The sequence below is a fragment of the Streptomyces sp. NPDC004609 genome, assembly GCF_042873655.1.
Lineage (GTDB): Bacteria > Actinomycetota > Actinomycetes > Streptomycetales > Streptomycetaceae > Streptomyces.
Genome location: NZ_JBIALS010000028.1, coordinates 57,018 through 112,322, shown reverse-complemented (window position 1 = coordinate 112,322; position 55,305 = coordinate 57,018). Strand labels below are relative to the sequence as shown.

The following is a 55,305-nucleotide window of genomic DNA, read 5'->3' as shown; positions in this document are numbered from 1 at the left end:
GGTGGTCTCCGGAAGGACTTCGCAGGTCACAAAGGCAGGGTGAGAAAGGATCGCCGCTTTCACATGACTCCGCCCCGAGGCCGTGGAAGGGCACCCATGGGCACAAGCATTCGACAATCGCCTGACGGCGCGGCCTGTCTTGCCCGATTGATTCTCCCGAAAGTCGGCGGCAGTACCGGCAGCGGGGACTAGCCTCACAACCCGGATGTGAAAGAAGGAGGTTGACGGTGGCCAAACGCAAGCAGGGCCCCGCACAAACGCCCCGCGAATTCCTCTCCGAGGAGTTACGCCTGCGTCGCGCGGAACACCAGATGACACAGGCCAAGCTCGCCGAGCTGCTGTTCTGCGCGGAGTCCCTGGTCGCCCAGATCGAGACGGGCGCGCGGAACATGCGGCCGGAGCTGGCGAAGCAGGTCGATGCCGTGTTCCAGTCCGGCACGCTGTTCCACCGCTTGGCGCTCACCGCTCAGAAAGCCGGGCATGTCGATTACTTCGCAGATGCAGTGGAGGCGGAGCAGACCGCAACCTCCATCTGCCATTACGCGCCTACGGTGATCCCAGGGTTGCTACAAACAGCGGACTACGCGAACGCAGTCACATGGGCCACCGATCCGTGCGGCGATCAAGATGCTGTCGCCGCCACGGTCCGGGCTCGACTCAACCGGGCGCAGATCCTGCGCGAGCCCGACCCCCGACTTTGGGTAATCATGCATGAAACGGCCTTGCGCATGGTGGTGGGAGGGCCGACGGTAATGGCAGATCAACTGAGGTACGTGACCAGTCTGATGCGAGGGCGGCGCGCGGTCGTGCAGGTAGTGCCATTCACTGCCGGTCCGCATGCGCCCATGGGTTGCATGGCCAGCATCATGTCGTTCATCGATGCACCGGATGTCGCCTACGTCGAGGGCCCTCACACGGGGCAACTGATCGATGAACCCGGTCTCGTTGCGAAGTACACGAGGTCATACGATCTGGCAAGGGCCGTCGCACTGTCGCCGGAGGCGTCCCTGACTTTGATCGAATCGGCGGCGGAGGACTACGAGAGATGGACGAGCGAGACGTAAGCACTGCGGTATGGCGGAAGTCGAGCCACAGCAATGGTGAAGGTGGAGATTGCGTCGAGGTAGCTGATGGACACCCCGGCGCCGTCCCCGTACGGGACTCCAAGAATCCACACGGGCCCAGCCTCCTCATAGGCACGGCCGCCTGGGTGACGTTCCTCGGCTCGCTGTAGAGCGCGGCAGTCCCCCGGCCCCCGGGCCACCGCCCGGGGGTCTTCACATCTGACGGTTCGTCAGCTTCAATGAATGTGCGATGGGACACGCCGCCATGGCCGCCACCGCCGTCCGGCCTACGGACGAAAGTGGGCAGCCACTCGGTAATGGCGGCTCAGCTCCGATACCTGGCAGAGCTGGCACGGTCACACAAGGCGCTCATCCAGGTCGTCCGCTTCCTCGATGGAGCCCACGCCCCCATGGGCAGCATGCTGCATCTCCTGACCTTCGCCGACGCGCCACCCATGGCATACAGCGAAGGGGCCCATACAGGCCACCTCACGGACGAACCAGCCCTCGTCGCCAGGCACTTCAGGTCCTACGATCTCGCAAGGGCAGTCGCGCAGCCGCCGGAGGCGTCCCTGGCTCTGATCGAATCGGCGGCGGAGGACCATGAGAGACAATGCCAACAGAAGACCTGAACGTCCCTAAATGGCGGAAGTCGAGCTACAGCAACGGCGAGGGCGGCGAGTGCGTCGAGGTAGCCGACGGCTACCCCGGCGCCGTCCCCGTACGAGACTCCAAGAATCCAGGCGGGCCCAGCCTGCTCATAGGCACGGCCGCCTGGGTGACGTTCCTCGGCTCGCTGTAAAGCGCGGCGGTTCCCCGGCCCCCGGGCCACCGCCCGGGGGTCTTCACATCTGACGATCCGTCAGCTTCAATGAAGGTGTGATGGGACACGCCGCCATGGCCGCCACCGCCGTCCGGTACCTCCGTTCCGTCGGGGCGCCCACGGCCACCGGGCCGGACGCCACGACCGCCGCCGAGCGGTTCGGCGTACTGCCGCGCCCCGGACTGCGGGCCGTCGGCGACGACGAGCGCCTGCCGCTCGACCCGGCGGAGTTCCGGCGGGTGCTCGGGAACTTCCCGACCGGGGTCACCGTCATCACCACCCACGACGAGAACGGCCCCGCCGGGTTCGCCTGCCAGTCGTTCTCCTCGCTGTCGCTCGATCCGCCGCTGATCGTGTTCATGGTGGGGCGTACGTCGACGACCTGGCCGCGCATCGCCCGCGCCGGGGCCTTCTGCGTCAACGTCCTCGGCGAGGAGCAGGGCGGGCTGTGCCGGGGCTTCGCGGTGAGCGGGGCGGACAAGTTCGCCGGGGTGGCACACGGGCCCGCGCCGGTGACCGGGTCGCCGCTGCTGGAGGGCGCTCCGGCGTGGGTGGACTGCTCCGTCCAGGCCGTGCATACCGGGGGCGATCATCTGATCGTGGTGGGGCGGGTGGAGGCGCTGGGGGCGTCCGGGGAGAGCGAGCCGCTGGTGTTTCACCGGGGGGCGTTCCGCCGCCTCGGCGACTGACCGGCGGCCGTACGGAGCCGGGCCCGCCCATGGCCGAGGAGTCCTCCGCGGCCGGGCCCACCCTGCACGGGAAGGCCTCCTCGGCCGGGAAAACCGGATGCTCAGGCTCCCCGCCCTGTGTAGCGTCCGGTGGGTGGACCCCCTCAGTGACCAACAGATCCGCACCTCCTTCGTGAACTGCACGAAGGGCGAGGCGAAGCGCCTCCGGCTGCCCCTCGACTTCGCCGATCTGCCCTGGCAGGACCTCGATTTCCTCGGCTGGATCGACCCGGGTGCCCCCCTGCGCGCCTATCTCGTCATCCCGGGGACGACGGGCGGTCCGCTCGGCCTGAGCCTGCGTGTGCCGGGCACCACCAACACCGGGGCGTTCAAGTCCAGCATCTGCAATGTCTGCCTGACCGGGCACGCCTCCTCCGGTGTGACCCTGCTCGTCGCCCCGCTGGCCGGGGCGCGCGGCCGGCAGGGCAGCAGCGTCGGGCTGTATCTGTGCGCCGATCTCGCGTGCTCCCTCTACATCCGTGGCATCCGGCAGCCGAAGCTGCGGTTCGTCCGGAACGAGGAGAGCCTGACGGTGGACGAGAAGATCACGCGGGTGATGGGGAATCTGGAAGCGTTCGCCGCGAAGGTCACGGCCTGAGGGTTGTTCCGCAGGGGGTTGTTCCGCATGCCCGCGCACGTCCGTGGCGTGCAGGTGCCGTAAGCCATGCCTCCGGTGAACCCGGCGGCCCGGCCCCGGCCGTGACCCGTACGTCTCCAGCCGCGTTTCGTGCATCCTCCAGCCGCGTGTCCCGTGCGTCCTCCAGCGTCTCGTACGTACCCCGGCGGGTCTCTCCCCGGTGACGGCGCTCCGAATATCACGCGGCTGACCAGTCACCCGACAGCAACTGGGCCCGGAGTCCACCGCGTTGTTACAGGTGTCAGTTGTTTCTCTCCCCACACCAGGAGGAACCTTTGAGGAAGCGCATGTTCGCTCTCGCCGGGGTCATGGCCGTCGCAGCCATGCCGGCGCTCGCCACGCCTGCCAGTGCCGTCACACGCTGCGAGACCACCGATGCGAGGTACGTCGCCAACATCCAGCTCGTCGCGAAGATCTGCGTGGAGAGGCACCCCTCCACAGGGAAATTCCAGTCAAGGGTAACTCTGAGCTGGACAAAACTGAACAACCCCGGCGGGTTCACGCAGTTCGAGGTCTACACGCGCCTGGAGCGGAACGACGCCATGCTGGAAGGCAGGAGCTGCGACGATTTCAAGACCTGGATCAACAGCAGGGACAGTGGCGCGGAGACGTGTGCGACCTCCTGGAGCACCCGTAACCCGCCCCTCACGGGCGACGGGACGATCTACTACAACACCGGCCCGGGCCAGAGGACCTGGGAGCTCCCGGGGACGTCCGCCATCCGCTAGCGGATCGCCGCCGCGAAGGCCGGTACCGCACAGCTCACCGCCGCTCGGCCGGGATGTCATCGGGACGTCCCGGCCGGGTCCCCGGCGGCCGGGGACAGCGCCGGAGCCAGGACCGGCAGCGGCTCGCGCCGGATCACCAGGGCCATCAGCGCCGCGACCGCGCACAGCGCGCCCGAGGCGTACCAGATGACGTCGTACGAGCCGAACACATCCCGTGACACCCCGCCCGCGAACGCGACCACCGCCGCGCCCACCTGGTGCGAGGCCAGGACCCAGCCGAAGACGATCGCGCTGTCCTCGCCGTAGTGCTCCCGGCACAGGGCGATCGTCGGCGGGACGGTCGCCACCCGGTCCAGACCGTAGAAGACGATGAAGAAGATCATCGGGGGCTGGACGGTGGGCGCGAGCAGCATCGGCAGGAACAGCAGGCTGACGCCCCGCAGCGCGTAGTAGACGGCGAGCAGCCGGCGGGGCTCGTAGCGGTCGGTGAGCCAGCCGGACGCGACCGTGCCGATGACGTCGAAGACGCCGATCACCGCGAGCAGCGACGCCGCCGCCGTGATCGCCATGCCGTGATCGTGGGCGGCGGGCACGAAGTGGGTCTTGACCAGGCCGTTCGTGGACGCGCCACAGATCGCGAAGGTCCCGGCGAGCAGCCAGAACGGTCCCGTGCGGGCCGCCTTGACCAGTACGGTCACCGCCCGGCGCGCGGCCCCCGGCACCGGGGGCGGCTTGGGTGTGAACCCCTCGGCGCCGTACGCCGCGAGCCCCACGTCCGCCGGGTGGTCCCGCAGCAGCAGCCACACGAAGGGCACGACGACGAGTGCGGAGAGCGCGACGGTGACGGCGGCCGGGCGCCAGCCGTGGTCCTCCACCAGCCAGGACAGCACGGGGAGGAAGACGAGCTGCCCGGAGGCCCCGGCCGCGGTGAGGATGCCGGTGACCAGACCCCGGCGCCGGACGAACCAGCGGTTGGCGACGGTCGCGGCGAAGGCGAGGGCCATCGTGCCGCTGCCGAATCCGACGAGGATGCCCCAGTACAGCATCAGCTGCCAGGACGCCGTCATGAACACCGTCAGGCCGGAGCCGACCGCGATCACCGTGAGGGCGACCGCCACGACCCGGCGTATGCCGAAACGGTCCATCAGAGCCGCCGCGAACGGTGCCGTCAGCCCGTACAGCGCGAGGTTGACCGAGACCGCGAAGCCGTCGCGATCCTCTGCTGGCACACCGACAGGCTCGTACGCAAGACCGAAGACCTGTTGCGGGTGATCGCGCTCGGTGTCAACGTCCACGCCATCCATGCCGGACACCTGGATCTCGCGACTCCGGCCGGGCGGGCGACGGCCAAGACGGTCACGGCGTGGGCGGAGTACGAGGGCGAGCAGAAGGCACTGCGGCAGAAGGCGTCGAACCTTCAGGCAGCGAAGAACGGCAAGCCGCACAAGGCGGGCTTGCGAACCTTCGGGTACGCCGACGACTACGTGACCGTGGTCGAGGACGAGGCGGAAGCGATTCGCAAAGGTGCCGAGATGGTCCTTCGGGGCGAGACCCTGGCGGCCGTCGCCCGCTACTGGACCGGCCTCGGTCTGCTCGCTCCCCGTTCGTCGTCCGGCACGGCGAAGGACGAGGCCAAGGGGTGGGGCGTAGGCGGAGTGAAGAAGGTGCTCATCTCCCCTCGGTACATCGCTCAATCCACCTACCGGGGCGAAGTGGTGGGCGAGGGCCAGTGGCCCGCGATCCTGGACGAGGTGACGCACTACGGCCTCGTGTCGGCACTGACGAACCCCAAGCGGTTCACGGGCGGTGCGCGTACCGGCTCGGCCCCTCAGACCCTGCTCGCCGGACTGGCCGCGTGTGAGCGTTGCGGAGAGACCGTGCGAGGCGGCATGTACCGAGGGACTCCTGTCTACCGCTGCGGACAGAAGCACGTACGCGTTCCGCGAGAGCTGGCCGACAAGCGAGCCGGTAACGCGGTCCTCGCGCGGATCGTCTTCCCGGACTTCCTGCCCTGGGTCCTTGCCGCTCGACAGGAGGAGGGAGACGATTCGGCCCACCTTCACCAGGAGGCGCAGGCCCTGCGGGAACGGCTCGACGGGTTGGCCGTGGCCTACGCCTCGGGGTCCATCTCCCTGTCGCAGATGACGGCCGGTACCGAGGCGATCCGGGCCAGGCTGAGCGAGATCGACGAGAAGCTGTCCGGTGTCACTGGCCTGCCCCCGATCGACCCCGTGTCGGGCATCGCTGGCCTGATTCAGGACTGGCCGAACACTCCACTCCCCGCCCGTCGAGCGTGGGTCAAATTCGTCACCACGATCACGATGCACCCGAACGGCTTCAAGAAGGCGGCGAAGATGACCGTGGACGACTACATGACCGTGGAGTGGAACCACATCGCCGACGACGAACCCGACGCGTAGCCTGCCCCGCTCGACTCGCGCCCCGCTCTCACCCGAGGGCGGGGCTTCGTCGTCCCGCCCGACACTGGCGATCAAGCAAGGAAATCCCCCCGAGCTGGGGGCCATGTGGTCAGGCCGCCGAGGCGCGGACAAGCATCGTGCCCACGGCCCTGCCTTCTGGCGGGTCGATCAGAGACGCACGCACATCAGAGAAGCCGTGCCCCTCCAGGATGCGTTCCCACTCTTCCGGGGTGCGGTCGTGCCGCAGTCCGGCGTTGGCGGGCTTGGGCCCCTGGCTGCCTGGGGGCAAGTGCGAGAAGGCCAGGATGCCGCCCGGCGCCATGCGCGAGCGGATCAGCGGGAGCAGGGTGTCCGGATCGACGAACCACACGGCACCGAAGATCGACAGCACGAGATCGAACGTCTCGTCCGTCTCGCTCAGGAACGCCGTCGCCTCCACCGTACGGAACTCAAGGCCCGGCAGCTCCCCCCAGCGCTCCCGTGCGACCGTCTCGCGAGCGGGTGCTACGTCCACCCCCAGACCTGTCGCGCCAAGCGTCACCAGGTGCGCGAGGTTACTGCCGCTCCCTGAGCCGAGTTCCAGCACCCTGCGCCCGGCCGCAGGACCCAGAACGGTCTCGTCCGGCCCGTGATCGGCGTACTGAGTCCAGTTCAGCCAGGTCATCTCACCCTTGGCGTTCACGGTCCGGCGTGGCTTGCTCCCGACCGCGTACCTGTCCCAGGACTCAGCCAATGACATGCGGTGATCCTTTCCGGCAAGAGGGGCCCACCCCCAACGTACGGGGACAGGCCCCAACTCACTTGCTGCTCAGCGCTACTTGGGCGAGTCGTGGCACCCGGCGTGGCACTGGTTGCAGTCGGCCGCGTCCTCCTTGCCCCACAGGTCGGGGTCGATCTCGAACCCGGCCGCCTTGATGGCCTTGATCGTCTGTTCCAGGACGAGCGGGCCGCCGGTCTTGAGGTCGTGGCCGTCCAGCGTCGCCTTGTCGTCGCTGACGCACTGGACCCCGGCCACCGACCCCGGAAGCTCCGGAACGTGGTGGATGTACCGGCCGAAGTGCCGGTTGGTGAAGTGGTGGTACGGGATCGAGTCGAGTATGAACGAGTGCCATGCCTCGTCCACCTGCCCAGACGGGCCCATGAGAAGGTCCGGGTTCTCGCCGCACGTGACCAGGTAGGCGATGGCCTGCCCGAACTTGGCTTCTGCCAGTTCGCGCGTGTTCTCCGGGTTGCGGAGGAGGAGGGACACCTCCCGCTCCCACACGTCCGGGGTGACGTACGCCTTCGGGTCGCGGATCACTACTACCGTGCTCATGCTGACTTGCCTCCACGTATTGGGGTTCCGTGGTGCTCCGGTTACGTCGTCCACCCACGCACTTGGGACACAGGCACGGCGGCATGAGGCCAGTAGCGAGAGGCTCCCCGCCCTCACCCTCGTACAGGGTTCGCGGCTCGGTCCGAGTGCCGTCGGCTCTCACCGTGTAAGCGCTGATGTGGATGGACATGGCGTCCATGTTCCGGATCGGTGGCGACCATCGCGGCGACGTTCAAGGCGTCCCTCGGACGTCATGTCGACGTCAGCCCGAGGGCGTCAAACCGGTGTCATTGGAAGCGGGACGTGGCTACCCTCGGATCATGACGACTACGGCCGAGCGTGAGCGAATCCCCAATGACGTGCTGACCTCCGTACGCAAGTCGATGAACCTCAGCCAGGACGAGTTCGCCCAGGGCCTGCGTCGCGCGGGCGAGGAACTGGGGGAGCCGAACGACGCCTCCAAGCGACTCGTGCAACGCTGGGAGTCCGGGGAGACCAGGACATGCCGCCCGCTGTACGCACGGGCACTGAAGCAGCTCACCGGCCGCACCCCCGAGTCACTGGGGTTCGCGATCCCGATGACACGCGTCCACTCGGACGGGGCAGGAGGCCACGACATGGAGGCTGGGGAAGTCGGCACGGCTGACGCTGCCACAAGCCCGGAGCTGGAGCCGCAGAGCGAGTACGCGGGCATCTGGCTGTCCCGGTACGAGTTCTACTCGTCCAGCCGTGACGAGACGTTCGACTGCAAGCACCACGTCGTGATCGTCCAGCACGGCAACCGGCTGACAGCCCAGAGCCTGCCCGGAGCGTCGACCAACCCCGACAGCCCGTTGTCCCTGGATCTCACCGTCGACCGGAACGTCGTCACTGGTACATGGACTGAACAGACAGCGACCGACGGGTACTACCAGGGCGCCCGATACCACGGTGCGATTCAGCTACTCATCGAGCCGACAGGCCGACGCATGGCGGGCAAGTGGGTCGGGTTCGGCAAAGACTTCGACGTGAACACGGGCCCTTGGGAGCTGCGCCTACTCGACCGATCGACAGGCCGCGCGAGCATCGAGCGGTACTCGACTACACCGCAGTGAGCGATCGGGGCGCTCCCCTGTGGAACCGCCCTGTACGGGCGCCATGCCGCCGAGCCCGCCCCGACCGGTTGCCAGCAGAGACGCAAGGCCGAGCCTCAAGTTCCCCCAAGCATCACCACGCGAACTCCTCGTGCAGCGGCTCGATCAGCAGCCCGGGGAGTGACGCGAAGGCGGCGGCGCCGGTGATCGTCACGAAGGTGACGGCGGCGACGTACCAGGCGCGGTGGATGCCGCGCGGGAACCGCCGGGGCCGGGGCGGGAGGCGGTGGGGTCGCGCGATCTCGGGGGTCTCGGTCACGACATCCAGCATCCGGGGGCCGCTTCGCCCGATCGAGTGGCCCGAGGGACAGTATTCGATAGGATCGGGCCATGGCCGCCGTACCGCAGGAGAACCCGCGCGGGGCACCGCACCGGGTCGCCGTGCTCGCCTTCCCCGGGGTCATCCCCTTCGAACTGAGCATCCCCCACCGGATCTTCGGCCGTGCCTTCTCCGCGGGCGGCGAGCCGCTGTACGAGGTGATCACCTGCACCGCCGTCCCCGGCCCCGTCTCCACCACGGCCGACTTCGCGGTGTACGTGGACCGCGGCCCGGAAACGCTGGGCGAGGCGGACACGGTGATCGTTCCGGCCGCGTACGAACCCCCCGAACTCTTCAGGGAGGGCCGCCTCCCCGGGGGACTCGCCGAGGTCCTCGGCCAGATCCGCCCCGGCACCCGGCTGGCCTCCATCTGCACCGGCAGTTTCCTGCTGGCCGCGGCGGGGTATCTCGACGGCCGGCCGGCCACCACGCACTGGTCCTGGGCGGACCGGCTCCAGCGGCTGTTCCCCTCCGTCCGGGTCGATCCCGACGTGCTGTACATCGACGACGGCGACGTCCTCACCTCGGCGGGTGTCGCGGCCGGGATCGACCTCTGTCTGCACATGGTCCGGCGCGACCACGGGGCGGCCGTCGCCAATGACGTGGCCCGGCGCAGTGTCGTGCCTCCGCACCGGGACGGCGGCCAGGCGCAGTACATCCGGCGCCCGGTCCCGGAGGCACGGTCGGCGACGACGTCCATGGCCCGCGACTGGGCGCTGGAGCGGCTGCACGAGCCGATCCGGCTCCGGGACATGGCGGAGCGGGAGTCCATGAGCGTACGCACCTTCACGCGCCGCTTCCGGGAGAAGGTCGGCGTGAGCCCCGGGCAGTGGCTCACCCGCCAGCGGGTGGAGCGGGCGCGGCACCTGCTGGAGTCCACGGATCTCTCGGTCGACCAGGTGGCACGGGACTCGGGTTTCGGCACGGCGCAGTCGATGCGGCAGCACGTGCAGGCGGTGCTGGGGGTGGCGCCGACGGTGTACCGCCGGACGTTCCGGGCGGATGGGGCGGGGGTGTGAGCGGTGCTCGCGCTCCGGAGCAGGAGCGGCGCGAGCACCGCCCCGTAAACAGAGCACCGCTCCAGAACGAGAACTCCGTAAACAGAGCACCGCTCCAGAACGAGAACTCCGTAAACAGAGCACCGCTCCAGAACCAGAGCTCCGTAAACAGAGCACCGCTCCAGAACCAGAGCTCCGTAAACAGAGCACCGCTCTAGAACGTGAGCACCCCACGGGCCACGCGGCCCTCGTGGGCGTCGGACGCCGCCTTGGCGAAGTCCTCGACCGGGTAGGTCCCGGTGATGAGTTCATCCAGCAGGAGCGTGCCGTTCCGGTACATCTCGGCGTAGAGCGCGATGTCGTGCTGCGGGCGCGACGAACCGTAACGGCACCCCAGGATCGACTTGTCCAGGAACATCGCCGCCGGCAGGAACGTCGCCTCCGCCGTCGGCGCGGCCATCCCGAGCAGAATCGCCTGGCCGCCCCGGTCGAGCAGGTCGACCGCCTGCCGGATGAGCCCCGTGTGCCCGACGCACTCGAAGACATGGTCGGCCCCGCCGGCCAGCACGCTCGCAACTTCCGGCACCGCCCCCAGGAAGTGCGTCGCGCCGAATCTCCGGGCCACCTCCTCCTTCGCCGGGTTGGTGTCCACCGCCACAATCACGGACGCTCCCGCGATCCGGGCGCCCTGGAGGACGTTCAGCCCGATGCCTCCCGTCCCGATCACCACCACCGTGTCCCCGCGGCCGACCTTCGCCCTGTTCAGGACGGCTCCGACGCCCGTCAGCACCCCGCAGCCGATGAGCGCGGCCGATGTCAGCGGGATGTCCTTGGGGATCCGCACCGCCTGGACCGCCTTGACGATCGTGCGTTCGGCGAAGGCGGAGTTGGACGCGAACTGGTAGACGCTCTCGCCGCCGCGCGAGAAGGGACGGCCCGGGCGGCCGATCGCCTTGCGGCACATCGTGGGGCGGCCGCGGTCGCAGTCGCCGCACGCACCGCAGTTCGCCAGGGTGGACAGCGCCACATGGTCCCCCGCCGCCACGTGCCCGACGCCCGGACCCACCGCCTCCACCACACCGGCGCCCTCGTGCCCGAGGACCACCGGCACGGGGAAGGGGATCGTCCCGTCGATCACCGACAGATCGCTGTGGCACAGCCCCGCCGCCGCGACCGCCACCAGGACCTCCCCCGGCCCCGGATCCCGTATCTCCAGGTCGTCGACGACCCGGGCCTGCTTGCCGTCGAAGACGACGCCTCTCATCCGGTCTCCCTCGGTAGGCCGAGTACCCGCTCGGCGATGATGTTGCGCTGGATCTCGTCCGAGCCGCCGTAGATGGTGTCGGCGCGGGTGAAGAGGAACATCCGCTGTCCGGCGTCGAGTTCGTACGGCCGCTCATCGCTCCAGTCGCCCGGCCCGACGGTCGCGCCCGGTCCGCGTACGGCCATCGCCAGCTCACCGAGCCGCTGGTGCCAGCCGCCCCAGAGCAGCTTGGCCACGCTGGGCGCGCCGGGGTCGCCCCCGGTGCCGAGGGTGCGCAGGGCGTTCCAGCGCATGGTGCGCAGTTCGGCCCACTGGCGCACGATGCGTGCCCGGATCTCGGGATCGCCGGCGGCCCCCGTCGCCACGGCCGTACGGATCACCTCGTCCAGCTCCGCCTCGAAGCCGATCTGCTGGACGAGGGTGGACACCCCGCGTTCCAGGGCGAGGAGACCCATGGCGACCTGCCAGCCGTTGCCCTCGCCGCCGACGAGATGTCCGGCGCGGGCGACGGCGCCGTCGAAGAAGACCTCGTTGAACTCGCTGGTGCCGGTCAGCTGCCGGATGGGCCGTACCTCGACCCGGCCGGGCTGGTCCATGGGCACGAGCAGGAACGACAGCCCGCGGTGGCGGCTGGATCCCGCTTCGGTGCGGGCCAGGACGAAGCACCAGTCGGCGTCCTGGGCGAGCGAGGTCCAGATCTTCTGGCCGGTGACGCGGTAGGTGTCCCCGTCGCGTACGGCGGTGGTGCGCAGGCCCGCGAGGTCGGAGCCGGCGCCGGGTTCGCTGTAGCCCTGGCACCACAGTTCCTCGCCGCGGGCGACGGGCGGCAGGAACCGGTCCTTCTGTTCCCGGGTGCCGAAGGCGATGAGGGTGGGCGCGAGGAGGTTCTCGCCGATGTGGCCGACCCGGCCCGGGGCGCGGGCGCGGGCGTACTCCTCGGCCCAGACGACCTGCTGGGACAGGGTGGCGGGCCGGTTGCCCCAGCCGTCCTCGGCCCAGCCGATGCCGATCCACCCGGCGGCGCCGAGCTGCCGTTCCCACTCACGGCGGACGCGGAGCCCCAGGTGCTCGCTGCCGGGGCCGCCCCCGACACCGCGGTGGGATGCGCGCAGATGGGTGTGCAGCCAGGCGCGGGCTTCGGCGCGGAAGGCGGTGTCGTCCATGCGTGTGCCCTTCTTTGTGCGGGTGCCGATTGCGGGTGCCGGTCGCGGGTGCGGATGGCCTGGCGCGCGGGCCCCGGGAAGCCTCTGGTTCTCCTCGGGGCTCCGCCCCGGACCCCGCGCCTCAAACGCCGGCGAGGCTGAATATGAACCCGAGCCCCAAACCTCGGCGAGGCTGAATGCGGCCCCGCCATCGCGAAGGCCGGCGAGCGCGGCCTTGTCAGGTGTTGGGGCGCTCGCCCGCTCTGGCCGCGCGGGCCATGTCCTCCAGGACCGCGAGCATCGGCATCGGGTCGGTGCCGACCGTGCCGGGGAGGAAGTCCGCGATCTTCTCCGGGGTCCAGGAGCCCTCGGCGTAACCCGCGCGCAGTTCCCTCGGCTGGGCCCAGACCGCGATTTTGGGGCCGGCGATCGTATAGACCTGGCCGGTGATCTGGCGGGCCCGGTCGGAGAGCAGATAGACCACGAGCGCCGCGACGTCCTCGGGTTCGCCGATCTCCTTCAGCTCCATGGGGACGTTGGCGGACATCCGGGTACGGGCCACGGGGGCGACGGCGTTCGCGGTGACGCCGTACTTGTGCAGCCCCAGCGCGGCGCTGCGGACCAGTGAGATGATCCCGCCCTTCGCGGCGGAGTAGTTGGCCTGGGCGACCGAGCCCTGGTGGTTGCCGCTGGTGAAGCCGAGGAGGGTGCCCGAGCCCTGCTTGCGCATCACCGCGCTCGCTGCCCGGAAGACGGTGAAGGTCCCCTTGAGATGGGTCGCGACGACCGGGTCCCACTCCTCCTCGGACATGTTGAAGAGCATGCGTTCGCGGAGGATGCCCGCGACGCAGACGACACCGTCGATCCGCCCGTACTCGGCGAGCGCGACGTCCACGAGCCGCTGCCCGCCCGCCATGGTGGCGATGTCGTCGGCGACGGCGACGGCCGTGCCGCCCGCCGCCTCGATCTCGCGGACGACGGCGTCGGCGACGTCGGACGCCGGTTCGCCGCCCTCGATGGAGACGCCGTAGTCGTTGACGACGACCTTCGCGCCCTCGGCCGCCGCGGCCAGGGCGACGGCGCGGCCGATGCCGCGCCCCGCTCCCGTGACGGCGACGACCTTGCCTGCCAAGAAGTTCCCCACGCCCGGCCCCTTCCCGCGATTTCTGACGGACCGTTAGATTCTACGGTCAGTCAGACAGTCGAGCACAACCCCTAGGAGGCCCGATCCCGATGTCACTGCCACCGGAGTTCCACGAGATCGCCAAGCGCGTGAACAACTGGGGCCGTTGGGGGGAGGCGGACGAGATCGGCACCCTCAACCTGATCACCGACGAGGTCGTACGCAAGGCCGCGGCCACCGTCAGGACGGGCCGGCGCCTCCCCCTCGCGCTGCCGCTCCAGCAGGACGGCGTGCAGACCGGACTCATCCCGGGCCGGGTGAACCCCCTGCACACGATGGTGCAGATCAACCACGAGATGTTCGGCCCGGGCACGGTCGCGACCAGCGACGACGCCGTGACGATGGGCCTTCAGGCGGCCACGCACTGGGACGCGCTGACCCATGTATCCCACGGCGGGCGGATCTACAACGGCCGCCCGGCGGGCACGGTCACCGCACACGCGGGTGCGCGGTTCAGCGGCATCGACAAGGTGCCGTACCTCGTCTCCCGGGGCGTGCTGCTGGACGTGGCCCGGGCGAAGGGGCTGGACCGGCTCGATCCGGCGCACGCGGTGACGCCGGAGGATCTCGACGAGGCGGCGGAGTTCGGCGGGGTCACGGTCGGGGCGGGGGACATCGTGCTGGTGCGCACCGGTCAGGCGCAGGTGCTGCTCGGCGGCGACAAGCACGGGTACGGCTTCCCGTCACCGGGGCTGTCCGTGCGTACGCCGGAGTGGTTCCACGCCCGCGATGTCGCCGCGGTCGCGAACGACACCCTCACCTTCGAGATCATCCCGCCCGAGATCGAGGATCTGTGGCTGCCGGTGCACGCGCTGGACCTGGTCGAGATGGGCATGCTCCAGGGCCAGAACTGGAATCTGGAGAACTTGTCCACAGCCTGTGGAGAAGAGGGGCGGTACGCGTTCTGGCTGTCGGCGATGCCGGAGCCCTTCGTCGGCGGTACGGGAACACCCGTCGCCCCCGTCGCCGTCTTCTAGAGCCCGCGGCCCGAGACGCCCGTCCGCCACCCGAGACGCTCGCGCGCCGTGCCCGCGCTCCCGCAAGAGGGGCGCTCGGCCGGGCGCAGGTCCGGGGCGCGGCGCGGAGACGGCGCGGATCGCCGCTGTGGACGGCCGACGGATCCGGGGAGCGGGCGTCCCACCGGCGTACGGCGGAGTGCGGACCACGCCGACGACGGGCGCCCGGCACCGGGACCGCGCGCCCACCGCCCGGCCGTACCGCGGCCCTACCGGCCCCCCGCCGCCACCGCGCTACCGCCGTACCGTCGCAAGACCCCGGGGCCCGCGCACGTACGCCATCTCCGGTACGCCCCGGTCCACCTCGCACCAGATCGCCTTGCCGGCGCCCTCACGCTCCCAGCCCCAGCGGTCGGCGAGCCCGTCGACCAGTTCGAGGCCGCGGCCGTTGGTGTCGTCGTCGTCCGCGCTGCGGCGCCGCGGGGGGCGGGAGCAGTTGTCGGCGACCTCGACCCGGACCGTGCCGGCCTCCGCCGCGCCCGCGCCGAAGAGCATGCGCAGCACGGCGGGGCAGCCGGTGTGCACCACGGCGTTGGTGACCAGCTCCGAGATCAGCAGGATCAGGGTCTCGGCCAGCGGCTCGTCGTCCCCTATCCCGGATCCGACGAGCCGCGAACGCGCCCATCTCCGGGCCCGCCCCACCTCCGCGGGATCGGGTCCGACCTCCAACTGAACCTGGAGCACCTGCACCGCTCACACCATCCGAACCGGCGGACACATCGCCTCGCGCCTCGACTGGGTCATCGACAACCTCGACCAGGTCACTGAACGTGACTCCCTTACGAGACAGCATGGTTGACGTACAGTCACCGCAACAAGCGCTTCGGGCATATTCCAGCGCCAAGGAGTACCCGTGGTGCATACTGTGCGACGCCCGTTGCGGGGAGTCGAACAGAGGCTCGCGACCCGCTCATCCATAGCGTGAGCGGCGCGCATTCCCGGACCCGGAGCCGCCTCATCGGCAACACCGTGACATCCCCGCCTCGGAACGACTCGCATCTCACGGAGCGTACCGGAGCGACGCCCCGGCGACGGCCCGTGACGAGTCATCCGAAGGACACAACCCGGTATCGACACAACGTGACGCTTCAGAGTGCTATGGCGAGAGCTTCCGCCTGGATCTCCTCCGCCTCGGCCGCGGTGGGCCACATCCGGGCGCGGACCCAGGCCCGTTTGAGATGCAGATGGACGTCGGCCTCCCAGGTGAAGCCCATGCCTCCGTGGACCTGGAGGCAGTCGCGGGCATTGCGTACGGCGGCGTCGTCCGCGAGGAGTTTGGCCCCGGCGATCTCGGTGGGGTCCCCGGTGACGGCGGCGGCGTAGACGGCGCAGCGGGCGAGTTCCGTGCGTACGAGCATCTGAGCACACAGATGCTTCACGGCCTGGAACGCGCCCACGGGCTGCCCGAACTGCTCGCGTTCCTTGGCGTATCGCACGGCCATGCCGGTCGTCCGGTCCGCGCTGCCGAGCTGTTCGGCGGCGGTGAGGAGGGCGGCGACCGGGTCGGGGGTTCCCCGGGCGGCCACCCGGTGGAGCGGGGTGAGAGGGTCGACGGACCGCAGGGGCACGGCCCCGGCCGCGCCCCCACCGCCCGGATCCCCGCCGGTGGCCTGATCGTGCCCGCCGCCCGGATCCCCGCCGGTGACCTGGTCGGCCGCGCCCGTGACGTGGCCGCCGTCCGTGACGTGGTCGTCCCCGCCGGTGGCCTGGTCGGCCGCGCCCGTGACGTGGTCGGCCGCGTCGAGCCAGGCGACGAGCCCGGAGTCGACGCGGGCGACGACCGCTTCCCCGGTGGCGGCCCCCTCCACGGTCCCGGCCGCGAGATGGGTGGCCACCAGCGGGCCGGGCAGGAGCGTCCGCCCGGCCTCCTCGAAGACGAGGACGGCCTCCACCGTGCCGAGCCCGACCCCGCCGCGCTCCTCGGGGAGCCGCAGGGAGAAGAACCCGGCGTCGCCGAGGGCCCGCCACAGGTCCCGGTCGAGCGCGCCCGTGCCGACCGCCGCCCGCAGCGCCTCCCCGTCGAACACCCGCTCCAGCAGCTCACGGACGCCCGCGCGCAGCGCGCGCTGGTCGTCGGAGAGTTGGAAGTCCATGTCATCCACCGCCCTTGGGGGGTTTCGGCAGGCCGAGGATGCGCTCGGCGATGATGTTCTGCTGGATCTGGGAGGTGCCCGCGGCGATGGTGTACGAGAGCGAGGAGAGCCGGTCGAGGGTCCACTCGTGGCCGAGGTCCAGGGACTCGGCCCCCAGGACGTCGGCGGCCGTGTCGTACAGCTCCTGGCGGGCGTGGGAGTAGCGGAGCTTGAAGACGGAGCCGCCGGTGCCGGGGACACCGCCGGTGCGCTGGGACTCGCTGACGTTCCACTGGGTGAGCCGCCACAGCGCGCGGAACTCGGCGTGCAGACGGCCCAGCCGGCGCCGCAGGACCGGATCGTCCCAGCGCCCGCCCGCGCGGGCGGCGGCGGCGAGGGCGCCCAGGGTACGGCGGCAGGCGACGACCTCGCCGACGAAGGCGGTGCCCCGCTCGAAGGAGAGGGTGACCATGGTGACGCGCCAGCCGTCGTTCTCGTCGCCGATCCGGTGGGTGACCGGCACCCGTACCTCGTCGAGGAACATCTCCGCGAACTCCGTCGATCCGGCGAGCGTGCGCAGCGGCCGTACGGTGACGCCGGGCGCGTCCATCGGCAGGGCGAGCCAGCTGATGCCCCGGTGTCTGGGGGCGTCGGGGTCGGTCCGTACGAGCAGTTCGCACCAGTCGGCGACCTCGGCGTGGGAGGTCCAGATCTTGGAGCCGGTGACGACGTAGGAGTCCCCGTCCCGGACGGCCTTGGTGCGCAGGGACGCCAGGTCGGATCCGGCGTCCGGTTCGCTGAAGCCCTGGCACCAGATCTCGTCGCCGCGCAGGATCGGCGGCAGCCACCGTTCGCGCTGGGCCGCCGAGCCCTCGGCGGCGATCGTGGGTCCGGCGTGCAGCAGGCCGACGAAGTTCGCGCCGACGTAGGGCGCGCCGGCGAGTTCGGTCTCCTCCAGGAAGATCAGGCGCTGGGTGGGGGACGCGTCCCAGTGGAGGTCCGCGTATCCGGCGTCGTACAGCATCCGCTGCCAGGCGGTGTCGTACGCCCGGCGGCCCGGCCAGTCGTCGGGGGACGGCTTCGGGGGCAGCCGGTGCAGCGCGGTGCCCAGCCAGGTCCGCAGCCGGGCCCGGAAGTCCTCTTCCTCCTCCGTGTACGTGAGATCCACTAGCGGTCCCGGTCCAGGTCGAGGCCCAGCATGCGGATGGCGTTGCCGCGCATCAGCTTGTAGACCGTCTCGTCGTCGAGCCCCTTCACATGGTCGAGCGCGACCTCCTTGGTGTGCGGGAACGTCGAGTCGACATGGGGGTAGTCGGTCTCGAAGGTGGCGTTGTCGCGGCCGACGACGTCCAGGGACGCGATCCCGTGCTTGTCGCGGAAGAAGCAGCAGAAGATCTGCCGGTAGTAGTACGTGGACGGCGGCTCGGGGATCAGGTCCCGGACCCCGCCCCAGGCCCGGTGCTCCTCCCACACGTCGTCGGCGCGCTCCAGGGCGTAGGGGATCCAGCCCATCTGGCCCTCGCTGTACGCCAGCTTCAGCGCCGGGAACTTCACCAGTACGCCGCTGAAGAGGAAGTCCATCATCGAGGCCATGGCGTTGTTGAAGCTGAGGGACGCCTGGACGGCGGGCGGCGCGTCGGGGGAGGCGGCCGGCATCTGGGAGCTGGACCCGATGTGCATGTTGACCACCGTGCCGGTCTCCTGGCAGACGGCGAAGAACGGGTCCCAGTAGCCCGAGTGGATCGACGGCAGCCCGAGGTAGGTCGGGATCTCGGAGAAGGTCACGGCGCGCACGCCCCGGGCCGCGTTGCGCCTGATCTCGGCGACGGCGAGGCCGATGTCCCACAGCGGGATGATGCAGAGCGGGATCAGCCGTCCGCCGCTGTCGCCGCACCACTCCTCCACCATCCAGTCGTTGTACGCCCGCACACAGGCGAGCGCGACCTCCTTGTCGTGCGCCTCGGCGAAGGTCTGGCCGCAGAAGCGCGGGAAGGTGGGGAAGCAGAGGGACGCCTCGACGTGGTTGAGGTCCATGTCGGCGAGGCGGGCCTGCGGGTCCCAGCAGCCCCGGCGCATCTGCTCGCGGGTGATGCCTTCGAGTGTCATCTCGTCCCGGTCGAAGCCGACGGCGGCGATATTGCGCTTGTACGGGAACTTCAGGTCCTCGTAGATCCACCAGTCGGTCGGCGGACCGTCGGGGTCCATGGTGATCTGGTACTTTCCGCCGATGTACGCCAGCTCTCCGATGCCCGCGGTGAGCGGCTTCGGCCCCCTGTCGCGGTATTTCGCCGGGAGCCAGGTCTCGAAGAGGTGCGCGGGTTCGATGACATGGTCGTCGACGCTGACGATCCGAGGAAGTCCGGTCATGGTGCGTGTCCCCTCCGCCGTGCCGTGCGTGCCTGCCCTGAATGGCGAATCTGATGACTCGTCAGAAATCAGGCTAGCCCCGCACCCCTGGACCGACAAGCGGGAGCGGCCTACCCTCTCCAGAATGCCTGACGATCCGTCAGCTCTTGTCGTATTCGTGGAGGCGTACGGGATGAACGAGACCGCGCACGCGCTCGGCCGATCGCGCACCCTGTGGGAACTGGTCCGGCGGCGCGCCGAGCTGACCCCCGGGCGCCCGGTCTTCCTCCAGGGCGACCGGACGCTGACCTTCGGCGAACTGCGCGACCGGGCCGAGGAGTGCGCCGCCGGGCTGTACGGGCTCGGGGTGCGCCCCGGCACGGTGGTCGCCTGGCAGCTGCCCACCCGGATCGAGACGGCGCTGCTCACCGCCGCCCTCGCCCGGATCGGAGCCGTGCAGTCGCCGGTCATCCCGTACTACCGCGACCGCGAGGTGGGGTTCGCGCTGCGCGAGTCGAAGGCGGAGTTCTTCGCGGTGCCGGGCGAGTGGCGGGGCTTCGACCACACGGCGATGGCGGAGCGCGTCGGCGCGCGGGGGGTGTTCGAGGCGTACGGGCGGCTGCCGTCGGGCGACCCCTCGGTCCTGCCACCCGAGCCGGCCGACGGCACCGAGGTGCGGTGGATCTACTGGACCTCGGGCACCACCTCCGACCCCAAGGGCGTGCTGCACACCGACCGTTCCCTGATCGCGGGGGGATCGACCCTCGCCCACGCGCTGCGGCTGTCCGAGGACGACATCGGCTCGATCGCCTTCCCCTTCGCGCACATCGGCGGCGCGGACTATCTGGTGATGCTGCTGCTGTACGGGTTCCCCGCGGTCCTCTTCGAGAAGTTCGCGCTGCCCGGTGCGCTGGAGGAGTACCGCCGCCACGGTGTGACCACGGCGGGCGGCTCGACGGCCTTCTACTCGATGTTCCTCGCCGAGCAGCGCAAACGGCCCGGAGAGAAACTGATCCCCACCCTGCGGCTGCTGGCGGGCGGGGGCGCGCCGAAGCCGCCGGAGCTGTACCACGCCGTCGTACGGGAGATGGGCTGCCAGCTCACCCACGGCTACGGCATGACCGAGGTCCCCATGATCACGATGGGCGCGCCGGACGACTCGGCGGAGAACCTGGCGACGACGGAGGGACGCCCGCCCGAGGGCATGGAGATCCGTATCGTCGACGGCGAGGTGCGGCTGCGGGGCGAGGCCGTCTGCCGGGGGTATCTCGACCCGGCGCAGTCGGCGGGCGTCTTCGACGAGGACGGCTTTCTGATCACGGGCGACCTCGGGCATCTGACCGGGGACGGCCATCTCGTGCTGACGGGACGGCTGAAGGACGTCATCATCCGCAAGGGCGAGAACATCTCCGCGAAGGAGATCGAGGACCTGCTGCACGCGCACCCCGGCATCACGGACGCGGCGGTGATCGGCCTGCCGGACCAGGACCGGGGCGAGCGGGTGTGCGCCGTGGTGGAACAGCCCCCGGGGGCCGGGGAACTGACCCTGGAGGCGCTCACGGCCTATCTGCGCGGCGAGGGGCTGTCCCCGTACAAACTCCCCGAGCAGCTGGAGGTGGTGGACGTGCTGCCGCGCAACGAGACCTTGCGGAAGGTGCTGAAGTACAAGCTGCGGGAACGGTTCTCCGGGTAAGGGCTCCGGGCGGTGGAGTCCGGGGGCCGCGGCGCCGGCGCCCCTGACGACGGACGGCGGGTGCCGCGGCCACCGCTACCGCCGGACCGGGCCGGCCGCCGCGTCCTCGGGCGGCAGCCCGTTGCCCGTCCGCCGGACCCCGCTCGCACGCGGTACGGGCGGCCCGCGCCCGCTCCTCGGCGCCGGGCGGGCACGCGGTACGGGCCGGCGGCCCGCGCCCGCTCCGCGCCCGGCGGCGTCGTCAGAGGTCGGCGGAGGTCTTTGCGCAGGTGTCGGGGTCGAGGGCGGCCCCCCGTGCGAACTCGGCCTCGTAGCCGGTGTCGCCCAGCTCCCGCCGGGCCCCCGCGGAGATACGGTCCACATCGCCCCGCTCGCCCTGCGGCAGCGGCACCCCCACCGAGGCGCGGGCCGCCGAGGCCGCCCCCAGCAGTCGGGCCGCGTGCCCCGGGTGCCCGGCCAGCAGCCGCGCACCGGCCAGCCCCTCCAGCGCCAGCGCCACCGCCCGCGGGTCACCGGTGGCCCGGGCGGCCGCCATCCCGTCCCGCTGGAGCTCCAGGGCCCGCTCCACCTGCCCCCGCGCCTCCGCGGCAAAGCCCAGCTCGGCGAGGATCAGCGCGGGCATCCCCGGCTCGTACCCCATCCGCCGGTGCAGGGCCAGGACATTGGCCATATGGGCCTCCGCGGTGTCCAGGTCGCCCTCCCGCCGGGCCCCCATCCCGAGCCCGATCTCGGCGAACTGCTCACCGAACGAGTGGGACTGCTCGACGGCGAGCCGCCGGGCGCGCTCGTGGTACTCCCTGGCACGCGGCAGATCCCCCGTCAGCAGGGCGATCCGGCCCAGCCCCGTGAGCTGGAAGGACACTTCGGGCCAGAGCCCGAGGTCCTCCGCCTTGCGCAGCCCGTCCCGCAGCAGCCGCCCCGCGAGCGGATAGTCGCCGACCACCTCCGCCAGGGTCTGCAGCGGCACCATCGCCTGCAGCTGCCCCCACTGGTCGCCCAGCTCGCGGAAGAGCTCAAGACTCTGCTCGCCCTGCCGGCGCAGCGCACCGAAGTCGCCCCGCAGCTTCGCCTGGAACGCCCGGCTGGCGAGCGCTGCCGCCGTGCCCCAGGTATCCCCCAGCGACCGGAAGGCGGCCAGCGCGCGGCCGACCAGCTCCTCGCTCGGCAACATATCCCCGATGCCGTACAGATGGGACCCCAGGAACCACTGCGCCCGCGCCCGCCCGCCCGGGTCGCCGGCCTTCTCGTACGGCAGCAGCGCCGCCCGGTACTCCGCCCGCGGGTCCGCGCTGCCGCCGAGCACCAGCCGTACCCCGCCGAGCCAGGCCGTGGCCCCGGCGACCCGGGCGGCGTGCGCCGCCGGGTCCGCGGTCCCGGTCGCGGGGACCGAGAGCGCCTGGGTCAGCCAGCGCAGGGCCTCGCCGCTGCGGCCCCGCAGATGCCAGTACCAGCTGAGCGCGTTCACCAGCCGCAGCGCGCGCTCCGAGTCCCCGGACCGGACGGCGCTCTCCAGGGCGGTGCGCAGATTCGCGTTCTCCGCGTCCAGGCGGCGCAGCCACTGCCGCTGCCCGTGGCCCCGCAGATGCGGCTCGGCCCGCTCGGCCAGACCCGTGTAGTAGTCGCGGTGCCGGAGCTGAAGCCCGGTCAGCTCGCCGTTCTCCCGCAGACGTTCCAGGCAGTACGCGGTCACCGACTCCAGCAGCCGGTAGCGCGGCCCGTCCGCCGTGTCGGTGACCATCACGAACGAACTCTCCACCAGCCGCGCCAGCAGATCGAGCACCTCCGACCGGTCCATGTCACCCGCGGGGCAGATCTCCTCGGCGGCGGCGAGGGTGCAGCCGCCGGAGTGCACCGCGAGGCGCCGCAGCACCGCGCGCTCCCGGTCGCCGAGGAGTTCCCAGCTCCAGTCGATGACCGCGCGCAGGGTCCGCTGCCGGGCCGGGGCGCCGCGTACCGAGGAGGCCAGCAGAGGGAACCGGTCGTCCAGCCGGGCCGCCAGCTCGGCCACGCCCAGCACCCGTACCCGGGTCGCGGCCATCTCGACCGCCAGCGGAATGCCGTCCAGACGACGGCAGATCTCCGCGACCGTCCCGGCGTTGGACTCGTCGAGGACGAAGTGCGGGGCGGCGGCCGACGCCCGGGCCGCGAACAGCTCGACCGCGCCCGACCGGTCCAGCGGCGGCACCTCGCGGATCCGCTCCCCGGCGACGCCCAGGGGGATCTGGCTGGTCGCCAGCACCCGCAGCCGGGGCGCCGACCCGAGCAGCTTCTCCACCAGTTCGGCGACCGCTTCGACGACGTGCTCGCAGTTGTCGAGGACCAGCAGTGCCGGCCGGTCGCCCAGCGCCTGCACCACCCGGTCGGTCAGCGTCGGCAGCCCGCCTCCCCCCGGCAGCGGGGAGATGTCGTCCCGTACCCCGAGCAGCGCGGCGACCAGCTCCGCCACCTCGGTGTCCCGCGGGCCGCGCGAGGGGTCGAGCGCGGCGAACTCGGCCAGCCGGACCCCGCCGGGGAAGGCCGGACCCTCCCGCGCGGCGACCGCCAGGGCCAGCCGGGTCTTGCCGACCCCGCCGGGACCGGTCAGCGTCACCAGCCGGTGGGCGGTGAGCGTCGCGCGCAGCTCGCCGACGGCCTCGTCCCGGCCGATCAGCTCGGTCAGCGCGCTCGGCACGTTCGACGGCGGCCGGGCCGCCGTGGTCGACGGCGAGGGTACGGCGGCCAGCGCCGGGTCCTGGGTGAGGATCGCCTGGTGCAGCGCGGCCAGTGCGGGGCTCGGATCGAGCCCCAGCTGGTCGGCGAGCCGCTCACGCAGCTCGGCATAGCTGCTCAGGGCCGCGCTCTGGCGGCCCGCGAGATACAGCGCCCGCACCTGCGCGGTGCGCAGCCGCTCGCGCAGCGGGTGCAGGTCGACCAGATCGCCCAGCTCATCGGCGACCAGGGCGTGTTCCCCCAGCTCCAGCCGGGCCTCCGCCTGCTCCTCCAGCGCGGTCAGCCGCTGTTCCTCCAGCCGGGCCGTGGCCGCGCGGGTGAACTCCTCGTCCGTGAAGCCGCCGAACGCGGGCCCCCGCCACAACGCCAGCGCGTCGGCGAGCAGGGCCGCGCGCTCCCGGGGGTCGCCGGTGGCCCGCGCCCGGGTCGTCAGATGGTGGAACCGGTCCGCGTCCACCGCGTCGGAGCCCGTCCGCAGCCGGTATCCGGGCGGGGAGAGCGAGACGACCAGGTCCCGGCCGCCGGGCTCGGCGTCCTCCAGGGCGCGGCGCAGCCGCCAGACCTTGTTCTGGAGCACCGCGGCCGGGTTGCCGGGCAGGCTCTCGCCCCACAGATCGTCGATCAGCCGGTCCGCGGAGACGGGGCGTCCCCGGTGCACCAGAAGACAGGCCAGCAGGGCGCGGACCTTGAGCTCCGGGACCCGCACCGGCCTGCCGTCCGCCGTCCACACCCCCAACGGGCCGAGCACCCCGAAACGCATGTGATCACGCTAACCCACGCGGACGGGCGGTGACGGGACCGGTACCCGCGGCTCCGGCTCCCGGCCGGCCGGAGGCCGTTCCGGAGCGGCCTCCGGGAGCGACCGAGAGCGGACCGAGAGCGGACCGGGACCGGCCGGGCGCACGGTGGGGGTCCGCGCCGGCCGAGAAGGTCCGTGCCGGCCGAGAGAACGAGGAACCCGACATGCCCGAACGCAGTCTGCGCGTGGCCGTCGTCGACGGCAGCATCAGGACCGGCCGCTCCGGCCCCACGCCCGCGCGGTGGATCGCCGCCGAGGCGGCCGGGCGCGAGGACCTGGAGGTCGATGTCGTCGATCTCGCCGAGGCACGCCTTCCCGACGCGCCCCCGGAGAACGGCACGGTCCCCGTACCCCGGGCCGTACGGGACCTGGCGCGACGGCTGGCCCGGTCCGACGCCTTCGTGATCGTCACACCGGAGGACACCCACGGCTTCCCCGCGTCCCTCGGGAACGCGATCGGCTGGTACACCGACGCGTGGAAGGCCAAACCGGTCGCCCTCGTCGGCTACGGCGGGCCGGGCGGCGGCCTGCGGGCGGTGGCCCGGCTGCGGGAGATCCTCCCCGGGAAGCACGCGGTCACCGTGCGTGAGTCGGTGGTCTTCCCCGGCCACGCGGAGGAGTTCGACGGCGAGGGCCGGCCCGGGGACCCCGAGGGCGGTACGGCCGCCGCCGGGGCGATGCTCGACCAGCTCACCTGGTGGGGCCACACCCTGCGGGACGCCCGCGAGCAGCGCCCGTACCGCGGCTGACCGGGTCTGTACGCCGTCCGCTGCTCGGGGGCGTGACGACCGGTCCGCCCGCACCCTCCGCGTACTCCCGCGCTCTCCGCGTACTCCCGCACCCGCTCCCGGTCCTCCCGGACCGCCAACATTCTCAGGGAACACCATGTCATCGACCGTCCCCGAGGCCGCGCCGCCCAGGGCGGGTGCCCGGGAATGGGCCGGACTCGCCGTGCTGGCCCTGCCCACCCTGCTGATCGCCCTCGACCAGAGCGTGCTGTTCCTGGCCCTGCCGCACCTCGCGGAGTCACTGAATCCCACGGGCACCCAGACCCTGTGGATCATGGACATCTACGGGTTCATGATCGCCGGGTTCCTGGTGACGATGGGCACCCTCGGCGACCGGATCGGCCGCCGCAGGCTGCTGATGACCGGCGCCCTGGTCGTCGGCGTCACCTCACTGATGGCCGCCTTCTCCACCAGCGCCGAGATGCTGATCGTCACGCGCGCCCTGCTCGGTGTCGCCGCCGCCACCCTGATGCCGTCCACGCTGGCCCTGATCAGCAACATGTTCCGGGACGGGCAACAGCGCGGCCGGGCCATCGCGGTCTGGGCCAGCTGCTTCATGGGCGGGACCGCGCTCGGCCCCGTGGTCGGCGGCATGATGCTGGAGCACTGGTGGTGGGGCTCGGTCTTCCTGCTCGGTGTCCCGGTGATGCTGATCCTGCTGGTCTCGGCGCCGTTCGTGCTGCCCGAGTACCGCGACCCGAACGGCGGCCGGATCGACCTGGCCAGTGTGGCGCTCTCGCTCGCCGCGATCCTGCCGGTCGTCTACGGGCTCAAGGAGGTCGCCCGCGAGGGCTGGGAGCCGATCCCGGTCATCGCGATCGTGGCGGGCCTGGCCGTCGGCGCGGTGTTCGTCAGGCGCCAGGGCACGCTGGAGCACCCGCTGATGGACCTCAGCCTCTTCAAGCGGGGCGCCTTCACGGCCTCGCTGCTCATCCTGATGTTCGCCATGGCCACCATGAGCGGCAGCTACCTCTTCATCACCGGCTACCTCCAGATGGTCGAGGGCCTCTCCCCGGCCGAGGCCGGTCTGTGGATGGTGCCGTCGGCGATCGTCTCCATCATCGCGTCGACGCTGGCCCCGACACTGGCCAAACGGCTGCCCATGGGGGTCGTCCTCGGCTTCGGTCTCGGTGTCACCACCATCGGATATCTGCTGCTCGCCTTCGTCGACCCGGTCGGCGGTCTGCCGCTGCTCATCACGGGCTTCGTGATCGCCTTCCTCGGCACCGGACCCATCGGCGCCCTCGGCACCAACCTCGTGGTCGGCTCCGCCCCGCCGGAGAAGGGCGGCTCCGCCGCCTCGCTGTCGGAGACCAGCGGTGAGTTCGGCGTCTCGTTCGGCCTCGCCGCGCTCGGCAGCCTCGGCGGCGCGCTCTACCAGAGCGGGATCGCGGTGCCCGACGGGCTGTCGGGGGACGCCGCCGACACCGTCCGGGGCAGTATCGAAGGCGCCCTCTCCGAGGCCGACAGGCTTCCTGGCGCCCTCGGCGACCAGGTCCTGGAGGCCGCCCGGGAGGCGTACACCGGCGGACTGAACACCGTCGCCGTCGTCTGCGCCGCGCTCGCCGCCGTCACCGCGGTTCTCGCGACGACCGCACTGCGCAGGGCCGGCGGCGACGGCGGGGCCCACGGGGGCGGCGCCGAGGAGGCCGCACCGGTGGAGGCCACGGCCGAGGACACCCTCCAGCCGGCCCGCAACCGCTAGGGCGTCGGGAGACGGCGCCTCGGGGGACGCACCGCTTCGTGGACATGGTGTGTTCCCCCGTGACGCGTGTGCCGACGCCGTCCGACCGAAATACGGGGCCGCCACCCACCCGGGCCGCCGGACGGGCCCGATCCGCATCTCTTCCGCCCGCCTCTGTCCCCAATCCGCGCCCGCCGGACGGGCCCGGTGGCGGCTCAGGGCACAGCGCTCCCCAAGTTCCTCTCGCAAACCCCTGGACGGCTAACGGCGTTAGCCCTATAGTCCTTCTTATCGGCTAACACCGTTAGCCACCGACGCGGGGAGACCACGATGAACGTTCGGACCACGGAAGCGGCGAGCACGGCGAACACCACGGGCACGGCTCAGGCGGCTGCGGGGCCCGCGACGGCGGGCACCGACTGGGAGCCGGGCACGACGGACGGCAGGGGGCCGCGTCCGCTCGGGCGGGTCGTCGGATGGGGCACCCTCGCGGTCGCGCTCACCGCCTTCGCGATCTTCGAGTCCGTCAAGTACGGCCTGCCCACCACCACCGCCGCCGTCCTCTTCTTCCTCGCACCCGGCCTCATCACCCGCACCACCGGCACCCACAGCACCGCCGGACGCATCGCCCTCAACGGCTGGATCCCCCTCGCCGTCATGGTCTTCTACGCCTTCGGCCCCCTCATCTGGCCGCCCCTCTTCACCGCCGCACTCGCCTGGGAAACCCGCGTCGTCATCGCGCGGATGCTGCGGCGCGGCTGAGGGGGGCTTCTCCCCGGCCGCCCGGGGCCCGCGCACACCAGGGGTGGACTCTCCCACGGCGGGAGAGTCCACCCTGATTCCGTGAACGGCGCCGGTCTCCTCTCCACCGGCGGGCGGCACAACCTCCGCGCCGAAGGGGTGCCCCGGCCGCGTACCCCTCGCTGTCCGCGCGCCTGCGGACCGGGACGCACGGCCGGTGCGCCGCAAGGCCCCGGGAGCCGCGCCGACCGGATCGAGCCGGAGGGGCCGGGACCGCGGTGTCGCGACCATGGTGCGCGGGCCGGGCGCGGCGGTGCTGGTGATCGAACTGATGGCGGCTGGCGTCACCGCCGCCGCGGTCGGGGCGGATTCCGGTCCGGGCAGTGGCGGCTGCGGTGGTACGCCCTGCCCGCCGCGTTCGCCCTGACGGCGATCGTACGGATGATCTTCGCGCCCGGGGCCGCGTCCTGAGCCGGGAAGCCCCGAAGCCCTTGGTTCCGGGAGCCCGGGGACCCCGAGAGCCGGAAGCCCAGGGCCCCGGGAGCCCAGGGCCCCGGGAGCCCAGGAAACCCCGGGAGCCTTTGAGCCGGGAGCCCTCCGTGTCCCCGGCCGCCCGCACGGCGGTCCGTAACGGCGATCCCGCAACGGCAGTCCCGCAGCCGCGGTCCGCCCGTCCCCGGAGCGCCCGGGGGCGAGCGGACCGCCGGCCCTACGGGTGCTCGGGCGTCACATAGTAGGAAGCGAACGCCGACAGGACCTCGTCCTCGTCGATACGGCCGTCGCCGTCCGCGTCCAGCGCGACCGTGACGTCCCGCGCGATCCCCGGCTCGACGCCCAGGACCCTCAGGACCCGCTCCGCGGCCGAGGGAGTGATCCCCGATCCGTCCTCGTCGGCGACGGCGATGACCGCGTGCAGGAAGGGCCGCGCGATCTCGGCGAAACGCCGGGGATTGTCCCGGAGGCGCTTGACCGCGCCCGTGACGAATTCCTGACGGCTCACCCGCTGGTCGCCGTCCACGTCCGCGATCCCGGCCATGCCCTGCCAGAACGCCTCCGCGCCGTTGTAGAGGGCCTGGCCCTTCTCCGAGCGGGCGGTCGTGGAGAACTCCGCGAGCAGCGCGGCGGCCGCCCCGCTGAAGTCCTCGCGGTCGATGTAGCCGTTGCCGTCCTGATCGAAGGCGGCGAAGCGAGACGCGATCTTGCGCTCGTACTCTGCGCTGTCCATGCGGGGAGAGTACGACTCCATGGGCCCGGCGCGCGCACGTACCCGCCAATTGCCCCCGCCGGAACCGTAAACAAACGCCGAGTGAAGATCTGATCACAGTTTCGAAGGGGGCACGGAGCACCGGTTCCTCTACCATCTCCGGCCTCTCCCGGGGGCGCACTTGAAGCAAAGGGGCGTGCGTAAGTCTCCGCGCGCATTACATTCGAGGAGGACGCGCACGGACAGGTACGGAAGCACTACACAGAGGCGGGCTTGGGGGTCTCATGGCAAAGGACACGCAGCCGCGCTGGGACCGCAAGATGCAGCAGCGGCTCGCGCGGGGAGAGGCCGCGGCCCTCGGCGAGCTGTACGACAAGTTCGCCTCGCTCGTGCACAGCCTGGCGCACCGGGTCCTCGACGACGACGACGCGGCCGACCAGATCACCCGTGAGGTCTTCGGATACATCTGGGAGAACCCCGACGCGTACGACCCGAAGCAGGGCTCCCTGCGCTCCTGGGTCGCCCGGGTGACCAACAACCAGGCCGTCCAGCGGCTGCGCCGGACCGGCGCGGAGGCGCTCGCGGACGGCGGCGAGGGCTCGACGGAGGAGCTGGAGCAGAAGGTGCGCAGGGCCGCGGCGGCCGCCCGCGCGGACTACATAGTCACCTCCATGCCCGCGCCCCTGCGGGCCGCGCTGGAGCTGGCGTACTTCCAGCGGCGGGACTACCGGCAGACCGCCGCCGACCTCGGGGTCACCGAGGACGAGGCCCGCCGCAGGCTGCGGCTCGGCCTGCAACTGCTGTCCACCGCGCACACCCGCCCGATGGAGGGCTCGTCCCCGCCCGGTTACGGACGCTCTCTGTGAACGGGCCCCTGAAGGACGACGACCCCGAGGAGGTACGGGACGCTCCGCGCATACCGGGCCCCCGTGCGGCCGGGGACGACCTCGAACCGCCCGCACCCGCCGGAACGCCGGCCGGAGTGCCGAGGCCCCGCGGGGCCGGCGAGTCCGAACCACCCGCGAACACGGCCGAGGCCGACATGCCTGGAACACCCGCGCCACCCGCGCCCGAAGGCCCCTCCCACAGCGTGCTCAAGTCGCTGCTGGGCGCCTGGGCGCTGTCCGCCTGTTCCGCCGAGGAGACCTCGGCCGTCGAGGAGCACCTCGGCGACTGCGCCGTCTGCGCGGACGAGGCCCTGCGCCTGCGCGGCGCGGTCGAACTGCTGCACACCGAACGTGATCTCGACCTCGATCCGCTGCTGCGGTTCCGGGTGCTGGAGAACTGCCTGGTCCGCAGGCCCGCCCGGATCCCCGTACCGGAGTGGGCGGCTCCGTACGATGCGGAGACCGCGCGGCTCGACGCCCTGCTGCGGGACATCGGCGACGCGGAGTGGCATGCGCCGGTGCGTCTGAAGTGGTTCGACGGCGCGGAGGCGGTGAACCGGAGGACGACCGTCGCCGGGGTGATCGGCCATCTGATGACCGTCGACGGGCTGGTGGCGGGCGCGCTCGGGCTGGACGATCCGCTCGGCAGGGCCGCGCCCCGGGTGCCGCTGGAGCGTACGGAGAAGTTCTGGCGGGCGGATTACCACCCGGCGGGCCGCGGGGTCCACGCCACCTGGCGCGAGCAGAGCCACACCCTGATCCGTACGGTGTCCTTCGCGGGCCAGGGGGTCGCCGACATGCCCGTCTCGTACGGCGACTTCGCGCTCCCGCTGCGCGACTCCCTCCTCGACCGCGCCTTCGAGTGCTGGATGCACGCGGACGACATCGCGGGCGCGGTGGCCTATCCGTACGCGCCGCCGCGCGGCTCCCATCTGCACCGGATGATCGATCTCGCGGCCCGGCTGCTGCCCGCCGCGCTCGCGGGCCGCCGCCGTGCGGGTCTCGCGGCCCCGGCCAGGCAGCTCGTGGCGGCCGGAGCCCCCGGGCGCTCCCTGCATCTGGAGGTCGAGGGCGCGGGCGGCGGCGACTGGTACATCGCGCTCGACTCCCCGGCCGCCCTCGGCTCCCCCGACCACACGGTGGCCCAAGTGGCACTCGACGGCGTCGAGTTCTGCCGTCTGGTGGCAGGCCATGTGCCACCGGAGGAAGCGGCCGCGGGCCAGGACGGCGACCGCGAGGCGATCAGGGACGTACTCTTCGCGGCGGCGTCGCTGAGCCGGCTGTAGAGCGCGCAGGCGTACGGCGAACTCGGGGCCGCGACCGTACAACGGGATCCGCACCCGGCCCCGGCGGCCGCCCCGAGCCGCCCACCGCGCCGAGCCGGCCGGTACGCACGGCGGCGGGACTTACTGAGCGTTTGGTCCGGTGATGGGAACGGAACCACCTGAGGACGGGGGCAGCACGGAGCTGAGCGCCGCCCTCATTCTTCAGGCGTCACACCGAGGTCGTGACGCATGGTGGTTCTCAGAGCCCGGAGGATCTCCCAGACCTCGTGCTGGGCCCGGGCCGCGGTCTCCATCGTTTCGCCTGGCCCGGGGTCTCCTCGTTCGAGGCGTTTCACCTGCCCATAGACCGTGTTCAGAGCTTGGTTGACGACACTCGCCTGCTTGAGCACTTCATCAGGGGCGATCATCTGTGCTTCGGAGTGCCGGTCACGGTGAGCGTTCTTCGCCGCTTCGAGTGCCTCTGTGTCCGACTCCTCCACGCTGCGTTCCCTCATGACATGCAGGTGGCGGTTGAGCGCCGTGGTGAACTGGCGGGCATCTCGATTGAGCTCCACATAACAGGTGCGTCGCAGCGCACGCTCCTCGCGGATCTCCTCATGGCCGCGAACGAGCTCTATCTCCCGGCGCCTCGCGCGCTCCGAGCCGCGCTGCGTGAGTATCGATCCGCCCAGTGTCCCCGCGACGCCCGCCACTGCGATGATCACTGAACTGAGATCCACCGACGCACTCCGTAAACTCTTCGGCCTCGCGCCTGCTGCTCGGCGACGTACCCCGCGGCTTCACGTTCAACGAGAGCGGCGGGCTGATCCATTACCAGGATGCTCTGCTCCTGGCCATCCCGCAGCCCAACCAGACCGGAGTGTGGGGCGACTCCTACATCAGCTTCGCCTCCAGCTGGACCGACGTGCGTCTGAAGGTCCAGTTCCACAACGGCACGGCCTGGCTCCCGGCCAAGGACATCGACGTCAACCAGGCCAACGGCCGGCTCGCCGAAAAACTCCCCCAGGGGATCCAGAAGATCCATGTCGGACGCGTGAAGAAGAGCGGCAGCGACGTCGTCGACGACAACCCCGTCGGCTGGCTCCTCGAAATCCTGTAGCGGCGCCCCGACCCTGCGGTGCCCCGGCCCGGCCACACACCGAACCGGGGCACCGTGTCCGTGCCCGTTTCCGGGGAGGACCACGTGAACTCTTGACGACTGAGTGATCGGAGGAGATCTCCGCTGCCGCGAGGATGACTCCCAGGGGAATCGGTATCGCAGCTGCCGCGAGGATCGGTTACTTGCGCCAGAACAGGTGGTGCGTCACCCCGCTCGGGCTGGGAACGACATCCAGGTGGAACCGGTCGAGCAGCTCATCGGGGGACTCCCAGAGTCGTACTCCGGACCCGAGCTTCACCGGCGAGACCGCCACATGCAGGGTGTCGACGAGGTCGGCGTCGAGAAACTGCCGGATGGTGGTAGCCCCGCCGCCGAGCCGGACGTCCTTGCCCTGCGCCGCCTCCCGGGCCTGTTCGAGGACCGTGGCAGGGTCGCCGTCCACGAAGTGGAACGTGGTGTCGGACAGCGTGAACGAAGGACGCTTGTGGTGGGTCAGCACGAAGACCGGGGTGTGGAACGGGGGCTCGTCACCCCACCAGCCCTGCCACTCGTGGTCCTGCCAGGGCCCGCGCTGAGGACCGAACTTGTTGCGGCCCATGATCTCGGCGCCGATGTTGCGGGCGTAGTCCCGCGTGAAGTAGTCGTCGAGGCCCCGGCTGCCCCCGGGCTCGGTGCGCATGGGCCAGCTCGCCGTGGCGCCGGCCCAGGCGAACAGCCTCTCGGGCTCGACATGTCCGAATGGCCTCTCAAGGCTCTGGTCCTCGCCGGCACCGATGCCGTCACTAGAGACGTTGAAGTTCTGGACCTTCAGTAGCTGAGTCACGTGTTCCTCCTGTGATGGCGGTATCGGTGGTGAGACTCTCCAGGCCGGGCAAACTCATCGCTGCGATTCCCACCCACGTTCAAGGGTGATGTACAGGCGGCGATCCGCCGTGACGCCCGGAGCGGCGTGTTGCCGTGCGGACTGCTGTCGGGGGCGGGGGCTACGGTCCACTGGGCGAAACGCGGCAGACCGTCCGCCGGGCTCGGACCGAACACCGGCGGAAGCCGCCGCCACGTGCAGCCCGAGGCCGCCGCGAAGACGATCGCGGCCACGGTCTCGCGGTCACCAGCCCGACGCCGGTCCCCGCCCCGCGGACGTGTCACCTCGCCGGAGCCACCACGCGCCGGAACAGCCCTCACGGCTCATTCGGCGCCGGCCGCTCAACCAGACCGGTCATGCACTGTCCGACGAGCGATCACGCCCCAGGAAGGTCTCAGGTGAAGACGACCGTGCGCCTGCCGTTCAGCAGGATCCGGTGTTCCGCGTGCCACTTCACCGCGCGGGCGAGTGCCTGGCACTCCACGTCCCGGCCGACCGCGACGAGCTGCTCGGGGGTGACCTGGTGGCCGACGCGCTCGACCTCCTGCTCGATGATCGGGCCCTCGTCGAGGTCGGCCGTCACATAGTGCGCGGTCGCGCCGATCAGCTTCACCCCGCGGTCGTGGGCCTGGTGGTAGGGCTTGGCACCCTTGAAACTCGGCAGGAAGGAGTGGTGGATATTGATGATCCGGCCGCTGAGCTGCTTGCACAGATCGTCCGAGAGGACCTGCATATAGCGGGCGAGCACCACCAGCTCGACCCTCTCCTCCCGCACCAGCTCCAGCAGCTTCGCCTCCGCCTCCGGCTTGTTCTCCCTGGTGACCGGGATGTGGTGGAAGGGGATGTCGTACGAGCCGACCAGTTCGGCGAAGTCACGGTGGTTGGAGACGACTGCGGCGATCTCGACCGGCAGGGCGCCGATGCTGGAACGGAAGAGAAGATCGTTCAGGCAGTGGCCGAACCTGCTCACCATGAGGATGATCCGCATGGGCTCGTCGGCGAGGTGGATCTGCCAGTCCATCTGGAAGGAGTCCCCGACGGCGGCGAAGCTGGCGCGCAGCTTGTCGACGGTCACGGGGGCCTCGGCCGAGAAGTGGACCCGCATGAAGAACAGACCCGTGTCCCGGTCCCCGAACTGCTGACTGTCCTCGATATTGCAGCCCGTGATGAAGAGGTAACTCGACACGGCGTGCACGATGCCCTGTCTGTCCGGGCAGGAGAGCGTCAGGACGTACTGGTCGGTCATCCTCGTAGGGTGCCACACCGGCGGCCCCGGGGCGGATTCCGTCCAGTCGGCGGAACGGCTCGGCCCGGTCCCACCGCCGCGACCCGATCACCGATCACGCGTACGGGTCACGCCGTACGGAGGCAGGCCGGGGTCACGCCGTACGGGTCATGATCCGCAGCACGTCCAGCGACCTCGGCGGGGTGTCCGGGTCCTCGCCGTCGTTCGCCGCGAGCTGCATGTGCGCCTCGCGGGCGGCGCGCACCGCCTCGGGCCAGCCGGGGTGCTCCAGATACGCCGAGACGGGGGCGTCCGGACCCACCTGGTGCATGATCCGCAGCACGCGCAGCACTGCGGCGTCCACCAGCGCGGCCTCGTTCACGTCGCGGAAGATCGTGCCGACGTACTTCTCGGCGGACCAGTTGTCGAGCCAGGTGTCCTCGACGAGCCGGTACACGGCGTCGGTGACATCCCCGTACCCCTCCCGGCCGGCCAGCCAGGTTTCCTGATGGAACACGGGGTCGGAGAGCATATGGAGCGCCGAGCGCACCTGCGTGCGCCAGCGCCACCAGGGCATGTCGTTGAGCGGCATACCGCCCATGGTGGAGGAGCGACGGGCGCGACGGGAAGAGGAGACCGGAGCTTGCTGCACGTTCTCGATCGTACGTTCCTGTTCCGGCGGCCCGGAAAAACCCCCGCTGTTCATCTTCCGGACACCTTTCAGCCAGCCACGCACACACCGCTGTTACCTCGACAGCGGAAATGTGGCCGCGCATGACCGGTAGGCGACGTTCCTCCACCCCCCGCCCTTCATGGACCTCACGGATTGGCGCCCTCCGCATTCCCGCAGCGGTGGCAGCCGGCTCCGTACTGGCCACCGGGTGCGGCGCGATCCCCGGGACCTCCGACGGCTCCCGTGAATCCATCAAGGTGATGACTTTTGCGCCCGAAGAGACCCAGGCGACCAATATGCCGGGGATGCCCGCCATGGCCAAAGCGTATGCCCGCTGGGTGAATTCCCGGGGCGGCATCGACGGACATGAGCTGGAAGTGATCACCTGCAACGAGGGGAACACTCCGGCCGGGGCGCGCGCCTGTGCCCGGCGCGCGGTCGACGAGAACGCGGACGCCGTGGTCGGCTCGTACAGCCAGCACGGCAGCGCCTTCATGGCCCCGCTCCAGGCCGCGGGCATCCCCTTCATCGGTGGATACGGCATCTCCCGGGAGGAGTTCACCAGCTACCGGTCCTATCCCGTCAACGGGGGCCAGGCCGCGCTCATCGCGGGGCACGGGCTCCAACTGGCGGACGCCTGCCGCCGGGTCGCGCTCGTACGGCCCGACTCGCTCGCCGGTGACGAGATGCCGCTGCTGCTGAACGCCGGGCTCTCGAAGGGCGGCCACAGCTCCTCCACGGACATCCTGGCCCCCGAGGACGCCACCGAGTACACCCGGCACGCCGACCAGGCCCGTTCCAAGGCGGGCGCCGGGGCCGAGACGTCGGACGACCCCCGGCCCGGCTGTGTCACGGCCGCGCTCGGAGAGCACACCGAGACCTTCTTCGACTCCTTCCGCCGGCTGCCCGAGGACGGCCGCTCCGTCAGGGTCTCCTCGGTCCTCGGCAGCGTCGGCCAGTCCCTCATCGACCGTACGGGCGGACGCAACGGCCCCTTCGAGGGCGCGTTCATCACCGGGTGGTACCCGGACGCGGGCGATCCGCGCTGGCAGGAGATGCAGGGGGTGATCGAGTCCCACGCCTTCGGCGACAACCGCATCGACTCCGCCGACGCGGGGGTGCAGACCACGTGGATCGCGTACACGGTGCTGAACGCGGTCGTCCGGTCGCTCGACTCGGACGAGATCACCCCCGGGAAGATCGCCCGGGTGCTCGACCGCGGGCTCCAGGTCTCCACGGGCGGGCTGACCCCCGCGCTGCGCTGGGACCACCAGGACATGCTCGGCACACCCGGCTATCCGCGGGTGGTCAACCGGGGCGTGACGTTCCAGGTCGTGCGCGACGGGCGGCTGGTGGCGCAGCAGAAGGGCTTCGTGGACGTCAGCCGGACCCTGACGGCGTCCGTCACGGGCTGAGGGCCGCGGGTGCTCCGTCGCGGGCTGACGGCGGCGGGTGGTCCGACACGGGCCGGAACACCGGCCGTCCTCAAGGCCCCGGGCGGCGAGGTGAACGATGCGGTCAGGCCGGGGAGTTCCGTGGGACGAGCAGGAACGCGCGCTACGGTTTGCGGCCGATGCCTCCGTAGATGTCCGTCGGCTCCGGGGAGGTGCCCGGGTCAGGGCGCCACAGGGGACACGAGACGATCCCGGGGTCCAGGAGGTCGAGCCCTTCGTAGAAGGTAGTGATCTGCTCAGGGGTACGCAGGACGTACGGGACGGCGCCGGTGTCGTCGTACCCTTCCTGCGCCTTCGTGAGGTCGTCGTCGATACCGACGCTGTCGTAGTGCACGAAGTAACTGCCGGAGGGTAGGGCGGCCTGGAGGCGGCGGACGATCGCCTGTGCCTCACCGAAGTCCTGGATGTGGCCGAGGATGCCCATCAGCATCAACGCGACGGGGGCGCGGAAGTCGAGGATCTTGCCCGCCGCGTCCAGGATCTTCTGCGGGTCGTGCAGGTCGGCGGAGATATAGGTGGTGACGCCGTCGCGGGTGCCGGGGAGCAGGGCTGCGGCGTGTGTCAGGACGATCGGGTCGTTGTCCACGTAGACGACCTTGGCGTCCGCGGCGATGCGCTGGGCGACCTGGTGGGTGTTGTCGTACGACGGGAGGCCCGTGCCGATGTCGAGGAACTGGCGAACGCCGAGGTCGCGCGTGAGGTGGGTGACCGCGCGGATCAAGTACTTGCGGGACTCGCGGGCCATGGTCGCGATTTGAGGGGCGAGTGAGAGGTAGGCGTCGCCGGCCGCCCGGTCGACTTCGTAGTTGTCCTTGCCGCCCATCCAGTAGTTCCAGATACGTGCTGAGTGGGGGACGGAAGTGTCGATTTCGCGCATGTTGTCCTCCGAGTCGGGATGAGTGGTGGCCAGGTGGTGCGGCAACGTGCCGGACGGATCACGGGGAGAAGGGGCTCGTTCGGGTCTGGGCACGGTCCGCGTCCTGACAGGGGGTGAGGAGGCGGGCAGTGCGGCCGGCCGCAGCCGTCTTCGCGTTCGTGTGCGCGTCATGGTACGGAGTCCGGCGGCGGTGTCCGGGTGGATCGGAACACGTTGGTGAAATCCGGTGACACGGAAGAGGTGGACGACGCTCCCAGGAGTTGACCAGGTGCAGCTGACCGCGTCGATCCCGCAGATGTGCGCGGAGCGATGTGAGCGTGCCCAACCTGCTGGAGTCGGCGCTGGTCACGCCTCCGAGGTCGGCCTCTGGTCCAGCAGACCGGCGGCGTGATGGAGGGTCGGGCGAGCGATGCGCGCCGCGGCTTCCCCGCGGACGGCCTTGGAGCGGATGCCGGGCAGATCGGCGAGCGGGTTGCCGTTCCGGCGCCGCTCGCGGGGCGGGCCGCCGGGGCCCCCGGCCGACGAACGCGGCGGTGTCATGAAGGGCGGCGTCGAGGACGCCGAGGGCGGCGGCGGTCACGTCGGGGCGGCCGCGGACGACCCCTCCCGGGCCGCGACCGGCCCCCGCCCGCCCCGAGTCGCCGCCGCCCGGGCCCGGTCCCTCCGTCAGAGCTGTTCGCTGCGGCGCTCGGTGAGCTGGTACTTGGCCGCGATGGAGTTCCACAGCCCGGACGCCTCGCGCTTGGCCTTGGTCGCGTCGCCGCTGGCACGGGTGGCGTGGACGGTCTGGCGGGTGGTGCGCGCCCGGCCGTCCTTGCAGCCCTTCTTGCCCTTGACCTGGGTCGCCCAGGCCGCGTAGTGGTCGTCCGCCTTCGCGGACGACTGCCACGCGTCGACGAGCGACGCGCTCAGGTCGGCGCTGCGGGGCAGCTTGTCGATGCTCAGCTCGCCCAGCCGGGTCACCAGACCCCTGCGCTGCTCGGCCGCCCCGCGCAGATCATCGGCCGCCTGGTCGAGGTCCTTGCACTTCTTGATGTTCTCCACCGAACGGATCACCGCGGCACGGCTGTCGTTGCTGTCCGCGAGCAGCTTGTCGAGCGCCTTGGCCTGGGTCTTCACCGGGTCCTGGGCCGCGGGCTGAACCGGTTCGGCGGCCGAGGGCGCGGGTGAGGACGCGGCGACGTTCTTCCGGGCGGAATCGTCCTTCTTGTCGTCGTCCCCGCCGCTGAACAGCGCGGCGCTCACGCCGAGTCCGAGCACCGCGCAGGCGACGACCACCGCGGCCATGACGGCCAGCTGCGAGGAGTTGCGCCGCCGTTCCTCGCGCTCCTCGCGCGCCTCGGCGTCGTGACGGTCGTACTGCGGCGGCCTCTGGTGCTGCTGATACCCCGCCGGCTGGAGGCCCACCTGCTGCGGTCCGCCGTCGATACGGGGCATCTGCTGGGTGGGGTCCGCCCGGTGGGGGCCCGGCTGCGCCCCGCCCGGGGCCGCGTCCGTGCGGAAGAGGCTGTCGAACTCGGCGGGCGGCTGCCGCTCGCCCGGAGCGCCCGGCCGCATCCCGGGAGCCGCGCCGGGCGGGCCCGCCATCGGAGCGGGTGCCGCCGGACCGGCCGGAACCGGCGGCAGGAACTGGGTGGCCGCCTCGGGCGCGAGCGGCCCGCCGCCCGCACCGGCACCCGGCAGCGGTCCCGACCCGGGGAACGCCGTCGCCGCCGCGGGACTCCCGGGCTGCGGGACCGGCGGGATGTGCTGCGTCACGTCCGCCGCGCCCACCGGCGGGATGAACTGGGTGGCGTCCGCGGCCCCGACGGGCTCGGCCGCCACGACGGGCGGGATGAACTGCGTCGCGTCCGTGGTGCTGTAGGCGGCGGTGCCCTGCTGGGGCAGCGGCACACCGGCGGAGACACCGTCCGGCATCGCCTGCGGCCGCCCGTACGGCTCCGGCGGCGGCCAGGCGTCCGTCCCCGGGAATCCGCCGCCGTACGAGGGCTGTCCGGCCCCGGCCGATCCGTACGCCCCGTACACCCCGTCACCGTGCGGTGCGGCCTGCGGCGGCAGCACGCCCGGCAGGTCCGGTGGCGGCACACCGTCCGCCCCCGCCCGCGGAGCCTGCCCGGCCCCCGGCAGCGGCAGCCCGTACGACTGCCCCGCTCCCGGCCCTGCCGTCGACGCCTCGCCCGCTCCCCCGAAACGGCCGTCCGGCGGGGGCGCCTGGGGCGGCAGCGCCCCCGGGAGCCCCGGCGACGGCTGTGCCTCGGGCAGGGGCTGGGAGCGGACGCCGTAGCCGTGCCGCGGCTCCTCCCCCCAGCCGTCCCCGTGCGCCTGCGGTGCGCCCTGGACCGGCTCGTGCAGACCCCAGGGCTCCCCCCAGGGCCGCCCGCCCGCCGGTGCCGCCGGGGGCTCGGCACCGGGAGGGCCCGGTATCAGGGGGTCAGATCCGTCGGCGGGCAGCACGACGCCTTCGTGCGCGGGGCGAGCGGCGGGCTGCCGCCGCTCGTCACCCTGTCCGCTGTGCGTCACCGGAACTCCTACATGTGGACCAACGTCACCGTCGGTTCACGCTACCGGGTGGTTCGATCCCGCGCACACACCTGTGGACGCAGGGACAACAAGCCCGCCGAAGACGCTGGTTACCGCCCTGCGATGACGCTCCGTATGGCGGGCATCACGCTGCCTGGAGCTCCACCCGCGCCCCGAACTCCCGTACCGAAGGCTCCTCGGCGTACGGCTCCAGACGCTGCTGGAGATCGTCCAGATACTCCGCGCCCCGGCTGGAGCGCAGCTTCCCCAGCAGCTCGACCGCGCGGGTGCCGGTGTGGCAGGCCTGTTCCACCTCGCGCTGCTGCACCTGGGCGGTCGCCAGCAGGACGAGCCCGATCGCCCGCCGCCTGGCCCGGGACTCGGGGTGGCCCTCCAGCGCGTCCGAGGCGTGGCGCGCCGCCGCCTCCGCCTGGCCCAGGTCGCGGTAGCAGTGGGCCAGTTCGTCGGCGAGATAGGCGTGGTCGAAGTGGGCGATCCACGGCGGGTCGTCGGCCGACTCCGGCTCGGCCCGCTCCAGCGCGGCGATCGCCTTCCCGGCCACGGTGTGACAGGTGCGGGCGTCCCCGAGGAGGGCGTGGCCGCGCGCCTCGGCGGCGTAGAACATGGCCTGCGCACGCGGGGTGACCTGCCCGCGCGCGCCTTCCTGTGCGGCGCGCGCCAGTTGGGCGATCTCCCTCGGATTGCCGAGCTGGGCCGCGAGATGGCTCATGGAGGCGGCGAGCACATAGCCGCCGTATCCGCGGTCGTCGGCCGCCTGGGCGAGCCGCAGCGCCTGGATGTAGTAGCGCTGGGCGAGCCCCGGCTGCCCGGTGTCGACGGCCATGTACCCGGCGAGTTCCGTCAACCGGGCGACCGCGGCGAACAGTTCGCGCCCGACCGATTCGCGGTACGAGCCCGAGAGCAGCCCGGACACCACCGAGTTGAGGTAGTGCACGACGACCGGGCGGATGTGCCCGCTGCCGTAGCGGTGGTCGAGATCGGTGAGCGCGGCCGTCATCGCCCGGACGGCCTCGACGTCCGAACTCCCCACCCGGGCCCCGGTCGTGCGTGCGACCTGGGAGTCCGCGCCGGTGATCAGCCAGTCGCGGCTGGGTTCGACGAGCGCGGAGGCGGCGACCGACGCCCCGGAGAGGAAGTCGCGGCGGCCGACGTCGCTGCGCCACAGCTCGCAGACCTGCTCGATCGCACCGAGCACGGTCGGCGAGAACTGGAGCCCGACGCCGGACGCGAGGTTCTTGCCGTTGGCCATGCCGATCTCGTCGATCGTGACCGTACGTCCCAGTTTGCGGCCGAGGGCCTCCGCGATGATGCCCGGCGCGCGCCCGCGCGGCTGCTGCCCGCGCAGCCAGCGCGCCACCGATGTCTTGTCGTACCGCAGATCGAGACCCCGTTCCGCGCCGACCATGTTGACGCGGCGGGCGAGCCCGGCGTTGGAACACCCGGCTTCCTGGATGAGCGCCTGCAGCCGTTCGTTCGGCTGGCGGGCGACGAGTGGCCTGGCTGCCATGAAAACCCCCTGATGGCCGCTGTGATCAACGCCCTGATCACTGCCCGGCTGATATACGGAGAATGCAGACTTCTCTGACTTGGTCTGGTTTTTCCAGAATCCCGGAAGTTTCCCAGAAACCAGGTCCGGTGCCGGACGTTCTCCGGAACTCGGCCGTCAGGTGTTTCTGCCCGGCCCGGTGCACGTCCGCGCGCGGACGCCCCCCGTCCAGTGGATACCCGCATCCTCACCCCATGTACATGCGCGCCCCCGTATGTGCATCCATGCGCCCCATATGCGGGATCATGCTCCCGGGGCGGCCCGCAGGACGCCCGTAACCCCTGGTGACCGCGGGAGTTGAGTGGTTCGTGGAAGAGACCATCGGAGTCACAGAAGCCGCACAGATCCCCCAGCAGAGAGGTGAGCAGTTGCTGGATCACGCCGTGCGGTACGCGGAGGAGCGGCACTGGGACGTGTTCCCCGGGACGTGGCTGGAGGCGTCGGGGGGCCGCGAGTTCTGCTCGTGCGGTGACACCGACTGCCCCGTGCCGGGCGCGCACGCGACCGGGCCGGAGTGGGCGAACCAGGCGACCGGCAGCGCGAGCGCCGCCCGCCGGATGTGGGGGAAGCATCCGAAGGCGTCGATCCTGCTGCCCACCGGCCGTACCTTCGACGTTCTCGACCTGCCCGAGTCCGCGGGCTTTCTGGCGCTCGCCCGGCTGGAGCGGATGGATCTGCCGCTCGGCCCGGTGACGTGCACCCCCGACCGCAGGATGCTCTTCTTCGTGCTGCCGGGCGCGGCCGTGAAGGTCCCCGAGATGGTCCGCTCACTGGGCTGGGCGCCCTCCTCGATCGATCTGGTCGCCCGCGGCGACGGCCACTACATCGCCGCCCCGCCGACCCGGGTCGGGGGACGCGGCGCGGTGCAGTGGGCGCGCCGCCCCACCCCCGCCAACCGGTGGCTGCCCGAGGCGGGCGAGCTGCTGAGCCCGCTCGCCTACGCCTGCGGACGCGATGCCGCGGCGGAGCGGACCCGCAAGGGCTGACCGCGGGAGGCCCCCCTAAGGTGGCCCCGGACGCCGCGTACACATCAGCGGTACGCGGGACGCGGGACCACCGGGAGGCAGGGCATCATGCCGGACGAACGGGCGGCGGCAGCCGCGGAGGCGGGCGGGGCGCGCACGGCGCCGCCCGCCGTGCGCGTCGAGGGCCTGTGGAAGCGGTTCGGCGAGCAGATCGCCGTCGCCGGCATCGACCTCACGCTCCCGGCGGGGAGGTTCATCGGGCTGGTCGGGCCGAACGGCGCGGGCAAGACCACGACCCTGTCCATGGTGACCGGGCTGCTGCGCCCGGACGACGGCCTGGTGGAGGTCGGCGGGCACGACGTGTGGCGCGACCCGGTCCGGGTGAAGTCCCGGATCGGGGTGCTGCCGGAAGGGCTGCGGCTGTTCGAACGCCTCTCCGGCCGTGAACTGCTCGCGTACAGCGGACGGCTGCGGGGCCTGCCGGGGGACGAGGTCGACAAGCGGGCCGCCCAGCTCCTCGACGTCCTGGATCTCGCCGGCGCCCAGCACAAGCTCGTCGTCGACTACTCGACCGGTATGCGCAAGAAGATCGGACTGGCGTCCGCGCTGCTGCACAACCCCGAGGTGCTGTTCCTGGACGAGCCGTTCGAAGGGGTCGACCCGGTCTCGGCGCAGACGATCCGCGGGGTCCTGGAGCGGTACACCGGCTCGGGCGCGACCGTCGTCTTCTCCAGCCATGTGATGGAGCTGGTGGAGTCGCTGTGCGACTGGGTCGCGGTGATGGCCGCGGGCCGGATCAGGGCGCAGGGTCCGCTCGCGGACGTACGCGGTGACGCGCCGTCGCTCCAGAGCGCGTTCCTGGAACTGGTCGGGGCGAGCGGGCGGGACACCGGAGAGTCGCTGGACTGGCTCGGCGGCGGCAGCGGCGGTGTGCGGTGAGCGCGGCGGCGGGCTTCCCGGCTGGTGGCTTCGCAGCGGCCGTCGCGGCAGGCGGCTTCACGGCGGGCGGAGGCGTGGCGGACGGCTTCGTAGCGGGCGACCGGGCGGTGGGCGGGATGGCGGGTGGCCTCGCGATGGCTGACGTCACAGCGGCCCGTTTCGCGACGGCCGACGTCACGGGAGGCGGCTCAGCGGGCGGCCTCGCGGCGAGCGGCGGCGCGGCAGGCAGCCTCGCGACGGCCAACGTCGTGGCGGGCGGTGTGCGGTGAGCGCGGCACCGGGTGTCGCGGCGGGCGACGGGCCCGCCGCCCGGGCCGCGTCCGGGCCGGACCCGCAGCACGCGGTGGGCACGGGGCGGCTCGCCGGGATCTTCGTCCGGCTGAAGCTGTCGCTGCTGCGCAACGGACTGCGCCAGTCGTCCGGCCGCCGGATCGTTTTTGTCCTCTCCCTCGTCCTCACCCTGCTCTTCGCCCTCGGCCAGCTGCTGGGTCTGGTCCTGCTGCGCGGCCACGACCACGCGGCGTCCGTCGTCGTCCTGCTGGCGGGCGTACTGGCCCTCGGCTGGGCGGTGATGCCGCTGTTCTTCCCGGGCGGTGACGAGACGCTGGACCCGACCCGGCTCGTGATGCTGCCGCTGCGCCCGGGGCCGCTGGTCACCGCGCTGCTCACGGCGTCGCTGGTGGGCATCGGGCCGCTGTTCTCGCTCTGTCTGCTGCTGGGGGCGGCGCTCGCGCTCTCCCACGGCCTCTTCGCGTTCGCCGTCTCCGTGGCCGCCGTACCGCTCGCCCTCCTGGTGTGCGTGGCGCTGGCACGCGCGGTCGCGGCGGCCAACATCCGGCTGCTGACCTCCCGCAAGGGACGTGATCTCGCGCTGCTGAGCGGTCTGGTGATCGCGGTCGGCGTCCAGGTCGTCAACTTCGGCGCCCAGCGCCTCGGAGCGTCGGACGCCGGACTCGGGGAACTCAACCCTGCGGCCGCCGTCGTACGGTGGCTGCCGCCCGCCTCGGCGATCGACGCGATCGACTCCGCGAGCGAGGGCTCCCACGGCGTCGCGCTGGCCCAGCTCGCCCTGTCCGGGGCGGCGCTGTACGCCCTGCTGTGGTGGTGGCGGCGCAGCCTGACCCGGCTGATGACCTCGCCCGACGGCTCGACGCTCGCCGCGGCGGCGGAGCGGACCGGCGGGGAAGGCTCCACGGGCCTGCACCGCCTGCTGCCGGAGGGTCGCACGGGCACGGTGATGCAGCGCAGCCTGCGCTATATATGGCGCGACCCGAAGACCAAGGCGGCCTGGGTGTCGATGCTGGCCGTCGGTCTGATCGTGCCGCTGTTCAACGCGGTCCAGGGCACCGGCTCCCTGTACTTCGCGTCGTTCGCCACGGGCATGCTGGGCATGCTGATGTACAACCAGTTCGGGCAGGACGCCTCGGCGTTCTGGCTGGTCGCGCAGACGATCTCCACGGCCCGGGACGCGTACGCGGAGCTGCGGGCGCGGGCGCTGGCCCTGCTGCTGATCGCCCTCCCGTACACGGTCGTGGTCACCGCCCTGACGGCGGTGGTCCTGGGCGACTGGCGGGCGGCGCCCTCGGCGCTGGGGCTGTCCTTCGCGGTGCTCGGCGCGATGCTGGGGACGGGCGCGCTGGCGTCCGCCCGCTTCCCGTACTCGATCCCGCAGGACAGCGGATACAAGAACGCCGCTCCGGGACAGGGCGCGCTGGCCTGGTTCTCGACCTTCGGCGGGCTGTTCGCGGCGGGCCTGCTGTCCGGGCCGCTGATCTCGGCGACGGTCTGGATGCATATGACGGACGCGCACGGCGATCTGTGGCTGCTGCTGCCCCTCGGGGCCGTCTACGGGCTGCTGATCGGCTGGGCGGGCGTACGGCTGGCCGCCCCGCAGACCGCGAAGCGGCTCCCGGAGATCCTGACGGCGGTCAGCAAGGGCTGAGCCGGGCCGCCGGCGCGGGACGCGGTGGGAGGCCGGTCCCGGCTGGTCCGGGGATCCGCCGGGACCGCGGAAGCGGGAGTACGGAGGCCGGGGCGGCCGGGGCGAGGCCCGGCGGAGGCCCGGGACTCCGGATGCGCCGGGGACAGGCGGGCGGCTGACTGGTCGGCGCCGGGGCCGGCCGGCCCGCGCGGCCGTCGCGCCCGCGCCCTTATCGGGAGGTGGGCGCCCAGGGCGGTGACGTAGGTTGCTGGTCATGTCGACGCCGCCGCAGCCGCATCAGCAGCCCCAGCAAGGGGGTTACGGGAACCCCTACGGCCAGCAGCCGCAGTTCCCGCAGCCGGGGCCTCCCCCGCCGGGGTACGGGCACCCCGCCCCTCAGCAGCCCTACCCTCCGCAGGGCTACGGGCCCCCGGCGCCCCAGCAGCCGTTTCCGCCGCAGCAGGGGTACGGGGCTCCGGGCGGCTGGGGCGCGCCGCAGCCGCCCGCGCCGAACAGGAACCGGAAGTGGATCATCATTGCTCCGCTGGCCGTCGCCGGGCTGCTCGGACTGTCCTGGCTGGGCAACAACGTCTTCTCCGACAGCGGCGGCGGCAAGGTCTTCCCCGAGGCGAAGTACGAGCTGACCCTCCCCTCGACCCTGCTCGACGGCACGTACGAACTCGCCGGGGACATGTCGCAGGAGACCCAGGAGCAGCTGAAGAACGCGAGCCAGGCCGTCATTCGCGAGCCCAAGTCGACGGTGGCCCAGTACACCTCGCTGAACGGCGCGAAGGCCGGGATCGTGGTCGTCTCGGGGCTCCACGGCCGGATCGCCGAGCCGGACAAGGCACTGGAGTCGATCCTTCGGGGCGGCGGCAAGGCGAAGGGCACCACCATCGCGGTGCCGGCGAAGGACTACACCCCCGAGGGCTCGGAAGTGCGGGTGAAGTGCCAGGTCCTCGTCTCCGACCAGTCGGACGGCGGCAGGGCCACGATCCCCATGTGCGCCTGGGCCGATGACAACACCAATATGTCCGTCTCCCTGGCCACCCCCGAGAGCATGGGCATGACTCCGGCCGCCGTCGACCTGAAGGAGGTCGCGGAGGCCACGGTGAAGGTCCGTCAGGAGATGCGCAGGCCGATCGGCTGACGCTCCGGAGCGGCCGGCGGCGTGCCCGTACCCGCCCCGAGCGGCCCGTACGGTCGTGCGACCACCCCGTTCGGGGGACGCCCGACCGGAAAACGGCGCTCCGCGTGCGCTCACTGTGCGCGTACGCAAGACTCCCTACCGCAACCACCCTCGCGGCAAAGGAGTTTCACCATGCGATCAACGGGGCCGACGGGGTCCATGTGGCCCGACCGGACTGAGCGGACCGAGCAGTTCGAGCAGCCGTTCTCCGGGTTCTCGGTGCGGGCCGCGCATGCCGTACGGGCCGCGCGCGGTGGCGCCGTCGTCACGGCCGCCGCCGCTCTGGCGCTGGGCGGCGCCGTGACGGGCAGCGCGCGGGCCGCCGAGCCCGTCGCCCGGCCTGCCGCGGCGAGCGGGCTGTACGCCCCCTCCGCGCTGGTGCTCACCGCCGGGAAGGACGCCTCCACCTCCGTCGACCGTGCGGTCACCCTGAGCTGCGCCCCGAGCGCCGGGGGCACCCATCCCGCGCCGGAGGACGCGTGCCGGGAACTGGGCGCGGCGGGCGGCGACTTCACGGCGCTGCCGTCCGCCCTTCCGTACACGATGTGCACCCGGGAGTGGGCCCCGGTCACGGTCACCGCGAGCGGCGTCTGGCAGGGCAAGCGGGTCGACTGGTCCGGGACGTACAACAACGGCTGTGAGATGCAGGCGGCCCTCGGCGCCGTCTTCGCCTTCTGAACCGCGCTTCCCCGAACACCGCGTGATGGTCCGAGCCACCGTCCCTTTCTCGCGTCACCGTCACCGTCCGGGTCAGGCGGTGTTCCAGCGGGCGGGCAGCTCTCCCCGCAGAAGACACGCATGGTCGCCGTCCCGGACGGCGCCGTCCTGCCCGTGCCCGTCTCTCCGGCTCACGGGCCCGTGCCGTGCGGGCGGCGGGCGCACGGGTCCCGCCGCGGCCCTCCCCGCTTTCACCCTCCCGTGTCGCGGTCCCGCCGCCGTACGGAGTCGAGGAACGGCTCGATCGCGGCGCGCCAGCCCTCCGGCTGGTCGTAGTGGATCAGATGGCCCGCGTCCGCCACCTCCGCGTACTGCCCGAGGGGGAGCACCCTGACCATCTCCTGGGCCTCCGCCCGGCCCAGTTCGCCGTCGATACCGCGGACCACCAGGGCCGGGCAGCGGACCTGGGCCAGCTCGTCCCAGTGCGCGTCGTGGACCCAGGTCTCCCGGGCCCTGAGCATCTGGCGGCGCGAGAACACCGGACGCCAGCCGTCGGCACGCTCGGCCATCACCTCGGCGTAGAACTCCCCGCGCGCGGGAGTGGGGTGCTCCACCCAGGGGTCGTCCTCGCCGAACCACCTCCGCACATCCGCGAGGGTCGCGAACGGGACCGGCCAGGCACGGAACCAGCTCTCCCACTCGCGCTGGGAGGCCGCGCCCAGCGCCGACGCCCGCATGTCGCAGATGATCAGGGCCCGGACGAGGTCGGGACGCTTGGCCGCGAGCTGCCAGGCGGTGAGCGCGCCCATCGCGTGCCCGACGAGGGTCACCGGGCCGAGGCCCAGCTGCTCGACGGCGCTCTCGGCGTCGGAGACGTACGCGTCGCGGGTGAAGGGGCCCTCGGCCGGCTTGTCGCTGCGGCCGTGCCCCCGCTGGTCGAGGGCGACCGCGCGATGCCGCTCGGCCAGCCAGCGGGCGGTGGACGCCCAGTGCGACGCGCGGCCCATCAGACCGTGCAGCAGCAGCACGCCCGGGGCGTGGCCGGGGCCGGCGCCCGCACCGCCGCCGACGCCGGTCTCCCCGCCGGGCGGTTTGGGCGGATCGGCGAACTCCCAGGCGGCCAGGCGCACGCCGTCGGTTCCGGTCACGTCGATGCGCCGCACCATGTGCCTGGCACCCCCTTCTCTCGCCCGGTCGTCCCGATCGGTCATCTACCGCGCCCCCAGCTTATCGAACTCCTATTCGAATGCATGCTTCCGGCGGGCAACACCCCTCGTTCGAGTGACCACGCTCGGGGATTGGCGTGCGCCGCCGGGGGGAGATCTTCTGCGGGAGGCGGGCCGATCGGGGAAGGCGGCCCGAGGGGAATGACCCTGGGAGCTCGGGGCTCCGGGTCAGCAAAGGGGAGGACAGGCCCCGGCACCCACGGGTGCCGGGGCTCTTCCATGGAGTGAGGGCGAGGGGGGCGCGTGGAGCCGGGTGGAGCCCCGCGAAGGGTCCCGGCACGGAGCCCGGGGGCGGCCCCGGCGGCCGGTTCCGCCGGGGAGGCCGGCGGCGCGGGTCGTGGTGGTGGCGCGGGTGACGGCGGCACGGGTCCGGGGTCCGGCCCTGGTACGGATCCGGGTGCGCGTGCGGATTCCGGCCACTCCGGTACGGATCCGGGCTCCGGTGCTCGTATCGGTCCGGGCTCGGGACCCCGCGCGGGGTCCCGCGCGGACTTCGGCACCGGTGCGGGCGGGTGTGCGGGTGCCGTCGGCCGGGCGGCGAAGTGCCGGTCCCGGGGGCGCGATTCCGGGGGCTCCCGCGACCGGGAGTCCCGGTGGGTCCGGCCAGCGAAGTCCCGGCCAGGGAGCTGCCGGTCAGGGAGGTCCGTCGCTCCGGAGGGTGGTCCCGCTGAGGGAGGCGCGCCGAAGCACGGCAGCGCGGCGGGCACGGTGGGCGGATCAAGCGATACGGGTCGTGCCGTCCGCGCTGCGGCGCGCGCGGGGCGTACGAGGGGCGCATCACCCTGTTCCCTCCCCGGCCGTGGGTCATATGCCTCAACCCAGCGTGGCACGCGATTCGCCCGGGCGCTGCCATTCCGGGCGGAAATCGCTTCACGGGGAACACGTCAGGCGACTGCGGGCACCCGGGTCACAGCGGCCCGGCCGGTATCCCTCCCGAACCCTCCGCGCCGCCGTCCGCCTCCCACGCGCTACTTCTTGGCCACGAACACATGCGAGGCCACGTCGGACTCCAGCTCCGCCGCCTCGCCGCCGCTGCCGACGAGCACTCCGCCCGCCGACTCCGTCACGCTCACGACCGAGCCGGGCTGCACACCCGCCCTGCGCAGGGTGTACATCAGCTGGGCGTCCGTCTGGATGGGCTCGCCGATCCTGCGGACCACCACGGTCTTGCCGTCCGAGCCCGGGTCCAGGTCCGCGAGCGAGACCATGCCCGCGTCCAGGAAGGGATCGGCCTCCGCCTTCTCGCCCAGCTCCTCCAGGCCCGGGATGGGATTCCCGTACGGAGACTCGGTCGGGTGCCGCAGCAGCTCCAGTACGCGCCGCTCCACCGCCTCGCTCATCACGTGCTCCCAGCGGCACGCCTCCGCGTGGACCTGCTCCCACTCCAGGCCGATCACATCGACGAGCAGGCACTCGGCGAGCCGGTGCTTGCGCATCACGCGCGTCGCCAGCCGCCTGCCCTCCTCCGTCAGCTCCAGATGGCGGTCCCCCGCGACCGTCACCAGACCGTCCCGCTCCATGCGGGCCACGGTCTGGCTGACCGTGGGACCGCTCTGGTCGAGCCGCTCCGCGATACGGGCGCGCATAGGAACCACACCCTCCTCTTCCAGCTCGAGGATGGTGCGGAGGTACATCTCCGTCGTGTCGATCAAACCGGACATACGTGCCCCTCGAAGAATCGTGCGGTGCGGCCCCGGACTCAATTCTTACGCATCGCGCCGACAACCGTGCCGCGCTCGGGCAAGCCGGGGCCGAGGCCGTATTGACAGCGTGATGATCCAGACCCCAACGTGATCCGCGGCGCGGGCATTCCCCGGCGCGTTTCCTGTTCTCTGTGTACCCGGATGCGCACGTACCGTATCCGGGTACCGACCCCCTGAAAGGGCTCGGCATGAGCGAGAGCAAGCTGGCCGGTCAGTTCTTCGATGCGGCGATCGATCTGCTGGCGCGCGTACGGAACGAGGAGGCGGACACCATCGCGGCCGCGGGTGCGGCAATCGCCGACACCGTCGCCGCGGGGGGCCGCCTGTTCGCCTTCGGCGCCGGGCACTCGTCGCTGGCCGCCCAGGACGTCGTCTACCGCGCCGGCGGCTTCGCCCTGATGAACCTGCTCGCCGTACCCGGCGTCGTCGGCGTCGACGTCGTGCCCGCGACACTCGGCTCGGCGCTGGAACGGGTCGACGGCCTCGCCGCGGCCGTCCTCGACACCAGCCCCGCGCGCGCCGGTGACCTCCTCTTCATCATCTCCCTCTCCGGCCGCAACGCGCTCCCCGTCGAGATGGCGGTCAACGCGCGGGCCCTCGGGCTGAAGGTCATAGGCGTGACATCGGTCGCGTACGCGGACGCCACCACGTCCCGGCATGTCTCCGGCACCTTCCTCAAGGACCACTGCGACATCGTCCTCGACTCCAAGATCTCCGTCGGCGACGCGGAACTGACCCACGAGGGCATCGAGGCGCCCTTCGCCCCCGCCTCGACCGTCGTGACCAGCGCCCTGATGCAGGCGACGATGGCCGCGGCGGCGGAACGCCTGGTCGAGAAGGGCGTGGAGCCGCCGCTGCTGAGGTCGGGGAATGTGGACGGGGGCCACGAGTGGAACGGACGGGTGATGTCGGAGTACCGGGAGCGGATCTTCTTCCGCCACGGGTGAGGGGCGAGGGCGGCGGCCCCTCGGACCCCGTTGGCCGGAGACATGAACGGCTTCGCCGACGCCGGTGGGGCGTTGGGACACGCGGCCGATGTGGAGAGCGAGTCCGTCAGGCGCAGCGGCTGGTACGCGCGCTATCTGTGGGTGTACGCCGCCGGGCAGCTCGCCCTCGTACCGATGGCCCTCCTGTGGCGTGGCCTGGCCGCCGCGCTGGTCCTCTCCCTGTTCAATCTGACCCTCGTGTCCGGGCTCAGTGTGTACGCGGCCCGCCAGCGGGTCGTGCGCCGCGGATTCGGCGCCGCCGTTCCCTTGTCGACCGTCCCCCCGCCGACCAGCGGAGATCGCGCTGTGCGCCCTGCCGCGGGCGGTCGTGGCACAGGGCGGGGAAGCAGCACGGCGCCCCGATCGGCCGTCTCCGGATGAGGTGCTCCCCGGTGGCTCGCGCTGCCGTCCGCGCGGGGACGGCAGGGCGGGTCCGGTGCGAACCGGGCACGGAAAGGGGTGCAGCCATGCGCGGTCCCCGTGGTTTCATGTGCCCCATGGTGTCCACGGATCGGTTGCTCGCCTTCGCGGCCATGTCATTCCTGCTGATCGTGATTCCCGGCCCCAGCGTGCTCTTCGTGATCGGGCGGGCGCTGGCGCAGGGCCGCCGCGCCGCGCTGACCACGGTCGTGGGCAACACCCTCGGGGCGTATGTGCTCGTCGTGGCCGTGGCGCTCGGGGTCGGGGCCATCGTGGAGCGCTCGGTCCTCGTCTTCACCGCGCTGAAGCTGGTGGGCGCCGCGTATCTGGTGTACCTGGGCGTCAAGGCGGTCCGCCAGCGGGGCTCCCTCCAAGCCGCGTTCAACGGCGAGGGCCCCTCGCACGGCAGCCTCCGTACCTTCTGGGAGGGTTTCGCGGTCGGCGTCGCCAACCCCAAGACCATCGTCTTCTTCGCCGCCGTGCTCCCGCAGTTCGTCGACCAGGGCAAGGGCAACGTCGCCGCCCAGATGCTGCTCCTCGGCCTCGTCTTCAACGTCATCGCGGTGGCCTGCGACAGCGTGTGGGGCCTGGCCGCCTCCACCGCGCGCGGCTGGTTCGCCCGCTCGCCACGACGGCTCGCCATGATCGGCGGGGTGGGCGGCTTCACGATGATCGGCCTCGGCGTCACGATCGCCGCGACGGGCCGCAAGGACTAGTAGGGCTTGGACGCGCCCTTCGGATCCCGCCGTACCGGCGGAGTTCGCGGCGCCGCACGGCCCCGGTGCGGCCACGGTCCCCGTACGGGACCCCAAGAACCCCATAGCCGTCAAGGGCCGCTTCCCCGTTGAGCGCGGGGCGGTGGCTCACTCGGTGGCGGTCAGGGCCGCGAGGTCCAGGGCGGCCGCGGTGAGGAGCGACATGCTTTCGGCGTGGAGGGTGTCGGGGCGGTCGAACGCGGGGCGGGCGGGGCCGCGGAGGAACGTGGCCACGCCCAGGGTCCGGCCACGGCTGCGCAGAGGGGTGCAGAGGGCGTGGGCCATGCCCTCGGGCCAGCGGCGGTGCAGGGACCAGCTCGCGGCGGCCGGGGGCACATCCCGGGCGGATTTCGGCGCCGGGGCAGGGGCAGAGGGCGCGCTCGCGCGGACCGAGGTGCCCCGGGCCGCCACCTGGAGCGCGGGGTGGCCGGCGGCGTAGCCCACGGGGATGCCGCCCGTCGCCACGGGGACACAGGGGCCGGGCGTACCCGCGGGGGTGGCCGCCGTACGGACGAGCCGGATGCCGTCGCCCGGTTCGACGAGGTCGATCAGGGCGTGGTCGGCGAAGCCCGCGAGGGCGAAGTCGAGACAGACCCTCGCCGCCTCCATCGGGTCCTCGCACTCCGCGGCGGCACGGCCCGCGCGGTGGAGCTGGCCGGAGCGGAAGCGGAGCCGGTCCGCGGCCTGTTCGGCGAGCTTGGACTCGGTGACGTCGTGGAAGAGCCAGCCGATGCCGAGCGGTACGGGCTCCTCCGCGAGCGGGGAGGCGAGCCGGAGAAAGCCGCTGCGCCAGCACCGGCGCCGCTCGCCCTCGGAGCCGCCCGCCAGGGTCACCCACACATCGCTGAGCGCGCGCGGCGGGCCCTCGGCGAGAACGTGGTGGAGGGAGCCCTCCAGCTGCTCGACGCCCTGGACGAGGAGCTCGCCGAGGGGCCGCCCGAGCGGGGAGGTGCGCCCGGAGCCGAACGCGCGGGCGGCGTAGCCGTTGACGACGGTGGGCCGCAGGTCGACGTCGACGAGGACGACACCCCAGGACGCGTCGTCGAACAGGGCCTCGCTGAGCGCGATCGAACGCTCCAGGTCGATCCTGGCGTGCACCTCGCTGAAGGCGCAGTACAGGCCGGAGGGCCTGCCGTCCGCGCCGAGGACCCGCGCCGACTGGGTCCGTACGAGCACCCGCCCGCCGTCCTTGCGCAGCAGGGCGAACTCGTGGACCTGCCGCCCCGGGGCCTCCATCGCGGCCATCAGCCGGCCCTCGACCTCGGCGGCGTCGGCGCGCCGGACCGCCCACCCCGTAAAGCCGCGTCGGCCGACGGCCTCCTGCGGGGACCAGCCGAGGATGCGGGCGGCCTCGCGGTTCCAGTGGGTGATCGTGCCGTCCGCGTCGAAGGCGCAGAGCGCGGCGTCCATGCCGTCGAGGAGCGCGGCGAGCAGGTCCTCCGAGCCCGCGGCCGGGTCGGGGGCCGCCGCGGGCGCGGGCCGCTCCGGCTCGTCGGGCCCGAGTGCGTGGGCCGTGCCGCTCTTCGAAGCACTCATCCTGAGCCCCCTGCAGGACGTGTCCGCGCGAGTTGATGCACGTCGGACCATTCAACTCGAACGTGACCCAGAGCACACGCGGTTCCGGGAAATCGTTGCGCCGGGAAACCGGTTCGTTTATTCGCTTGAAGCCGTCCCGGGAGGTTCCTAAGGTGGTGCGCACACTGAAGGGAGGTGGTTCGGAAGTGATTTCTCACCGGACTCGTGAGGTGACTGCGGGCTAGTCGCCCGTCGTCGCACTCTGTGCGGTCGGCAGGCCACCTGCCGAAATCCAATGCAGTCACCCGACCCGTGGGCCGCCGGTCAGTCCGGCCGGCTTCCCTCCGTCCCGTACGGAGGGAACCAGGCCCGCGGGTCGTCTGCGTTCACGCACCGCCCTCCCGGAAGGCTCAGGGGGACAGCCGCTCCACGGTCCAGGTGCCGTCCGCCCCCGAGGTGTACCGCAGCCGGTCGTGCAGCCGGTTCTCGTGGCCCTGCCAGTACTCCACCGTCTCGGGCGCGACCCGCAGGCCGCCCCACTCGGGGGGTGCCGGGACCTGCTCGCCCTCCGGATAGCGGGTCGCCAGCTCCTCGTACCGGGTGAGCAGCTCGTCACGGGAGGCGATCACCGACGACTGCTCGCTCGCCCAGGCGCCGAGCTGGGAGCCGTGCGGGCGGCTGCGGAAGTACGCCACCGTCTCGTCGCGTCCGATACGGGACGCCGTGCCCGTGACCACCACCTGGCGGGCGATGGGGTGCCAGGGGAAGAGCAGCGAGACATACGGGTTGGCGCCGATCTCGCGTCCCTTGCGGGAGGTGTAGTTCGTGTAGAAGACAAAGCCCCGTGAGTCGTACTCCTTCAGCAGCACCGTGCGGGACGACGGGCGGCCGTCGGGGGTGGCGGTGGAGACGACCATGGCGTTCGGCTCGTGCAGGCCGGCGGTGGTGACCTGGTGGAACCAGCGGGCGAACTGTTCCATGGGCGTCGGCGCGAGGTCCGTCTCCAGGAGCGGTGTGGAGCGGTACTGCTCCCGCATCACGGCGGGATCGGGGACGGCTGCGTTCGCAGGGGAGGCATGGTCGGTCACGGGGGTCATCCTGCCGCAGGGCCGCGGCGGCGCCGAGACCGCGTGCCCCGGCCAAGGGGTTCGCCGCCCACGGCGCCCCGGAGGGGGCGGAGCCACGCGGGACGGGGTGGCACGGGCGGTCGTCGGCGGTGAAGGACCAGTATCCCCGGCACTCAGTGCCGCTAATCCTCCCCGGGCAAAACGGTGCAGTGTGCCGGATCTCACGCTTCCCCGCATCATGGGAACCCGCCAAAATCCAGGGGCGGGGCTCTGTGGTGATTCCACAGCAGGAGATATCGTTCCTGGCCCCCGGCGGCGGGTGACCACCGGTCGTACGGGGCATCACCGAGGTGTCCGGTCCCATCCGATCAACCGCACCGATCTGTTGTACGTACCGTGAGGAGCCGCCTGATGTCCGACTTCGTACCTGGGCTCGAAGGAGTCGTCGCGTTCGAGACGGAGATCGCCGAACCCGACAAAGAGGGCGGTTCTCTCCGTTATCGAGGCGTCGACATCGAGAATCTCGTCGGCCAGGTGTCCTTCGGGAACGTATGGGGACTCCTGGTCGACGGCGCGTTCAATCCCGGGCTGCCGGCGGCCGAGCCGTTCCCGATCCCCGTGCACTCCGGGGACATACGGGTCGATGTGCAGTCCGCGCTGGCGATGCTCGCGCCCGTGTGGGGCCTGAAACCGCTGCTGGACATCG

General features: G+C 71.9%; 54 protein-coding genes and 2 pseudogenes (1 of these 56 cut by a window edge). 30 read left to right on the top strand and 26 right to left on the bottom strand.

The window, feature by feature from the left end:
• The first annotated feature begins 227 nt into the window (after positions 1–227).
• From ACFYT4_RS25660 to ACFYT4_RS25630, 7 genes are all read left to right on the top strand, one after another.
• On the top strand, positions 228–1,064 hold the full coding sequence (locus ACFYT4_RS25660; RefSeq protein WP_389273477.1) for a Scr1 family TA system antitoxin-like transcriptional regulator: 837 nt from the start codon (positions 228–230) through the stop codon (positions 1,062–1,064).
• Complete coding sequence (locus tag ACFYT4_RS25655) at positions 1,046–1,234, top strand: DUF397 domain-containing protein (protein ID WP_389273474.1); 189 nt, start codon at positions 1,046–1,048, stop codon at positions 1,232–1,234. The genes ACFYT4_RS25660 and ACFYT4_RS25655 overlap by 19 nt, the downstream gene beginning before the upstream one ends.
• 69 nt (positions 1,235–1,303) lie before the next feature.
• A complete protein-coding gene (locus ACFYT4_RS25650) occupies positions 1,304–1,696 on the top strand; it encodes a Scr1 family TA system antitoxin-like transcriptional regulator (protein ID WP_389273472.1) in 393 nt (130 codons plus the stop codon).
• Positions 1,678–1,866: a DUF397 domain-containing protein gene (locus ACFYT4_RS25645; RefSeq protein ID WP_389273469.1), complete on the top strand. Its 189-nt coding sequence runs from the start codon at positions 1,678–1,680 to the stop codon at positions 1,864–1,866. Before ACFYT4_RS25650 ends, ACFYT4_RS25645 begins: the two co-directional genes overlap by 19 nt.
• A gap of 95 nt (positions 1,867–1,961) precedes the next feature.
• Positions 1,962–2,576: a flavin reductase family protein gene (locus tag ACFYT4_RS25640; protein WP_389273500.1), complete on the top strand. Its 615-nt coding sequence runs from the start codon at positions 1,962–1,964 to the stop codon at positions 2,574–2,576.
• Positions 2,577–2,673: 97 nt separating this feature from the next.
• On the top strand, positions 2,674–3,213 hold the full coding sequence (locus ACFYT4_RS25635) for an FBP domain-containing protein (RefSeq protein ID WP_389273466.1): 540 nt from the start codon (positions 2,674–2,676) through the stop codon (positions 3,211–3,213).
• Between the two features lie 314 nt (positions 3,214–3,527).
• The gene (locus ACFYT4_RS25630) at positions 3,528–3,980 is read left to right on the top strand and encodes a hypothetical protein (protein WP_389273463.1); all 453 of its coding nucleotides are present in this window, start codon (positions 3,528–3,530) and stop codon (positions 3,978–3,980) included.
• A gap of 56 nt (positions 3,981–4,036) precedes the next feature.
• On the opposite strand, the gene ACFYT4_RS25625 is transcribed toward ACFYT4_RS25630, so the two are convergent.
• Entirely contained in the window at positions 4,037–5,209 is a 1,173-nt protein-coding gene (locus tag ACFYT4_RS25625; RefSeq protein ID WP_389273460.1) for an MFS transporter, read from the bottom strand.
• On the opposite strand from ACFYT4_RS25625, the pseudogene ACFYT4_RS25620 reads away from it, so the two are divergent.
• Together ACFYT4_RS25620 and ACFYT4_RS25615 are read left to right on the top strand one after the other, a co-directional pair.
• A pseudogene (locus ACFYT4_RS25620) lies at positions 5,096–5,359 on the top strand (recombinase family protein); the annotation flags it as partial. The gene ACFYT4_RS25625 and the pseudogene ACFYT4_RS25620 overlap by 114 nt on opposite strands.
• A 105-nt stretch (positions 5,360–5,464) precedes the next feature.
• Positions 5,465–6,400, top strand: a complete 936-nt coding sequence (locus ACFYT4_RS25615) for a recombinase family protein (RefSeq protein ID WP_389273497.1) — start codon at positions 5,465–5,467, stop codon at positions 6,398–6,400.
• A 109-nt stretch (positions 6,401–6,509) separates the two neighbouring features.
• On the opposite strand, the gene ACFYT4_RS25610 is transcribed toward ACFYT4_RS25615, so the two are convergent.
• Positions 6,510–7,139: a class I SAM-dependent methyltransferase gene (locus tag ACFYT4_RS25610; protein WP_389273458.1), complete on the bottom strand. Its 630-nt coding sequence runs from the start codon at positions 7,137–7,139 to the stop codon at positions 6,510–6,512.
• Positions 7,140–7,214: 75 nt separating this feature from the next.
• Positions 7,215–7,715 carry a glycine-rich domain-containing protein gene (locus ACFYT4_RS25605; protein WP_389273455.1) on the bottom strand — a complete coding sequence of 167 codons (501 nt, stop codon included), beginning with the start codon at positions 7,713–7,715 and terminating at the stop codon, positions 7,215–7,217.
• A gap of 320 nt (positions 7,716–8,035) precedes the next feature.
• On the opposite strand from ACFYT4_RS25605, the gene ACFYT4_RS25600 reads away from it, so the two are divergent.
• Positions 8,036–8,809: a helix-turn-helix domain-containing protein gene (locus ACFYT4_RS25600; RefSeq protein WP_389273451.1), complete on the top strand. Its 774-nt coding sequence runs from the start codon at positions 8,036–8,038 to the stop codon at positions 8,807–8,809.
• A gap of 115 nt (positions 8,810–8,924) precedes the next feature.
• Here ACFYT4_RS25600 and ACFYT4_RS25595 read toward each other — a convergent pair.
• Positions 8,925–9,119 (bottom strand): annotated as a pseudogene (locus ACFYT4_RS25595) (MFS transporter); the annotation flags it as partial.
• Positions 9,120–9,178: 59 nt separating this feature from the next.
• Here ACFYT4_RS25595 and ACFYT4_RS25590 point away from each other — a divergent pair.
• Positions 9,179–10,186 carry a GlxA family transcriptional regulator gene (locus ACFYT4_RS25590; RefSeq protein WP_389273448.1) on the top strand — a complete coding sequence of 336 codons (1,008 nt, stop codon included), beginning with the start codon at positions 9,179–9,181 and terminating at the stop codon, positions 10,184–10,186.
• Positions 10,187–10,379: 193 nt separating this feature from the next.
• Here the strand turns inward: ACFYT4_RS25590 and ACFYT4_RS25585 are convergent, their stop codons facing one another.
• The 3 genes from ACFYT4_RS25585 to ACFYT4_RS25575 all read right to left on the bottom strand — a co-directional run bounded on the left by ACFYT4_RS25585 (position 10,380) and on the right by ACFYT4_RS25575 (position 13,715).
• Positions 10,380–11,429 (bottom strand): Zn-dependent alcohol dehydrogenase, encoded by a 1,050-nt coding sequence (locus ACFYT4_RS25585; RefSeq protein ID WP_389273445.1) that lies wholly within the window; start codon positions 11,427–11,429, stop codon positions 10,380–10,382.
• A complete protein-coding gene (locus ACFYT4_RS25580) occupies positions 11,426–12,592 on the bottom strand; it encodes an acyl-CoA dehydrogenase family protein (protein WP_389273442.1) in 1,167 nt (388 codons plus the stop codon). Before ACFYT4_RS25580 ends, ACFYT4_RS25585 begins: the two co-directional genes overlap by 4 nt.
• A gap of 217 nt (positions 12,593–12,809) precedes the next feature.
• Complete coding sequence (locus tag ACFYT4_RS25575) at positions 12,810–13,715, bottom strand: SDR family oxidoreductase (protein ID WP_389273439.1); 906 nt, start codon at positions 13,713–13,715, stop codon at positions 12,810–12,812.
• 89 nt (positions 13,716–13,804) lie between these two features.
• Here ACFYT4_RS25575 and ACFYT4_RS25570 point away from each other — a divergent pair, with 89 nt between their 5' ends.
• A complete protein-coding gene (locus ACFYT4_RS25570; protein WP_389273436.1) occupies positions 13,805–14,731 on the top strand; it encodes a cyclase family protein in 927 nt (308 codons plus the stop codon).
• 273 nt (positions 14,732–15,004) lie between these two features.
• Here the strand turns inward: ACFYT4_RS25570 and ACFYT4_RS25565 are convergent, their stop codons facing one another.
• The 4 genes from ACFYT4_RS25565 to ACFYT4_RS25550 all read right to left on the bottom strand — a co-directional run bounded on the left by ACFYT4_RS25565 (position 15,005) and on the right by ACFYT4_RS25550 (position 19,209).
• Complete coding sequence (locus ACFYT4_RS25565) at positions 15,005–15,460, bottom strand: ATP-binding protein (RefSeq protein WP_389273433.1); 456 nt, start codon at positions 15,458–15,460, stop codon at positions 15,005–15,007.
• A gap of 398 nt (positions 15,461–15,858) precedes the next feature.
• Complete coding sequence (locus tag ACFYT4_RS25560) at positions 15,859–16,863, bottom strand: acyl-CoA dehydrogenase family protein (RefSeq protein WP_389273430.1); 1,005 nt, start codon at positions 16,861–16,863, stop codon at positions 15,859–15,861.
• Position 16,864: 1 nt separating this feature from the next.
• Positions 16,865–18,010: an acyl-CoA dehydrogenase family protein gene (locus tag ACFYT4_RS25555; protein ID WP_389273427.1), complete on the bottom strand. Its 1,146-nt coding sequence runs from the start codon at positions 18,008–18,010 to the stop codon at positions 16,865–16,867.
• Positions 18,010–19,209, bottom strand: coding sequence for an amidohydrolase family protein (locus ACFYT4_RS25550; protein ID WP_389273424.1), 1,200 nt, complete (start codon positions 19,207–19,209; stop codon positions 18,010–18,012). Before ACFYT4_RS25550 ends, ACFYT4_RS25555 begins: the two co-directional genes overlap by 1 nt.
• 172 nt (positions 19,210–19,381) lie before the next feature.
• On the opposite strand from ACFYT4_RS25550, the gene ACFYT4_RS25545 reads away from it, so the two are divergent.
• Positions 19,382–20,881, top strand: a complete 1,500-nt coding sequence (locus tag ACFYT4_RS25545; protein ID WP_389273494.1) for a class I adenylate-forming enzyme family protein — start codon at positions 19,382–19,384, stop codon at positions 20,879–20,881.
• A gap of 241 nt (positions 20,882–21,122) precedes the next feature.
• Here ACFYT4_RS25545 and ACFYT4_RS25540 read toward each other — a convergent pair whose 3' ends face one another.
• Positions 21,123–24,350, bottom strand: a complete 3,228-nt coding sequence (locus ACFYT4_RS25540; RefSeq protein ID WP_389273421.1) for a BTAD domain-containing putative transcriptional regulator — start codon at positions 24,348–24,350, stop codon at positions 21,123–21,125.
• Between the two features lie 203 nt (positions 24,351–24,553).
• Between ACFYT4_RS25540 and ACFYT4_RS25535 the strand changes: the two genes are divergently transcribed.
• From ACFYT4_RS25535 to ACFYT4_RS25525, 3 genes are all read left to right on the top strand, one after another.
• Positions 24,554–25,138: an NADPH-dependent FMN reductase gene (locus tag ACFYT4_RS25535; RefSeq protein ID WP_389273418.1), complete on the top strand. Its 585-nt coding sequence runs from the start codon at positions 24,554–24,556 to the stop codon at positions 25,136–25,138.
• Between the two features lie 136 nt (positions 25,139–25,274).
• On the top strand, positions 25,275–26,882 hold the full coding sequence (locus ACFYT4_RS25530; protein WP_389273415.1) for an MFS transporter: 1,608 nt from the start codon (positions 25,275–25,277) through the stop codon (positions 26,880–26,882).
• A 309-nt stretch (positions 26,883–27,191) separates the two neighbouring features.
• Positions 27,192–27,623 (top strand): hypothetical protein, encoded by a 432-nt coding sequence (locus tag ACFYT4_RS25525; protein WP_389273412.1) that lies wholly within the window; start codon positions 27,192–27,194, stop codon positions 27,621–27,623.
• Between the two features lie 688 nt (positions 27,624–28,311).
• Here ACFYT4_RS25525 and ACFYT4_RS25520 read toward each other — a convergent pair.
• Positions 28,312–28,827 carry an EF-hand domain-containing protein gene (locus tag ACFYT4_RS25520; RefSeq protein ID WP_389273409.1) on the bottom strand — a complete coding sequence of 172 codons (516 nt, stop codon included), beginning with the start codon at positions 28,825–28,827 and terminating at the stop codon, positions 28,312–28,314.
• A 263-nt stretch (positions 28,828–29,090) separates the two neighbouring features.
• On the opposite strand from ACFYT4_RS25520, the gene ACFYT4_RS25515 reads away from it, so the two are divergent.
• Together ACFYT4_RS25515 and ACFYT4_RS25510 are read left to right on the top strand one after the other, a co-directional pair.
• Entirely contained in the window at positions 29,091–29,672 is a 582-nt protein-coding gene (locus ACFYT4_RS25515) for an RNA polymerase sigma factor (protein ID WP_389273406.1), read from the top strand.
• Positions 29,669–30,979 (top strand): maleylpyruvate isomerase N-terminal domain-containing protein, encoded by a 1,311-nt coding sequence (locus ACFYT4_RS25510; RefSeq protein WP_389273403.1) that lies wholly within the window; start codon positions 29,669–29,671, stop codon positions 30,977–30,979. Before ACFYT4_RS25515 ends, ACFYT4_RS25510 begins: the two co-directional genes overlap by 4 nt.
• A 194-nt stretch (positions 30,980–31,173) precedes the next feature.
• On the opposite strand, the gene ACFYT4_RS25505 is transcribed toward ACFYT4_RS25510, so the two are convergent.
• Entirely contained in the window at positions 31,174–31,698 is a 525-nt protein-coding gene (locus ACFYT4_RS25505) for a hypothetical protein (RefSeq protein ID WP_389273400.1), read from the bottom strand.
• A gap of 140 nt (positions 31,699–31,838) precedes the next feature.
• Between ACFYT4_RS25505 and ACFYT4_RS25500 the strand changes: the two genes are divergently transcribed.
• Complete coding sequence (locus ACFYT4_RS25500) at positions 31,839–32,078, top strand: hypothetical protein (protein WP_389273397.1); 240 nt, start codon at positions 31,839–31,841, stop codon at positions 32,076–32,078.
• Between the two features lie 178 nt (positions 32,079–32,256).
• Here ACFYT4_RS25500 and ACFYT4_RS25495 read toward each other — a convergent pair whose 3' ends face one another.
• The 4 genes from ACFYT4_RS25495 to ACFYT4_RS25480 form a co-directional block, all read right to left on the bottom strand.
• Positions 32,257–32,901 (bottom strand): dihydrofolate reductase family protein, encoded by a 645-nt coding sequence (locus ACFYT4_RS25495; RefSeq protein ID WP_389273394.1) that lies wholly within the window; start codon positions 32,899–32,901, stop codon positions 32,257–32,259.
• On the bottom strand, positions 32,898–33,224 hold the full coding sequence (locus ACFYT4_RS25490) for a transposase (protein WP_389273391.1): 327 nt from the start codon (positions 33,222–33,224) through the stop codon (positions 32,898–32,900). Before ACFYT4_RS25490 ends, ACFYT4_RS25495 begins: the two co-directional genes overlap by 4 nt.
• Positions 33,225–33,334: 110 nt before the next feature.
• Positions 33,335–34,186, bottom strand: coding sequence for a formyltetrahydrofolate deformylase (gene purU / locus ACFYT4_RS25485; protein ID WP_389273388.1), 852 nt, complete (start codon positions 34,184–34,186; stop codon positions 33,335–33,337).
• 133 nt (positions 34,187–34,319) lie between these two features.
• Positions 34,320–34,766 (bottom strand): hypothetical protein, encoded by a 447-nt coding sequence (locus ACFYT4_RS25480; RefSeq protein ID WP_389273491.1) that lies wholly within the window; start codon positions 34,764–34,766, stop codon positions 34,320–34,322.
• Between the two features lie 173 nt (positions 34,767–34,939).
• On the opposite strand from ACFYT4_RS25480, the gene ACFYT4_RS25475 reads away from it, so the two are divergent.
• Positions 34,940–36,253: an ABC transporter substrate-binding protein gene (locus tag ACFYT4_RS25475; protein WP_389273385.1), complete on the top strand. Its 1,314-nt coding sequence runs from the start codon at positions 34,940–34,942 to the stop codon at positions 36,251–36,253.
• Between the two features lie 142 nt (positions 36,254–36,395).
• On the opposite strand, the gene ACFYT4_RS25470 is transcribed toward ACFYT4_RS25475, so the two are convergent.
• From ACFYT4_RS25470 to ACFYT4_RS25455, 4 genes are all read right to left on the bottom strand, one after another.
• Positions 36,396–37,169 (bottom strand): SAM-dependent methyltransferase, encoded by a 774-nt coding sequence (locus ACFYT4_RS25470; RefSeq protein WP_389273383.1) that lies wholly within the window; start codon positions 37,167–37,169, stop codon positions 36,396–36,398.
• A 345-nt stretch (positions 37,170–37,514) separates the two neighbouring features.
• Positions 37,515–37,709, bottom strand: a complete 195-nt coding sequence (locus ACFYT4_RS25465; RefSeq protein WP_389273380.1) for a hypothetical protein — start codon at positions 37,707–37,709, stop codon at positions 37,515–37,517.
• A gap of 126 nt (positions 37,710–37,835) precedes the next feature.
• Positions 37,836–39,689, bottom strand: coding sequence for a hypothetical protein (locus ACFYT4_RS25460; protein WP_389273377.1), 1,854 nt, complete (start codon positions 39,687–39,689; stop codon positions 37,836–37,838).
• Positions 39,690–39,834: 145 nt separating this feature from the next.
• Positions 39,835–41,217 (bottom strand): transcriptional regulator, encoded by a 1,383-nt coding sequence (locus ACFYT4_RS25455; RefSeq protein WP_389273374.1) that lies wholly within the window; start codon positions 41,215–41,217, stop codon positions 39,835–39,837.
• 347 nt (positions 41,218–41,564) lie between these two features.
• Here ACFYT4_RS25455 and ACFYT4_RS25450 point away from each other — a divergent pair, with 347 nt between their 5' ends.
• The 6 genes from ACFYT4_RS25450 (at position 41,565) to ACFYT4_RS25425 (ending at position 46,948) form a co-directional block, all read left to right on the top strand.
• Positions 41,565–42,242, top strand: a complete 678-nt coding sequence (locus ACFYT4_RS25450; protein WP_389273371.1) for a bifunctional DNA primase/polymerase — start codon at positions 41,565–41,567, stop codon at positions 42,240–42,242.
• Between the two features lie 87 nt (positions 42,243–42,329).
• Positions 42,330–43,160, top strand: coding sequence for an ABC transporter ATP-binding protein (locus tag ACFYT4_RS25445; protein ID WP_389273368.1), 831 nt, complete (start codon positions 42,330–42,332; stop codon positions 43,158–43,160).
• A 134-nt stretch (positions 43,161–43,294) separates the two neighbouring features.
• Positions 43,295–43,429 carry a hypothetical protein gene (locus ACFYT4_RS25440; RefSeq protein WP_389273365.1) on the top strand — a complete coding sequence of 45 codons (135 nt, stop codon included), beginning with the start codon at positions 43,295–43,297 and terminating at the stop codon, positions 43,427–43,429.
• A gap of 74 nt (positions 43,430–43,503) precedes the next feature.
• Positions 43,504–45,102 carry a transporter gene (locus ACFYT4_RS25435; RefSeq protein WP_389273488.1) on the top strand — a complete coding sequence of 533 codons (1,599 nt, stop codon included), beginning with the start codon at positions 43,504–43,506 and terminating at the stop codon, positions 45,100–45,102.
• Positions 45,103–45,355: 253 nt separating this feature from the next.
• Positions 45,356–46,231 (top strand): hypothetical protein, encoded by an 876-nt coding sequence (locus ACFYT4_RS25430; protein ID WP_389273362.1) that lies wholly within the window; start codon positions 45,356–45,358, stop codon positions 46,229–46,231.
• Between the two features lie 171 nt (positions 46,232–46,402).
• Positions 46,403–46,948: a subtilase-type protease inhibitor gene (locus ACFYT4_RS25425; RefSeq protein ID WP_389273359.1), complete on the top strand. Its 546-nt coding sequence runs from the start codon at positions 46,403–46,405 to the stop codon at positions 46,946–46,948.
• A 230-nt stretch (positions 46,949–47,178) separates the two neighbouring features.
• On the opposite strand, the gene ACFYT4_RS25420 is transcribed toward ACFYT4_RS25425, so the two are convergent.
• Positions 47,179–48,093, bottom strand: a complete 915-nt coding sequence (locus ACFYT4_RS25420; protein ID WP_389273485.1) for an alpha/beta fold hydrolase — start codon at positions 48,091–48,093, stop codon at positions 47,179–47,181.
• A gap of 1,028 nt (positions 48,094–49,121) precedes the next feature.
• Positions 49,122–49,814 (bottom strand): metal-dependent transcriptional regulator, encoded by a 693-nt coding sequence (locus ACFYT4_RS25415; protein WP_389273356.1) that lies wholly within the window; start codon positions 49,812–49,814, stop codon positions 49,122–49,124.
• A 230-nt stretch (positions 49,815–50,044) separates the two neighbouring features.
• Here ACFYT4_RS25415 and ACFYT4_RS25410 point away from each other — a divergent pair, with 230 nt between their 5' ends.
• From ACFYT4_RS25410 to ACFYT4_RS25400, 3 genes are all read left to right on the top strand, one after another.
• A complete protein-coding gene (locus ACFYT4_RS25410) occupies positions 50,045–50,803 on the top strand; it encodes an SIS domain-containing protein (protein ID WP_389273353.1) in 759 nt (252 codons plus the stop codon).
• A 42-nt stretch (positions 50,804–50,845) separates the two neighbouring features.
• Positions 50,846–51,223: a hypothetical protein gene (locus ACFYT4_RS25405; RefSeq protein ID WP_389273350.1), complete on the top strand. Its 378-nt coding sequence runs from the start codon at positions 50,846–50,848 to the stop codon at positions 51,221–51,223.
• A 116-nt stretch (positions 51,224–51,339) separates the two neighbouring features.
• Entirely contained in the window at positions 51,340–51,978 is a 639-nt protein-coding gene (locus ACFYT4_RS25400) for a LysE family translocator (RefSeq protein WP_389273347.1), read from the top strand.
• Between the two features lie 147 nt (positions 51,979–52,125).
• On the opposite strand, the gene ACFYT4_RS25395 is transcribed toward ACFYT4_RS25400, so the two are convergent.
• Together ACFYT4_RS25395 and pdxH are read right to left on the bottom strand one after the other, a co-directional pair.
• Positions 52,126–53,553 (bottom strand): PAS domain-containing protein, encoded by a 1,428-nt coding sequence (locus tag ACFYT4_RS25395; RefSeq protein WP_389273344.1) that lies wholly within the window; start codon positions 53,551–53,553, stop codon positions 52,126–52,128.
• A gap of 389 nt (positions 53,554–53,942) precedes the next feature.
• Positions 53,943–54,629 carry a pyridoxamine 5'-phosphate oxidase gene (pdxH, locus tag ACFYT4_RS25390; protein ID WP_389273341.1) on the bottom strand — a complete coding sequence of 229 codons (687 nt, stop codon included), beginning with the start codon at positions 54,627–54,629 and terminating at the stop codon, positions 53,943–53,945.
• Positions 54,630–55,010: 381 nt separating this feature from the next.
• Here pdxH and ACFYT4_RS25385 point away from each other — a divergent pair, with 381 nt between their 5' ends.
• On the top strand, positions 55,011–55,305 hold the 5' end (the start) of the coding sequence (locus ACFYT4_RS25385; protein WP_389273338.1) for a citrate synthase 2. The gene runs 806 nt beyond the window's last position; the window shows 295 of its 1,101 coding nt (coding positions 1–295); it begins with the start codon at positions 55,011–55,013; its stop codon lies off the right edge, out of view.

Coding starts and splice junctions, on each gene's coding strand:
- ACFYT4_RS25655 (WP_389273474.1), top strand. CDS start 1,046: ATGGACGAGCGAGACGTAAGCACTGCGGTATGGCGGAAGTCGAGCCAC.
- ACFYT4_RS25650 (WP_389273472.1), top strand. CDS start 1,304: ATGAATGTGCGATGGGACACGCCGCCATGGCCGCCACCGCCGTCCGGC.
- ACFYT4_RS25645 (WP_389273469.1), top strand. CDS start 1,678: ATGCCAACAGAAGACCTGAACGTCCCTAAATGGCGGAAGTCGAGCTAC.
- ACFYT4_RS25640 (WP_389273500.1), top strand. CDS start 1,962: ATGGCCGCCACCGCCGTCCGGTACCTCCGTTCCGTCGGGGCGCCCACG.
- ACFYT4_RS25635 (WP_389273466.1), top strand. CDS start 2,674: ATGCTCAGGCTCCCCGCCCTGTGTAGCGTCCGGTGGGTGGACCCCCTC.
- ACFYT4_RS25610 (WP_389273458.1), bottom strand. CDS start 7,139: ATGTCATTGGCTGAGTCCTGGGACAGGTACGCGGTCGGGAGCAAGCCA.
- ACFYT4_RS25605 (WP_389273455.1), bottom strand. CDS start 7,715: ATGAGCACGGTAGTAGTGATCCGCGACCCGAAGGCGTACGTCACCCCG.
- ACFYT4_RS25600 (WP_389273451.1), top strand. CDS start 8,036: ATGACGACTACGGCCGAGCGTGAGCGAATCCCCAATGACGTGCTGACC.
- ACFYT4_RS25590 (WP_389273448.1), top strand. CDS start 9,179: ATGGCCGCCGTACCGCAGGAGAACCCGCGCGGGGCACCGCACCGGGTC.
- ACFYT4_RS25585 (WP_389273445.1), bottom strand. CDS start 11,429: ATGAGAGGCGTCGTCTTCGACGGCAAGCAGGCCCGGGTCGTCGACGAC.
- ACFYT4_RS25580 (WP_389273442.1), bottom strand. CDS start 12,592: ATGGACGACACCGCCTTCCGCGCCGAAGCCCGCGCCTGGCTGCACACC.
- ACFYT4_RS25570 (WP_389273436.1), top strand. CDS start 13,805: ATGTCACTGCCACCGGAGTTCCACGAGATCGCCAAGCGCGTGAACAAC.
- ACFYT4_RS25560 (WP_389273430.1), bottom strand. CDS start 16,863: ATGGACTTCCAACTCTCCGACGACCAGCGCGCGCTGCGCGCGGGCGTC.
- ACFYT4_RS25550 (WP_389273424.1), bottom strand. CDS start 19,209: ATGACCGGACTTCCTCGGATCGTCAGCGTCGACGACCATGTCATCGAA.
- ACFYT4_RS25545 (WP_389273494.1), top strand. CDS start 19,382: ATGAACGAGACCGCGCACGCGCTCGGCCGATCGCGCACCCTGTGGGAA.
- ACFYT4_RS25540 (WP_389273421.1), bottom strand. CDS start 24,350: ATGCGTTTCGGGGTGCTCGGCCCGTTGGGGGTGTGGACGGCGGACGGC.
- ACFYT4_RS25535 (WP_389273418.1), top strand. CDS start 24,554: ATGCCCGAACGCAGTCTGCGCGTGGCCGTCGTCGACGGCAGCATCAGG.
- ACFYT4_RS25530 (WP_389273415.1), top strand. CDS start 25,275: ATGTCATCGACCGTCCCCGAGGCCGCGCCGCCCAGGGCGGGTGCCCGG.
- ACFYT4_RS25525 (WP_389273412.1), top strand. CDS start 27,192: ATGAACGTTCGGACCACGGAAGCGGCGAGCACGGCGAACACCACGGGC.
- ACFYT4_RS25520 (WP_389273409.1), bottom strand. CDS start 28,827: ATGGACAGCGCAGAGTACGAGCGCAAGATCGCGTCTCGCTTCGCCGCC.
- ACFYT4_RS25515 (WP_389273406.1), top strand. CDS start 29,091: ATGGCAAAGGACACGCAGCCGCGCTGGGACCGCAAGATGCAGCAGCGG.
- purU (WP_389273388.1), bottom strand. CDS start 34,186: ATGACCGACCAGTACGTCCTGACGCTCTCCTGCCCGGACAGACAGGGC.
- ACFYT4_RS25480 (WP_389273491.1), bottom strand. CDS start 34,766: ATGGGCGGTATGCCGCTCAACGACATGCCCTGGTGGCGCTGGCGCACG.
- ACFYT4_RS25475 (WP_389273385.1), top strand. CDS start 34,940: ATGACCGGTAGGCGACGTTCCTCCACCCCCCGCCCTTCATGGACCTCA.
- ACFYT4_RS25470 (WP_389273383.1), bottom strand. CDS start 37,169: ATGCGCGAAATCGACACTTCCGTCCCCCACTCAGCACGTATCTGGAAC.
- ACFYT4_RS25465 (WP_389273380.1), bottom strand. CDS start 37,709: ATGACACCGCCGCGTTCGTCGGCCGGGGGCCCCGGCGGCCCGCCCCGC.
- ACFYT4_RS25455 (WP_389273374.1), bottom strand. CDS start 41,217: ATGGCAGCCAGGCCACTCGTCGCCCGCCAGCCGAACGAACGGCTGCAG.
- ACFYT4_RS25445 (WP_389273368.1), top strand. CDS start 42,330: ATGCCGGACGAACGGGCGGCGGCAGCCGCGGAGGCGGGCGGGGCGCGC.
- ACFYT4_RS25440 (WP_389273365.1), top strand. CDS start 43,295: ATGGCTGACGTCACAGCGGCCCGTTTCGCGACGGCCGACGTCACGGGA.
- ACFYT4_RS25430 (WP_389273362.1), top strand. CDS start 45,356: ATGTCGACGCCGCCGCAGCCGCATCAGCAGCCCCAGCAAGGGGGTTAC.
- ACFYT4_RS25425 (WP_389273359.1), top strand. CDS start 46,403: ATGCGATCAACGGGGCCGACGGGGTCCATGTGGCCCGACCGGACTGAG.
- ACFYT4_RS25420 (WP_389273485.1), bottom strand. CDS start 48,093: ATGGTGCGGCGCATCGACGTGACCGGAACCGACGGCGTGCGCCTGGCC.
- ACFYT4_RS25415 (WP_389273356.1), bottom strand. CDS start 49,814: ATGTCCGGTTTGATCGACACGACGGAGATGTACCTCCGCACCATCCTC.
- ACFYT4_RS25410 (WP_389273353.1), top strand. CDS start 50,045: ATGAGCGAGAGCAAGCTGGCCGGTCAGTTCTTCGATGCGGCGATCGAT.
- ACFYT4_RS25405 (WP_389273350.1), top strand. CDS start 50,846: ATGAACGGCTTCGCCGACGCCGGTGGGGCGTTGGGACACGCGGCCGAT.
- ACFYT4_RS25400 (WP_389273347.1), top strand. CDS start 51,340: ATGGTGTCCACGGATCGGTTGCTCGCCTTCGCGGCCATGTCATTCCTG.
- ACFYT4_RS25395 (WP_389273344.1), bottom strand. CDS start 53,553: ATGAGTGCTTCGAAGAGCGGCACGGCCCACGCACTCGGGCCCGACGAG.
- pdxH (WP_389273341.1), bottom strand. CDS start 54,629: ATGACCCCCGTGACCGACCATGCCTCCCCTGCGAACGCAGCCGTCCCC.